Source organism: Paraburkholderia sp. UCT2, assembly GCF_014397665.1.
Taxonomy (GTDB): Bacteria; Pseudomonadota; Gammaproteobacteria; order Burkholderiales; family Burkholderiaceae; genus Paraburkholderia; species Paraburkholderia tuberum.
This window is the reverse complement of record NZ_VZQO01000037.1, coordinates 1-56,944: the sequence shown is the minus strand read 5'-3', so window position 1 is coordinate 56,944 and position 56,944 is coordinate 1. Positions and strand designations below refer to the sequence as shown.

Below are 56,944 nucleotides of genomic sequence, written 5' to 3'. Positions count from 1 at the left end.
GACCGACGCGGATGTCGCCGGCCGGCCAATTTGAGACGATCGCCCGGCAGCCCTGAATGTCCGCTTGCAAGTTTGCTACGGCCCAACGCGATACCAGATTCGAACGTCACGCCGCGCAGGTTTCTCAATGCTGGTCAGCCGGCATATTCGGAGTGCGATCGTCACGGAGGCGGGCCGCCTGGTGCTACCCGCGAAATCGCGTCGAGAAGATCTTTGGCTACAAACGGCTTGATCAGCAGTTCCAGGCCGCCAGCGCACGCGACGGCGCTGCGCGTTTCTGGATTGTCGTGCGAGGTGATGAACACGGCTGGAGGACGACGATAACCGAGCTGCTCGTAGAATCGGGGCCCTGAAATACCGGGCAGTTGAACGTCCAGCACAAGGCAGTATGGTACGCGCATGCAGTTCGCGTGGGAGTATGCCTCAGCGCTGCCGAACAACAGGATGTCGAAGCCCGACACGCGCAACAGGCGCTGCAATGCCCGACCCATGCCGGCGTCGTCTTCGACGATCACGATCAACTGTCTGGTATGGTTCATTGCCCGCCAAGGTCTCGTGCCTCAAGTTTCGTGTGAGCCAAGGTCCGGCGCTATCAGGGCATGGGGCAATCCGGTTGCCCTTTGGGGCAAGCCGGGTTCAGGTCGAGGCGTGTGCGCGAACAATTGGCTCAGCCAGTATCACGAGATCGGCGAACGAATTGGCGTGCAGCTTGCGCATGAGGTCGGCCCGGCACGATTTGATGGTTCGTTCGCTCACAGCCAGTTCCGCGGCGATCTGCTTGTTAAGGCGACCAGCGACAATGCCGCGCAGGACCACAAGCTCGCGCGCGTTCAGATGGTGTGCGTCGGCCAGTTTGCCTGGCTCGGCCGGAGAAGGAACAACGACTGCGGCCGCGAGCGCATTGTCTATCGCGGCGAAGAGAGTCTGCGCCTCGATTGGCTTGACGAGAAAGTCGCATGCACCTGCCTTGATCGCCATCACCGTTCTGGGAATATCACGGTGCGCGCTGATGAAGACGATGGGCATCTGCCTGCCCAGCCGTTGCAGCGCGTGCTGCAAGTCGAGGCCGCCCGGGCCGGGCAGCTCCAGGTCCAGCAGCAGGCAGCCTCGCGACGGGTCAAGGTCTGCGACGAGAAATTCCCCGGCGCTCGGATAGCCCTTTACTGTGTATCCTGCCTGAGTCAGCAGTCGCGTCAAAGCGGTGCGCATGGCGGGATCATCGTCAACGACATGGATGACCGTTGCGGCGTGATCAATCACGGTTGTCCCCCTTGCGGCATCGGCCGAGCCTTCAAGGCGGCCTTTTCAGTGGATGTATCGAACTCCGCCCGAACTGATGAGAGCGTGTGTCCCTCGACCGCGGGAAGCCACACGGTGAATACACTACCGCCGCCATCTCGAGGCGCGCCCCAGACCCGTCCACCGTGCATTGAGACGATAGTGCGCACAATCGAAAGTCCAAGTCCCATGCCCTGCGGTTTGGTCGTGAACAGCGAGTCAAAGAGCCGTTCTGTGGCATCTGCCGGAATGCCGTGCCCACGGTCGGCGACGATCAGCTCGTAGCCTGTTCCCGCCACCCGGGTCGAGATGGAGACAATGCGCTCAGCGACGGGCGTCTCCTGCATCGCGTCCATTGCATTAATGACGAGATTGACCAGTACCTGCTGAAGTTGCACGCGGTCGCCTAGCACGCAGGCGTCTTGCGCCGCTAGATTCGACTCGACGGCGATGCGTCTGCGTCGCGCTTCGAGACCGAGCAAGGCCAGCCCTTCGTCGAACGCCGAATTGAGGTCGAGTGGGACCAGGTCGAGTGTATGCTTTTGCAGGAGCGCCCGAAGTCGCTGCACCACCTGGTTTGCGCGAAGCGCGTCCCGACGTATGTCCGCAAGGATAGAGTGAAGTTCGTCCTCCTCGGGCTCGTCTTCGAGCATCATGCCGGCCGCGTCCGCATTGCTGAGAATCGCGCCAAGCGGCTGGCCGATTTCATGTGCGACAGATGCGCTCAGTTCACCCGCTGAAGCGAGCCGTGCCGCGCGAGCCAGTTCGTCGGATCGCAGCGTTGCTTCATCCTCCGCGATGCGGCGGCGCTTGCGCTGCCAGAGCAAAGCCGCAATGGTCAGCGCCTGCAGCAAAACAACTGCAGCCGCGCCGAGCACGATTACCCGATACTCCCGCCAGAGCGAAGGGCGCACGTTGATCAACTCACAACCATCGGGCAGTCCGGTCGCGTGTAGCCCGAATCTCTCGATCATCCCGAGGTCCGCAATGCAGTGAGACATGCTGGCCGATGAGACGGCACCTTGGCGGGGCGCCTTGCCGAGCAGAATCGATGCGGCGAGCGCACCGGTGTTACGGCCATTGGCATCGAAGCTGACCACCGAACCCGCCGTCATCCCGTGACCGATATAGGTGGGATACCAGCCATATATCGGGGCGCCAGAGACCTTTGCCATCGGCTCGACGACCTCGTAGGGAAAAAAGGTCCGACCGGTGCGATCGCGATACATCGTCGTATAGAGGACGGCCGCGTCACGGTCGAGCGCGGCAAGGCGCTGCTGCAGTTCGGGGACGGCCAGGCCGCTCCACACATCGACGCTCCACTGGCGTGACATGCGCGCACGCGCCGTATCGGCAGCGCGCTGCGCGAACCGGAGGTCCAGTTTCGCCGAGCCGGACACTATGACGAGACGCCGTGCGCCCGGTTGAAGAGTCTCCGCTAGCGCGAGAGTCCCATCGACATCGAAATCCGTCGGCACGTAGGCGAAGGCCGCAGGAATGTCTTTTTTCCGGCTTTCCGCGACACTGGAGATCACGACCGGTACGCCCGGCCAGATCTCGTCGTGATAGCGCTTCGTAAAGTCGAGTGCGAAGTCTGCTAACCCGATCACTACGTCGACCTCTTTATGTTCGTATTTCCTCTTCAGAAGCGCCAGAAAGCTCGGCATCAATTCGGCGTTGTCGAATCGCAAATCGTCAAGTGAGTCTGTGTAAAACTCCACACCGCCCGGAGCGGCAGCGGCAATCGAATGGCGTATCGCGCGAATCTGCTCCTGAGCCGCCGGCTGGGTGGGGTCCGCGCCTGGCAGAATGACCACCCGCCAGGTGTGTTCCGCATTAGCGCACGTGCAGAAACCGAGCATGACCAGAAACACGCAAAGCATAATGCGAGCCTGCGCGAAGGCTCGCCGCGCGCGGGCTGCCGCAACGATCGTCGGGGCGCTTTCCTCTTTCATGGCTCTGACAGGACAGGGCGTCGTGCCAACTATGCCAGAGCCTTTCGCCATCCGAATAGCTTTTGCCAGTTAATTGTCTGCTAAAGACTACTGTTTTCCCTTGATACGCAAAGCAGATCATCTATTCGCAGACCGCATAATCGCAATGCGCTGTTGACATCGCAGTGCAGCATTCGTGCGATAGCCTATATAGTCGCCGATGAAATGGCCAACGGCATCACGGCTTGTGCAAAGACTGCGCGGTGCTAATCAGGTTTTGTGGGGTCACACGGATGATGCCGTTGCGAGGGCTATCAATGTCTGCAATCAGCATGAACGAAAGCGACACGGTCAGCGGCATGATTAGCAGAAAGCGGCTTTTGCCGCTCGAATTCTTCACTCCGTAACCCACCAGGACATTGGCGAACACGCCAATCAGCAACATCATGATCCAGGCGGCTAACGGAATCCGGTTGAGCCATGCCGCCTGTGTGTAACCTTGTGTGTTGATCACGTCGTTCATGCCCGCCACCGCGAGGGCAACCACCGGAGTGGGCTGGGTAACAGCGCCGCTTCTGGCCGAAGTCCACAACCGGCCTTGCAGATCCGCGGTGGCAGCATCGATCTGCGCGACGCGCTGTGCGTCGCGAGTCTGGTAGTACTCGATTCGCAAGTCGAGATACCGGGCGAGGTCCGCGCGGATTGCGGCGGCTGTACTTTCCGGCAAAAGATCCGCTCGGATAAATTCCGTCCCGATGGCGTTGGCTTCTTCCTCTTCGTAATTCTTTCGCTGGTCGTAGCGACCTACCGCCATGGACAGACTGAAACCGATGACCAGCGCTAGCAGCGTCAGCGTGGCGGACTGAACAATCCTGAAGTCGTCGCGCGAGTCTTCTTCGAGCGTAAATCTCCTTCGCAGGACGGAGTTCCCGAACCAGGCGGCCAGCGCCATCAGTGCGAAGGAAGCGACCAGCAGAATGAGGGGATGTCTGAAGAGTTGCTGCATGCATTGCTCCCGGTGAATTCGCTCGCCGGGCACGTCGCAGCCACGATGCGAGATGGCGGCAAGTCATCAGGCCCATTCACTCGCGACCAGCTATTCGTGAGGCGCAGGGAGGGGGCCAAAGAAAATGGTCTTGAGCCTGTGGCGGCCGATCACCCGCGCCAGTTCCGCGATCGCGCAGTACATGAGAATCAGCGTCACAAGCAGGATCTGGATGGCCCAGAAACGCGCCCAGCTTATGTCTGCCATCAGCGCATGATTGGCGACGATCAGATTCGGGGCTTCTTTCCAGTACTCATATAGCCGTTCCAGATAGTGGACGATGAGCGCGACGATCGCATACATCAGAGTCTTTCATGACACATTCCAGATGAGCGGCTTATCGGGGAAACGGTTGATAAAAGGCAGCATATCAGCGACCAGAACCGATTTTCCCAGTATGAGCGAGGCGATCAGCACGGATGTTGTAGTAGGGATCGACAAGCCGGTGCCTTTTACCATCAGGCTACGGATCAGCGACACGACATGAAGAATAAAAAAGAAGAACACAGTGGGCGGCATCGCCTTCATGATTTCGTGCTTGATCTTACCCGGTAGCATGCTCACGATCCAATCCTCTCTTTTCACAGGCGGCTACTCATGCGAAACCCGCTTGCGACGGACGAGCGTCGTCATAACAAGTGAATGTCCGTTACCGTCCCAGCCGGGGAGGTCGATGACGTATTGCCCGGCACCTGCACACATCAATGTAGTGGTCATCTACGTGAAAGAAAAGGTACGAATCTGGTATTGCCCGAAGGGGCAATCGACTTTCCCTAACTACCTATAGCGCCGCACTGCCTTCCAGGCAAAAAATGAATAGTGGCGAACATGCCGTCGCGCAGAAGGAATGTCGAAACCTGTCAATGGAAACTCAGGGATATATGAGATGAAACCTGAAACATACTTCGTGGCGCCTGCCAGGCCGATCAAACGCGCGCCTTTCGCTTTGGTGGCCGCCGCGTTGTTGAGCGTTGCGATAGGCGGCCAGGCACAAACGGATTCGCAGCAGCCCACGCGGCCTAACATCGTGCTGATTGTGGGCGACGACGTGGGCTGGGGCGATCTCGGAGCGTACGGCGGCGGTGAGGGGCGCGGTATCCCGACTCCCAACCTCGACAGACTGGCTGACGAGGGCATGACATTTTTTGACTTCTATGGCCAGCCGAGTTGCACGCCTGGCCGGGCGGCCCTTCAGACCGGCCGCAATCCGAATCGCAGCGGCATGACGACCGTGGCGTTCCAGGGGCAAGGCGGCGGCCTGCCTCATGCGGAATGGACGCTGGCTTCCGTGCTGAAACTCGCGCACTACAGCACGTATTTCACGGGTAAATGGCACCTCGGCGAAGCGGACTACGCCCTTCCGAATGCACAGGGCTACGACGACATGAAGTACGTAGGCCTGTATCACCTGAATGCGTACACGTATTCCGATCCGAAATGGTTTCCTGATATGGATCAGCAGACCCGCGACCTGTTCATCAAGGTGACAACAGGCATGCTCTCCGGCAAGGCGGGTGAAAAGCCTCACGAAGACTTCAAGCTGAACGGCGAGTATCAAAATGAGCCAGACAAACGAATTGTCGGAATTCCGTTTGTCGATCGATACATCGAGAAAGCCGCACTCGACGATATCGACGATGCCGCCCAACGTGGACAGCCTTTCTTCATCAACGTGAACTTCATGAAGGTCCACCAGCCGAACATGCCCGATCCCGACTACATCGGCAAGTCTTTGTCGAAGTCCAAATACGCCGACTCGCTGGTTGAACTGGACGCGCGCGTCGGTCACATCATGGACAAGCTTCGCGAGAAAGGACTAGACAAAAATACGCTCGTATTCTTCACGACGGACAACGGCGCCTGGCAGGACGTTTATCCAGATGCGGGCTACACCCCCTTTCGCGGCACCAAGGGGACCGACCGCGAAGGTGGAGCGCGCGTTCCTGCTATCGCGTGGTGGCCCGGCAAGATCAAGCCGCACACGAGAAACTTCGACATCCTGGGTGGTCTCGACTGCATGGCGACCTTTGCGGCATTGGCGGGCGTCGATTTGCCCAAAAATGATCGTGAAGGCAAACCGATCGTCTTCGACAGCTACGACATGTCGCCAGTGCTGTTTGGCACAGGCAAGAGCAAGCGTAATGCGTGGTTCTACTTTACCGAGAATGAGCTGACGCCGGGCGCCGTGCGGGTCGGACAGTTCAAGGCGGTGTTCAACCTGCGCGGCGACGGAGGCAAGGATACCGGCGGGCTGGCGGTGGACACCAATCTCGGCTGGAAGGGACCGGAGAGTTACGTCGCGACCGTTCCGCAAGTATTCGATCTGTATCAGGACCCTCAGGAGCGTTACGACATCTTCATGAACAACTATACGGAGCACACCTGGACACTTCCTACCTTCAATGCCGCGGTCAAGGGTCTGATGCAGACCTACGTCAAGTATCCACCGCGCAAGCTGCAAAGCGAAGGGTATTCCGGGCCGATCACTCTCACACAGTACGAACGGTTTAAATACATTCGGGACGAACTGAAAGAGAATGGCTTCAACATCCCGCTGCCAACTGGAAACTGATCGGCTTAGCGTGCCGGACAATCGGAGCGCCCCGATCGTCCGGGGGCGGCAATGCGAGCTGATTTTTCAGCGGGCGAGGATAACAATGCGTTTCGTCGAACATCGCACGTGGTCACGGCCCGTGTCGCGTCACCTGACCGGACTGATCATCTGCGCATGCTCGGCGATGAGCGCGTGCGTTATCCATGAAGCGCCGTCGGCGAATTCTGCGACGGCGGACACACAGCAGCAGGCGCTTTCAAGCGAGCTATCGACGAAAGCATTGCCTTCGTGGCAGGACGGCGGTGCTCGGGATGCCATTTTGAAGTTCATCGCCGACGTGACGCGCAAAGGTTCGGCGACCTACGTGGCACCCGAAGCACGAATCGCGGTCTTTGATAACGACGGCACGCTCTGGAGCGAGCAGCCTATGCCTTTCCAGTTGTCGTTCATGATCGAGCAGGTGAAGGCCGCCGCGCCACGACACCCGGAGTGGCAAAACAATCCAGCATTCAAGGCACTTATCGCGCGCAACACGGCTGCGCTCGCGCAGAACCGGAAGGCCATCCTGCAGATTATCGGTGTGGCCAATAGCGGCATGACGACCGAAGAATACGACCAGTCCATCCGTACATGGCTGGCCAGTGCGAAACACCCGACGCTGAACCGTTCCTATACCGAACTCGTCTATGGGCCGCAACTCGAACTGCTCGATTTACTGCGGACGAACGGCTTTAAGATCTGGATCGTTTCGGGCGGTACGGCGGAGTTCATGCGCGCGTGGGTGACCGAAGCGTACGGCGTGCCGCCTGAACAGGTGGTAGGCACCGAAGAGAAGCTGAAGTATGAAGTCCATGACGGCAAACCCGTGCTGATACGTCAACCAGGCTTTGATTTTGTCGACGACGGACCGGGTAAACCTGTCGGCATTTTTCGCGCGATTGGCAAGCGTCCGATCCTCGCAGTCGGCAATTCCGATGGCGATCGGGAAATGCTCGAATACACAGCGAGCGGGCCCGGCGAAACGCTTGCACTGCTGGTGCATCATGACGACCCCGAGCGCGAGTTCGCCTACGACCGCCAATCTTCAATGGCACGGCTCGACAAGGCGTGGGACCAGGCCGTTGCGCGCGGCTGGGTTGTTGTCAGTATGAAGCGGGATTGGAAGACGGTGTATGCCCCGCTTCAAGGACAGCGATCGTCGCAATGACAGACCTTACCGATTCACGCTGTATTTACCACTGACTGCCTGCGGCCACGATACGCACGCACTGCCCGAAGTTGATCTCAGGAGCCAACCCATGCAGAACAGCCATGACGCGAAAGCTGAACAGCCAGTGATCTTCTACCCGGCGCGATTGTCTGAAGCGGAGCCGGCCGTACCCGAGCAGAAAGGACGCTTTCATGCGATGGCCAAGCCCATTGGCTCGACCTGCAATATCGATTGCACGTATTGCTACTACCTGCACAAGGAGCACCTGCTTAACCAGCATCGTGGTCGTCGAATGGAACCGTCCATGCTGGAGCGCTATATCCGGCAGTACATCGAAGCGCAGAACGGCGACGAGATCATATTTTCGTGGCAGGGTGGTGAGCCGACCATGCTCGGCATTTCATTCTTCCACGACATCGTGGAGATTCAGAAGCGGCATACCCCCGCGAACCGCCGGATCTTGAATGACCTTCAGACCAACGCGACCTTGCTCAACGACGAATGGTGCGAGTTCCTCAAGGAGAATAACTTCCTCGTCGGCGTGAGTATCGACGGGCCGCGTGAATTGCACGATGCTTTCCGATTGGACCGGAAGGGGCAGCCGACTTTCGATAATGTGATGCGTGGGATCGGTCTGCTAAAAAAGCATGGGATAAAATTCAATACGCTCACCGTCGTCAACCGTGTTAATGCGAAGCGGCCCGTGGATGTCTACCGGTTTTTGCGTAACGAAATCGATTCGACCTACATCCAGTTTATTCCCTGCGTGGAACCGAAGAATTTCCATAACGTCGCACCACAGCATTGGCCAGCAGAGTCGATGCCGATACTGGGAAGCGCAGCGGCAAAGCCTGGGCAGCCAGGCTCTGTGGTGACCGAGTGGTCAGTCGATCCGGACGATTGGGGCTATTTCCTTTCGCGAGCCTTCGACGAGTGGTACAGAAAGGATGTGGGCCGTGTTCTTGTGAACCTGTTCGAGACGGCCGTCGTACAGACCTTGGGCAAGCCCGCGCAAACCTGCGTGACCGCCCAGTTTTGCGGTAAGGCACTGGCGATCGAGCACGACGGTGAGGTCTACTCGTGCGACCATTATGTCTACCCTGCCTACTCGCTGGGAAACATCCGCGAGAGGCACTTGGGTGAGATGGCTTTTTCAGCGGACCAGCAGAACTTCGGCTATGCAAAACGAAATGCTCTCCCTGCGTTTTGTCGACAGTGCAAGTATCTGAATCTGTGCTGGGGCGAGTGTCCGAAGAATCGCTTTGTGCGGAGCCCGGACGGTGAACCTGGCTTGAACTATCTCTGTTCAGGCATTCGCCGGTTTTTCGACCATGCGGGCCCGGCCCTCAGGCAGTTGGCGAAACAATCCGCGTGATCGTCGCCCGCCTGCACTTGAGCAGCAAGGGCGAGCCTTTGATCACGTAGAGCCCTTATCCCAAAGGGTGTCGACGAGAGATGGCGGTTCGCACAAGTCCGCAGTGACGCGATCGATAAGGTCTCAACATAGGAATATGCGGCGTCGCGCGACCCTGAATCATCGTGATGGGACGTGCGATTTCTGTGTGCGAACCCTGCGGGACTGTTACACGTACTGCGACCGATACGCCGACGGATGCATAGTCGTGCGTGTTCGGGAAGGGGAATCGATTGCGAATTCCGGCTCTCCACCGACCACCAGACCGAGCCCATGTTTTTCCCGAAGGATCTGCAGGCCGAATTGCCGAACACCGGCAAGAAGAATCTCTATTACAAGGATGTACCGCCGCCAGTTATCGAGGAACTGTGGGCGCGCTTCTTTGCGGCCCTGCAGCCACTGCACGTGGGGGGCAAACTCGGCGCGGTGCTATTCCAGTTTCCGCACTGGATAACCGCAGTACCGAAAGCGATGAGGCACGTCGAGCACTGCGCCGAGCGCATGCACCCGTTTGTGACCGCGTTCGAATTTCGGCACGAGAGCTGGTTCAGCGAGAAGCACCGCGAGTCAACGCTTGCGATGGAGCGCGAACGCGGGATCGTTCACGTGATTCTCGATGCGCCGGAAGGCGTGACGAAGCGCGCGCACTCAGTTTGGGAAGCGACGTCGCCCGAACTCGCGATCGTACGGCTGCATGGCCGCAACGCGTCGACATTGAGCGGCGCCGAGTCGGCGGCGTCCTGTTCAACAACTGCTATCGCGATATCGCGCGGCGGAACGCTGTGACAATGATGGGGCTTCTGCGAGTCACGCGGTAATGGCGCCGGAATTGTTCGCGCTGTCCCCGTGCCGAGAATTCCTGATCCTGATAGCCATTACGAAGCCCATGAGAGTACTTGCCACACCGATGCGCGAGCGCGGCAAAGACCGGCACAAACGCGATATCGAAGCTGCCGAGCCGGTGATCGGCGACGTAACCATCAATCACGAACAGTCCGCGCAATACAAGCGCACCAGCAAGGTGGCGAGCTTCCAGCAATCCGGCTCGGCAGATGCGCAACCGCTGCCGCCGCTGCAGGATGTTGAACTGAGCTGGACGGGTCCTAACGGCTTCGTGCTGACCGGCATCGAGTTCATCGGCGATGTCGCCTATGCTCAGTCGTGGTGGTGCCCGGTCGCTGCATGCCTCGGCGCGCGATCTGTGATTCTGTTTCACGCTGGAATGAAAAGGCCCCGCCGAGGCCGGGCCCTATTCGTGTGCTTACGGGTTGATAACCTTGGTGCGTGGGGTCACTCTTGGATCGTTGCACATCCATGCGCAGCTACCTTTACAGATCGGATGCAACTCAACTTCGATCTGGCGGACAGCTAGTTCACCGTCAGCCCGCTTCACCACGAACCCGTCCGTAAGAGTTTTCGGCACGATATAGATATTCTTACTTCTGATACCGAGCTTCCTCAAATACGCTTGCACGTTTTCCCCGCGGCGCTCCTGCAAAACGTCAAGATTGTGCTCGCCAATATATGCACCGGCCATCACAATCGCCTGAATCTGCACGTCAGGCCACTTCTTTGCCTCTTCCACCGCCTCTGCGATTGCGCGCCGATTTTCCTTTGAAAGTTCAACCGTGTTGAATGGCAACTCAATAGCCGCTACCTCTCCGATAGTACAAGCAATAACCGGGCGTCCCAAGCAAAACGACACGGCAAGCAATGCCGCGAGAAGGCCACCGCGCAAAATCGGTTGTCTACTCATGGTGCGATATTTACTCCATCGAATGTCGCTATGTAGCCAGCGATGCTGTCCGCGTTGCTAATCGCCTGATGAGGCTTATTTCTCGCGAAGATCATCGCCCCCGCTTCGCTGTCGAGATACATGTGGTCTTGCGAATTAAAAGTGTCTGTGAAGTGCGTACATTCGTGGATTATCGTCTTGACCTTGCATATTCCCCACAACTGGGCAAATGGACTTTCACAAAACTTCGAGTAAATAGCGATAACCCGTTTTCCCGAATCTGGTTTGCAGACTGCGGCGTGATTGACGCCCGAATCCGGCGTGACCGCACACGACAGGTGCCTGTTTGTTTCACTGTCCCATCGCACAATCCTTTCTGGCTCCAGTTGCTGCATCGCTGCAAGCAATCTCGGAAGCCCTTCGCTAAGTACCCTCTTTGCATGTACTTCCGCACTTGCAAAGAAGGCCGTCACCCGGTCCTGCTCTTTCGTGTCCCAACGTGCAAGGCCCTCAATGCGTTTTTTGATTAACTCGACGCCGATATCGCGTGCCCGCATAGCCTGTCTGCGAAACTCCTTGTTGGTCATGTTCGGGCAGATAGAGGTCGTGTTGATCGTGACGTCCCTGTTTGAACCAGGAGTCGTGTTTGTAAAAGCAGTGTCATCGAGAGTTACCCATTCGGTGTTGTCGTTCACTTTGCTAGCGCTCCACTTCAATCGTAAGAAACTTGAAACCCTGCGTTGTAACGCGAGAAGTCTGCCCTGCTGCGTTTGTCTTGCCGCTACAGATTTCTTTGCCTTCGGCGAGAATCCGGTATCGCACATCTGGTACAGGGTTGCCGTTGTAATCCCTGATGGTGAACCGTTCATCGAACGGGCCTGCAGGTCGATTGCGACAGAGGCACCCCTCGCCTTGCCCTAACGCCTGCCTCATGTCGTAACCGGATGGGAGAGCCCTGATCGCATTAATCGGAATCCGCTCCCCGGATTTCGAATTCGTCGTCATTGCATGAGGCATATCAGGCCACTCTTTGTATATCTTGAATGTAATACGGCAATCAAGACATTCCCGGTTATCTGATCCCTCGAACATATCCGCAAAGCGAGCCTTCATTTCTGCAATGATCGCCTCTGCGGAGCGCATCCTTTCATACATTGGACCCTCCCATAGGTTAATTCGCGCTCTCAGACCATCAGACCATTGAGCACGCGTAAGAGCACCATCAGTTACCCTCCGCGTTATGGTTCAGATCGGATACAACTGAAGCCTATCCCGCGGGAAAAATTCGCCGGATTCGACATTCAGACCCATTGCAGACGGTATTGGCGTGAAGTTTAAGTAGACTAAATAGGTGATACGGCAAAGCAGGCATTCTTCCTTGCCCACGGCACCATCCTGTTTCAGTTTTCCCATTTGACCTCTTCTGTTTTCCAGAAAAACATCTATCGAATAAACCATTTAAACGGGTCACCGTCAATGACTTTTATTCGAGATAATCCCGTTTTGACAGATATTCACAATTGCTCTGGCGATCTCATTTTCAGGTGCAGTTTTCCAATATCACCGTCCAACAAAAAAAGCGGCATTGAGCCGCTTTTACCGTAAGTGACCGACGCCGGTCAGTGCTTTGCCCATGAAGCGTCCATAGCCGCCAGTTTCCCGGTCGCGCCCTGCGCAGGGTCAGCGAGAAGCGCTGCCGCGTCCGCCGGTGTCAGCCGGCGGTTAGGAAGCCGCTTGGCGTCAAGCGCAAGCACGGTGAACAGTTCCTGATCGGTGCGATTGGTCGCGTGGTAGTTCTCGCCGATCTGGATCATGAGCTCCAGCAGGTTGCGGCGTTCGTGTCTTTCCTCGACAGTCACAGCAGGACTTCTAGCGGAGCCTGAATTGCGCGAGAAGGCCAATAATCGTAGCTGGTCGATCAGCGTTCCGGCCCACAGACAGTCAACGCGATTCGGCTTTATTCGCGTTCTGATCGACAATGAGTTGCGGGGCGAATAGTTGGCCGACCTCGGTCCAATACCGGCACCGAACCGCGCCCGCAATCACAACTCCAGCACCGTCACCCCGACTTCCATCCGATGCGCGCCGCCGCCAAGAATCGTCCCGCGAAGCAGTGACACGTCGCTGTAATCGCGCCCGATCGCGAGCGTCACATGATCCAGATCGGCGAGCACGTCATTGGTCGGATCGAGATCGATCCAGCCGCTGGCCGGACAATGCACCGATACCCAAGCGTGCGAAGCATCCGCGCCAATCAGGCGCGGGTGTCCCGGCGGCGGATCGTTGCGCAGATAGCCGCTGACGTAGCGGGCGGGCAAGCCAAGCGAGCGCAGACAGCCGATCATCACCTGCGCGAAATCCTGACACACGCCGCTCTTCAGCTCAAACGCGCGTTCGGCCGGCGTATCGAACAGCGTCGCCGACGGCTTGTACGCGAAGTCCTCGTGAATCCGATGCATCAGATCGATCGCGCCCGCGACGAGCGGCCGGCCGGGCGTGAAGCTCGGCAACGCATACGCGCGCAGCGACGGCCGTAGCGCAATATTCGGCGAAGCGAAGCAGTACTCCGCCTCGGCACGGAACGCGCCGCCCAAGCGAAACCGCAGCGCCTCGGCCACCGTCTCCCAGGGCGGGGTGGCCTCGGCGTCGAGGTCGGTCCAGCGCGGCGTCAGCGCGACCGTGGTTTCGCTGACGAGTTGCAGGCGCTCGTGCGGTGTATCGAGCGCGAAGTACAGCACGTCGTTGCCGAATGCGTCGATGCGGCTATGCTGATACGACGGCTGCGGCTCGATCCGCTCGCTGCGTGAGATCACACGCTGCCACGGACACGCGAGCGGCCGGATCGTCGCCAGATGCTGCGCGGTTTCGACATACGTCGAGTAATGGTAAACAGTGCGATGCGAAACAGACAGCACCGTCGACGCGTTCTTCATGCCCACACCTGCGAGGCGACCGTGGTCGCGTGACTGAAATAGCGCGCGCTGATCTCATGCGCGGCCGCGTTGGCGAAGCCGCCGATCTGATCGCACAGCGCAATCAGCTTGCCATACGAGCCCTGTTCGTCGACCTCGCACAGCGATTCGAGCGTCGGCAGCGATTCGACGGGTGGCAGCAGCTCCGCGAACGGCCGATGCCGCACGCTGCCCGCCGCGATGGCGATCTCGTCGAGTTTGTTGCGCAGGCGCTCGTACACGCCATAAATGCCACGCGGATTATGCGGTTCGATCACGAGCAGATCGAGCAGCGCCGGTACTTCGAAACGTCCCGGATACAGCGAGCGATACGTGAGCGTGCTGTCGAACATTTGCAGCAGCAGATCGAAGCCGGCCGGCGTCGCGAGCTGGCCGTTCACGGCGACGCCGCGCATGAACGCGGCCATCGTCGCGACGCGTTCGATATGACGCCCGACGAACAGTAGCCGCCACGCCTCATCGCGCGTCATGCGGTCGCCCTGCGCGCCGCTGATCGCCGATAGTTGCACCGACAGATGCTCGAGCGCATTCGCCAGCGTCACGCGGTCGTAGCGATCGAACGCATTGCCGCTGCTCGTGGCACCCGCGCCGCCGTTGCCCGCGCCCACGGCTGGCGACAACACCTGCAACGCGTCCTGAAAGTCGTTGCGCGCCGCGAGGATCATGCGCCAATGATCATTCGACAAACGCCCGCGCACCTCGCCGTTCGCGCGCGCCTGGCAATTGAGGTTCTGGCTGATGCTGACGCTGCCCGCGCTCTCGCCGAGATTCGCAACGAGCGCGCGCTCGAACGTCTGCGGCGACGGCAGCCCGTGCGGCGACGCCAGGTCGCCCGGCTGCACGAGGCCGCACCATGTCGCGAGTTCGACCAGCGTCGCGAACATCGAATCGGCGTCGTTGCCTTCGAGCGAGCCGAGAATCAGCCGCAGCAGACGCACGTTGTTTTCCGCCCGCTCGCCGTAACGGCCCGCCCAGAACAGGTTCTCCGCGGCACGGCTCGATACCGTACGATGCTTGCGCGTGAGATCGGCGGGCTGCATCGGCGAAGGCAGCAGCGTGAAGGTCGAGCTTGGCTGGCTCGACAGCACCCAGGTATCGACGCTGCTGCCGCCGTGCTGCATCGATACCGTGGTCTGACGCTCCGCGGCCATGCGCGTGAAACCGCCCGGCATCACGTGCCAGCCGCCGTTGACGTCGGCGATCGCATAGACGCGCAGCACCGACGGCCTTCCGCCGATCGTGCCCTCCTCGAAGCGCGGCGTGCAGGAAAAGCGCTGCTCCTGCTGGATCGTGAACGCGTCGGGCAACGCGTCGATGCGCTCGCGCCATTCCGCGAGCGGCTGCCTGCCCCCTTCGATGCCGGGCGGCGTGTCGCGTCCCGTGAGCGGCCAGGTCGGCACGATGAACGCGTCGTCGAGATGCGCGAACGCATGCTCGCGCGCGGCCCGTTCGCCGCACCACCAGGTCGGCACGCCGGGCAGCAGCAGCTCTTCGCCGAGCAACGCTTCGGCGATACCCGGCATGAAACCGTGCAACGCCGGCGACTCGGCGAACCCCGAGCCCGGCACGTTCGACACGATCACATTGCCCGCGCGCATCACCTGCAACAGCCCCGGCACGCCGATCGTCGAATCGGCGCGCAGTTCGATCGGGTCGCAGAATGCGTCGTCGAGACGGCGCAGCACGACGTGCACGCGTTCGAGGCCGGCCAGGGTCTTCAGATAGAGCCGGTCGCCGCGCACGGTCAGATCCTTGCCTTCGACCAGCGTGACGCCGAGATAGCGCGCCAGAAACACATGCTCGAAATAGGTTTCGCTGTACGGCCCAGGCGTGAGCAGCGCGATATGCGGTGACGCGTCGGCGCTTTCCTCGTTGCGCATCGTCGCTTGCGCGGCCTGCACGAGCGTCGCGATCAGTTGCGAATAGAGCGGCGCGAGCCGGCTCACGCGCAGCGAGCGGAACGGCTCCGCGAGGAGCGTGGACACGATCAGGCGGTTTTCGAGCGCGTAGCCGAGGCCGGACGGCGCCTCGGTGCGATGCGCGATCACGCTCCACTCACCGCCCGGCGTACGCGCGAGATCGAGCGCCACGACCTGCAGATACTGACCGCCGGGCGGCGTAAAGCCCTTCACCGAACGCAGATAGCCCGGATGGCCGAACACCAGCGCGGGCGGCAGTCGGCCATCTTCGAGCAGCGTCCGCGGTCCGTAGATGTCGGCAACGATCGCGTTGAGCAGATGCGCGCGCTGCGCGACGCCGCGCTCGAGGTGCGCCCACTCGGCCTCGCTGATCAGGAACGGCAGGAGGTCGAGCGCCCATGGCCGTGACTTGCCGTTGTCCGCGTAGACGTTGTAGCTGATGTCGTTGTCGCGGATCTGCTGCGCGATCGACGCGTGATGGTCCGCGAGCCGCGCCACGCCGTCTTCGTCGAGCAGTGCGAAGAACTGCCGCCATGGCTCGCGCAGCGCGCCCGACTCGTCGCGCAGCTCGTCCCAATGTCCGTCATGACCCGGCAGCAATCGCAACAGGGACGAAGCGTCCGCCGGCAGCGCGGACGCCTCGAAGGGCAAAGTCGATTGAAAGGCCAAGGTCGTTTGCTGTCAGTGATGCGTGTTTTTCAACTGTGGCGCAGATCGAGTGTGAACGGAAACTCGAGGCTGCGCTGCGGCGTGCCCACGGCGAGCGGCCCCGGCGTATGACCCGACGCGAAGAAACGCGAGCGTCGCCGGCTTTCCGCCTCGTAGGCGTTGACCGGGAAGGTCTGATAGGTGCGCCCGCCCGGATGAGCGACATGATACTGGCATCCGCCGAGCGAGCGGCCGCTCCATGTGTCGACGAGGTCGAACGTGAGCGGCGCGTGTACGCCGATCGTCGGATGCAGCGCCGACGACTGCGACCACGCGCGAAAACGCACGCCGGCCACGTACTCGCTGACGCGGCCGGTCGGCTGCAAAGGCACCGGCACGCCGTTGACGCTCAGCACGTGACGATTGCCGTTCAACCCGAGCGCGCGCACCTCGAGCCGCTCGACCGACGAATCGACATAGCGCACCGTGCCGCCGCTGCCGCCCTCCTCGCCCATCACGTGCCATGGTTCGAGCGCATTGCGGATCGTCAGGTCGATGCCGCTCAGCGTCATCTCGCCGACGAGCGGGAAGCGGAATTCGAAGTGCGGCGCGAACCACGCGCTATCGAAGGCGAAGCCGGCTTCGCCGAGCTCGGCGAGCACGTCGTCGAAATCCATCTTCACGAAGGTGCCGAGCAGGAAGCGATCGTGCAACTCGGTGCCCCAGCGGGTGAGCCGCTGCGTGTACGGCATGCGCCAGAATCGCGCGACCAGCGCGCGCAGCAGCAGTTGCTGCACGAGACTCATGCGCGCGTGCGGCGGCATCTCGAAGCCGCGCAGCTCCAGCAGGCCGAGGCGGCCGGTCGGGCCGTCGGGCGAATACAGCTTGTCGATGCAGAACTCGGCGCGGTGCGTGTTGCCGGTCACGTCGATCAGGATGTTGCGCAGCGCGCGGTCGATCATCCACGGCGGCGGGTTGCCGCTGTCGCGGCCGCCGAGCAGATCGACCTGGCGTTGCAGTTCGGAGAACGCGATCTCGAGTTCGTAGACCTGATCGTTGCGCGCTTCGTCGACGCGCGGTGCCTGGCTCGTCGGTCCGATGAACAGCCCCGAGAACAGATACGACAGCGACGGATGGTTGTGCCAGTACGCGATCAGGCTCGCGAGCAGATCGGGCCGGCGCAGGAACGGGCTGTCGGCCGGCGTCGCGCCGCCGAGCACGAAGTGATTGCCGCCGCCGGTGCCAGTATGGCGCCCGTCGAGCATGAACTTCTCGCTGCTCAGATAGCTGTGCGCGGCCGACTGATAAAGGTACTCGGTGTGATCGACGAGCTCGTCCCAGTTCGCGGCCGGATGAATGTTGACTTCGATCACGCCGGGGTCCGGTGTCACCTGCAGCACTTTCAGACGCGGATCGCGCGGCGGCGGATAGCCTTCGAGCACGATCTGCATCTTCAGCTCCGCGGCCGTCGCTTCGACTGCGGCGAGCAGGTCGAGATAGTCGTCGAGATCGGTCAGCGGCGGCATGAATACGTGCAGCAGCGTACGGCCGCTGCCGAACGAATCGGCTTCGGCTTCCGGGCCGGCCGCGCGTTTCGGGTCGCGCGCCTCGACGCACAGCGCGGTACGCAGCGTGTCCTTCGACGATTCGCCACGCGCGGGCAGCGATTCGTCATGGCGCTGCGGCGCATACGCGAGCACGCCGCCGTGCGGCATGCCGCTCAGCAGATCGGCCGCCGGCAGCGACAGCGCGGCCGCCTGCCGCGCGCTGGTCTGTTCCTCGGCGACCTGCCGGCCCTCGCGCCCGCCTTCGTACTGCACGCGCAACTGCGCGGCCGTGCGCAGCGGCTGCGGCGGTGCGAACGGATCGTGCGCGTGCTGATACGGATAGTCGGTCTTCGACACCCACGGCAGCGATTCGAGCGGCAGCCGGTAGCCCATCGGCGAATCGCCGGGAATCAGATACATGCGGTCATCGCGGAAGAACCAGCGGCCCGTGATCCACGTCGGCGCGATGCCCGGCGCGCCGCGCTCGCGGCCGATCGGCAGCACGTAGCCCGCCGGGCTCACGAGCCCGGCGTCGAACACGCGCCGCAGTCGCGCGCGTTCGAGCTCGTCGTCGAGCCGCGCGTCGAACGGATCGACGTTGACCGGCAGGCGACGCTCGCGCCACAGGTAGTACCAGGTGTCTTCGTAGCCGGGCTGGATGCAGTCCGCGTCGAGCGACAACTTCGCGGCCAGATGCGCGATGAAGCGTTGCGCGTCGGCGGCCGTGTAGCGGCCCGGCTCGCGTTCGTCGGCGAACAGGGCCGGGTTGTGCCAGCACGGCTCGCCGTCGGCGCGCCAGTACAGCGACATCGCCCAGCGCGGCAGTTGCTCGCCCGGATACCACTTGCCCTGGCCGATATGCAGGAAGCCGTTCGCGCCGTAGCGCTCGCGCAGCCGGTCCATCAGCGCGACCGCGTAGCCGCGCTTGGTGGGTCCAAGCGCGTCGGTGTTCCATTCGGCGGCGTCGCGATCGCGCACCGATACGAAGGTCGGCTCGCCGCCCATCGTCAGTCGCACGTCCATGTCGGCGAGTTCGTAGTCGACCCGCGCGCCCATCTTCAGCACGTCGTGCCACGCGGCTTCGCTATACGGCTTCGTGACGCGCGGTGACTCGAGCACGCGTTCGATCGACATCGTGTGTCCGAACTCGACCTCGCTTTCGTCGACCGCACCCGAGATCGGAGCTGCGCTGCCCGGCTCCGGTGTGCATGCGACCGGTATGTGCCCTTCCCCCGCGAGCAGCCCCGAGGTCGGATCGAGCCCGATCCAGCCCGCCCCTGGCAGGTAGACCTCGCACCACGCGTGCAGGTCGGTGAAGTCGACCTCGGTGCCGCTCGGGCCGTCGATCGATCTGACGTCGGGCGCGAGCTGCAGCAGATAGCCCGACACGAAGCGCGCCGCGAAGCCGAGCTGCCGCAGCGTCTCGACGAGCAGCCAGCCCGAATCACGGCACGAGCCCGCCGCATTGGTCAAGGTTTCCTCGGGCGTCTGCACGCCCGGCTCCATCCTGATCAGGTAGCGGATCTCGTGTTGCAGCCGCTGGTTCAGCGCCACCAGGAAGTTCGCGGTGCCGGCCGGCGTGCGGTCGATGCTCGCGACGAACTCGGCGAAGCGCGGCGTCATCGGCCGCTTCACGCGGTAGGGCGCGAGTTCGGCCGCGAGTTCCGGCGCGTAGTCGAACGGAAACTGCTCGGCTGACGGCTCGAGGAAGAAGTCGAACGGGTTGTAGACGGCCATTTCGGCGACCAGATCGACGCTCACCTTGAACTCACGGGTCTGCTCGGGAAACACGAGCCGCGCCTGATAGTTGGCGAACGCGTCCTGCTGCCAGTTGATGAAGTGCCTCGCGGGTTCGACGCGCATCGAGTACGACAGGATCGGCGTACGACAATGCGGCGCGGGCCGCAGCCGCACGACCTGGGGTGACAGCGTGACCAGCCTGTCGTAGCGGTAATGAGTAACGTGATGCAACGCGACGCGTATGGACACTCCGGACTCCTCGACGAAGGGGGCAGCCCGCCAAAAAAGCAAGCTCTATGCCGTTGCTGGACAAACCCGTATGAATCGTTTGGTGTTGTCTGAACTGCGTTTGCGTTGCGTACCTCGCGCCCTGCCGCGGGCTCGCCTCGGACCGTGCACCAAAGCGGCGCAGCGCCGATGCACGATCATGACCGTACTGTGCGTTAAAGCGGTGACGTCTGGCAATCGCGGCATGAAGTTTGCGACCGGCTTTCGTCCGCTATCGCGTTGATGATGGCGCTTACCATGGCTCATCATCGCAATCGACATAGCACCGATCACGAGGCCCGCCCGATGAAAACCTTCCACTGCAATCGCTGCGCGCACCTCGTGTTCTACGAGAACGTCCGCTGCGAGCGCTGCGAGTCGCTGCTCGGCTATCTGCCTGAACTGCGGGAAATCAGCGCGTTCGGGGACGCCGGCGACGGCCGCTGGCGCAGCCTGCATCCCGAGGCGAATGGCGCGCTGTTCCGACAATGCCACAACTACGCGGTCGAAAACGTCTGCAACTGGATGATCCCGGCCGATTCGCCCGACACGCTGTGCCACGCCTGCCAGTTGACCAGCACGATTCCGAACCTGAGCGAACCGGAAAACCGGCTCTACTGGTACCGGCTCGAAGTCGCGAAGCGGCGTCTGCTGTACACGCTGGGCGAGCTTGGCCTCGAGGTGCGATCGCGCGACGCGGACCCCGAGCGCGGTCTCGCCTTCGAATTTCTCGCCGACGGCGGCGACGGCAAGCCCGTGATGACCGGTCACGACAACGGGCTGATCACGCTGAACATCGCCGAGGCCGACGACGCGCATCGCGAGAAAGTGCGCACCGCGATGGGCGAGCCGTACCGCACGCTGCTCGGCCACTTCCGCCACGAGACGGGCCACTACTTTTTCCGCCACCTGATCGAAACCGAGCCGCGCTGGCTCGAACCGTTTCGCAAGCTGTTCGGCGACGAGCAGGCCGACTACGGCGAAGCGCTGGACGCCTACTATCGCGACGGCGCGCCGGCCGACTGGCAGGCGTCGTACATCAGCGCTTACGCGACGATGCATCCGTGGGAAGACTGGGCGGAGACATGGGCGCACTATCTGCTGATCGTCGACGTGCTCGACACGTCGACGTCGTACGGACTCGCGCTGCTGCCCGACGATCCGAGCGAGCCGACGCTGACCGACCGCACGCCAGTCGAGGACGCGAGCTTCGGCAATCTGATGAAGCGCTGGTTTCCGCTCACGTATGCGTTGAACAGTCTGAATCGCAGTCTCGGCATGCCCGACGGCTATCCGTTCACGCTCGCCGCGCCGGTGGTCGACAAGCTGCGCTTTGTGCATCGCGTGATCGCGGCAGCGGGTGACAAGCGCGACAAGCGGGGCGACCGCGAGCCAACCAGCGCATAAAAAAGCCCGCCGCCGGACCAGCCGGCAGCGGGCGCATATGACGCTCATCATCGAGCCGCGAGCAACCGGCTACACGCGCCCGGCTCGCCACTTCAATACGCGACTTCAGTACGCCACATAAGGCCCCGTCCCACCCGGCGTCGACTGCTGCTCGATCGCCGCATAGACATTGCGACCGTAGAAGAACGGCAGCCCCCAGTCGAACACCGTCGACGTGACGAATGCCGGGCCCGCGAGCAGCGGCAATGCCGAGTCGCCGCTATAAGTCTGCGCGATCGACATCGCATTGCCGACGCTGAACGTCACCGCGCTCGTCGTGCCATTCACGCCTTCGATCATCGCGCTCAACTGCTGCGTCGAGCTCGGGCAGTAATAAGCGCTGTTCGGGCTCGCGCAGGCCGGCATCAAGGTGGTCTGAAAGAAGAGTCCCGTCGAGCCGCTGTCCATAATGCTGCGCGTATACGTGGTGCCGTTCTGCACCGTCGTGAACGTGCCGTTCGACGGGCTCACACCGACCACCTGCGCCCCGCCGAGCGCATTGTTGCTCTGCGTGCCGATGCCGAACACGAGTTGCCCCGACACCGATGGCGCGCCGCCCGACACGGTCGGCAGACTGAGCATCGAGCCGTTGTTGTCGGTCGCGAAGTACGGCACCGGATTGGCGACCTGGTACGTCTGCGCGAGCGGTATCGACGTGCAGCTGGTGCCGCCGCAACCATAGTAGGTCGCGGGGATCGCCTGCTGCACGCAGTTCGCGCCGCAGTCGTGCTTGAACACGCCGATGCCGAGAATGCCGTTCGCCTGCAAGGCGGCCGGCGTATTGCGCGCCGCGCCGACGGCCGCGCAATCGCCCGGCAGCGACGCGTAGCCCGGATCGATCACCTGGATCGGCAGCGCAGCGGCTTTTTCGCCGGCGATCTGCACATCGGCGAGCTTCACCGCGCCCCACGTGTAGCCGTCGAAGAACTGCATGCATTCGGCAACCAGGTTGCCCGAGCCGTCCTTCTGCTGCGGCAGGCTCATCGACGCGGGCAATTGCGACGCGAACACGCGCACGCCCCACGAGCCGGTATCGACGAGCACGTGATCGATCGTCTGGCAGTTGCTGGTGCCGGGCGCGCAGATCGTGATGCTGACGAACGGCATGTTCGGCACGTTGCTGACGCCCGAGTCGACCGTCACGCGCACCGCGTTGGCGGCCAGCACCTGCGGCGACGGCGACGTGTTGGTCACGGTCGAACCCGAGGAGCTGGTCGAGCCGCCCGAACCGTTCGAGTTGCTGGAGGTGCTCGAATTGGCCGTGGTGCTCGCGCTGCCGCCCCCGCCGCCGCACGCGCTCAACAGCAGCGCCAGAACCACGAGGGGCGCCGCGCCCAGCAGAGTCATCCACGAAGACCTGGATCGCATGATTCGCTCCGTTATTGAATAACGCTGACGTCGACGCCCGCGGGCACCGCCTGCGGCAGATAGGCGTAGCCGGTGAACGCGCGCAGATGGCCGCTCGAGAACACCACGAGGTCACTGTTCGAGACCGCGAGCGGCGCGCCGCGCCGCGCCGCGCTGGCGGCGACGTAGGCATCGAAGGACGCGCCGAGCATCGCCTTCAGATCGGGCAGCGTCGGGCCATCCCACGCAACGCCGAACACGATGCCGTTGGCCGCCACGTATTCGCGCACCTGGGTGCCGGACGGCAGCGTCAGCGCATGCACCGCATACGCGCCCTGTGCGCTGGCCGCGCGAGCAACCGCATGCAGGCGCGCCTGATCGCCGTCGACGGTGCTGGCGTTCTGGCCGAGCGTCGCGTGCGCGCCGAACGGCAACGCGCAGCTTGCCCCGAGCATTGCGCAGGCAATGCGGGTGAGAAGCATCGGTTTCAAGAGATTTCCTTCGAGGTGAAACGCCGCGACCTGCATGTAGCCGATCACAAACGCGAGACTAGGGGCGCGCACCTGACCGGCAAAGCCGGTTGCCTTCACGCCGGTTGGGCTGCGTGAATGCGTCTACGGAAAGGCGAGGCGAAACTTTAGTCAGGGGAATGGCGCGCGGCAATCGTTTGGGGCGCGATTGAAACTGTTCGGAGTTCCTGAATCGATCGATCAAGTTTGATCAGCGTGGACAAAGCCTTTTGGCGTCAATGCTTTGACGCTTATTCGGTTTCCGTCTGACGTTTAGAACTGACCGACTGCGAAAATTACCGCCGCCACGCGTAAAAGTTGCGAACGTGAGCAGCGTTTGTTCATCGATGTAAGCGTCTGCCGAATAACGAGCGGGCGAAGTCCCGCATTCCTCTTACTACATGAGGCTTGCGACACAAATCCCGACGGGCAAAAAAAGCGGAGGGCCTGGCGGCCCTCCGCGTCATAGATCGTCCGGAACTCGCGGCGTGCGCTACTTCTTCTGTTGCTGAAGAAGCGACTTCAACTCCTGCACGTTCTCCTCGACGCGTTTCGCGATCACCCCATACGACTCCGCCTGGGTCTGATACGCGGCTTGTGCGAGCTGTTGCATGTCGGCGAGCGATTTGTGCAGGCTCTGCTGGATCAGCTCCGCGGTTTTGCTCGACGGCGCGGTGCCGGCCGCCGTGAGCTGCGCAGTCAGCGCCTGTAGCTCGCCCAACGTGGTGCGCAGCATGTCGGCCTGTTTCTGCGCGAGCGACTGCATCCCCTGGAATGCTGTCTGATTCGCCTGAACCAGCGCTTCCATATCCTTTCGGCGCGCTTCCATGATGGCGGGCACGTCGAAGCCGGGGAGCTTGAACTGCTCCAGCATTTTGGTTAGATCGCCAAACGGATTGACTGCATCGGGTCGGTCCATGCGAAATCCTCCTTGCGGTTGAAGACTCATCGCCTCTGCGTCGCCCGCACCAGGCGCGACGCCGATGCCGGCGGCTGCGTGTGCCGCGCGTGCCGCCACAGCAAGGTGCTTTTGGGGTCGCACGGCACATCGGAGCAATCATGCGCTATCCGGCTGGGTTGCGCCAGCGGACTCACCCTGGCGAAAACCGGTTCACGGCAACGTGCGTCGCTTCGGGGTCTGCGCCGCAGAACCGCGCGCCGCTAAGCCGCGCGCCGCGAAAGGCTCGGAAAGTTACTGAATGGCTTTCGTAACCCGACGAATCAGCGGGTCGACTATCGTTGCGAGGAGCCGGTCCATCGTGGCGCCGGCGCTGTTTTCGATGGGAGCGACATCATGAGAAACGCATTCTTCGGCGCGGCCGTGGCCGCGGCTCTTGGCATCATCGCGACGGCCGCGCTCGCCGACGACGGCATGCCGCCGCCCCCGCCCGCCGCTATGCACGACGGCGGCCCGCGCGGCGACGGGCCGCCGGGGCATGGTCCGATGATGGGTCGCCCGAGCCCAGCTTTCGCGGTGATCAATGATCTCGAACAACTGCGCCGTCTATACGCGCTAAACGGTCATGAAGGCGAGATCGTCGCCGTCTACCACGAGGTGCTGAACAAGACCCAGGACCCGATGCTGCGTCACTACGTGTACGACTCGCTCGCGCGCGAGCAGCTGAAGCCCGCCAATCCCGAGCAGGCGATCGCGACGCTACGCACGAGTCTCGCCGAAGATCTCGTGGCGGCGAACAAGGCGCCGCATGGCACGCCGCCGGGTCAGCCAGCGACACAACCGCAATAAATTTTCATTCGCGAATTGCGAATAAAGCGCCGCGCCACGCGGCGCTTTTTCTTTGCGCCGGAGCATGCGAGCGCGTTCGAGCGACCGCTCCATCGCCGCATCTCGTCCGTGCGCTCCCGCAGCCCCGCCCCGCGCGGCTTTCCGGGACTACGTTGCCTGTCCCACATTGGCGCTTCACTGATGCTTTTCATCTTCCGTCAGGTGATTACGATAGGAGCTCCGCAACGTCAGGGCAGGGTGAAGGAATGCGCTATCCAATGGACATGGCCATTGCCGCCGCCCTGCTAGTTTTCGTCCTGTGCTGCATCGTCAAGCTCGCTTTGAGCTGATCGGCGGCTCGACGTCCGCGTGCTCTTCTTCGTCTCGCCGTGACATCGCTCGAAATAATTGTTGAATGGAGTTCGGCGAGCCGCTCACCCATACTTCGTTCGCTGCCGGTGCGTGACGAATCACAGACGCATGAGATCGAAAGGCTTCACGTGCGAATCCCTTCGCCGATGATCGACGATCCCACGGTTGCCCGATCATCGGCGATGGACTCGAACAGACTGGCACCGCGTGCCGACCACAGGATCATCATGTTGACTTCAGTGAACTTCATCAAAAAGAACGCCGCCCGTTTCACCTGCATGGCACTCGTGTGCGGCGGCGCGCTGCTGAGCGGCTGCGCCGGCGCCAGCGTCACGAATCTGAGCGCGACGAGCACGTCCGCGACGGCCGACGCAGGCACGCAATCGACGATGCATCCGGACACGATCTACGTCTACACGTTCGATGCCGATCCGCAGCAGGTCAAGCTCGACAACGGCGGCATGCTGCAAAAACTGAAGATGCAGATGTCGGGCTCGTCGGACGCGCAGAAGCAGGTTGCCGATGCCGCCCAGGTGCGCGAGCAGGTCGCCGACGAGATCGTCCATCAGCTGCAGGCGATGGGCCTGCACGCGGTGCGCACCGACGCGCCGGTGCCCGCCGGCCAGAACGTGCTGCTCGTGCAAGGCAGCTTCGAGACGATCGACGCCGGCAATCGCCGCCGCCGCACGCTGATCGGCTTGGGCGCGGGCAAGAGCGAGGTGAGCAGCGCGGTGCGGATCGTCTACCAGCCCGCGGGCGGCACGCCGCGTGTCGTGCAGAGCTTCACGGCCAACGCGGACAGCGGCAAGATGCCCGGCATGGTCGAAACCGCCGGGGTCGGCGCGGCGGCCGGCACCGTCGCGACCGCGGCAGCGGCCGGCGCGGGCCTGCACGGCGTGACCGAAACGAAGCGCGCGGGCGTGTCGGACGATGCAAAGCGCCTCGCCGATGCAGTCGCGAAACAGATCGCGCAGTTCGGCGTGCAAGCCGGCTGGATGCAGACCGCGCGAAAGAGCTGAGCGGTTGAGCGCGGCGGGTTGCGGGTCCGACTAAAGAGCGCGGTTGAAAAGCGCGGCGGTGTGGAGCGATGTCCACGCCGCCGCGTTTTTTTATCGAGGCGCGCCCCGTCGCTAGCCGCGCCACAACCCTCGCAGCAGTGCGAGCAGCGTGGCCGGCGCCGTGCCCTTCTGGCAATAACCGTCGAAGTTGTGGCGCTCGCGGCCGGTTTGCCTCACGTGGTCCTCGTCTAGCGACGTAAACGCGACGATGCCGAGACTGTGCGTCGGCAGATAGCGGCGCAGCGCGCTCGCCGTTTCGTAGCCGTCGCGCTCCGGCATCATGATGTCGAGCACGACGACGTCGGGCACCCAGTTGCGCACGCAGTGCAGCGCCGCCGTGCAGCCGGTCGCGGCGCGCGCCTCGACGCCCTCGTAGGAAAGCCAGGTGGCAAGCGCTTCGCCGGCGTTCGCGTTGTCGTCGATGACGAGCACGCGCGGCACGTCGTGCAATAGCTGGACCTCTCGGGCGCTCCACCTCTGGCAGGTAGTCGGATTTCGTGGCATGTATGGCGGCCTGCGAGTAAACCTTTGGGCGCGTAGCAAGCGCTGTGCCGCGGCTACGGCGGCGTCAAACCGGCGCGTCGGCGCGGCTCGACGTCATCGAAAATATCCACTTTTGCCATCAATTCTGTAAATCGTTGCGTTTCTACAATAGGAATGATTCCTATTTGCACTATACTTCCGCCGAACCTTTCGTTTCGCGCTCGGACTGCTTACATAAATGGCATCGTCCGCGCGTGCAACCAGGAAAAATGCCGCCCGGATTCCAACTAGCGCCCCGGGACGGAAGATCGACGACCACGCCTACTTTCCAATTCATGTCCGTTTCACGCTGGAATCGCCCGCAGGCCACGCCTGCTCAAGCCACTCTGCATCGCGCCACCATCCTTGCCGCCATCGCCGTCGCTTTCAGTGTCCCGGCCAGCGCGTTCGCTCAATCCACCGACTCCGCCCCCGCCGCCGACGGCACGCTGCCCGCCATCAAGGTTCAGGCGGCCGCCGTCGAAGAGTTGCCCGGCGACCTGTCGCCGACATACGCGGGCGGCCAGGTCGCGCGCGGCGCCGACTACGGCGTGCTCGGCAAGCAGCGCAACATCGACATGCCGTTCAGCATGACGACCTACACGGCCAAGCTGATCAAGGATCAGCAGGCGCGCACGCTCGCCGATGTGGTCGAAAACGACCCGTCGGTGCGAACCGCGTACGGCTACGGCAACTTCTCGGAAGTGTTCGTGATTCGCGGCTTCCAGCTCAATGCCGACGACATCTCGATCAACGGTCTGTACGGCGTTACGCCGCGCCAGTTGGTCTCGACCGCGGCGGTCGAGCGGGTCGACGTGTTCAAGGGCGCCAACGCGTTCCTGAACGGTGCTTCGCCGACGGGCTCGGCGATCGGCGGCGGCGTGAACGTGCAGCTGAAGCGAGCGGAGGACATGCCCACCACCAACGTGACACTCGCAACCAGCGGCTCCGGCGAGTTCGGCGCGCACGTGGACGTCGGCCGACGCTTCGGCAGCGAAGGCCAGTTCGGGATCCGCGTGAACCAGGCGAATCGTGACGGCGAGACGAGCATCGACGGCGAACACCGCCGCGACAACACCACGGCCGTCGCGCTCGACTGGCGCGGCGACAAGCTGCGTCTGTCCGGCGACTTCCTGTATCAACGCGAGCACGTCAGCGACGGCCGCCCGGTCGTCTACTTCACCGACGCGATTCCCGCCGTGCCGCCGGCAACGTACAACTACGCGCAGAACTGGTCGTACACCAACCTCGAAGACACCGTCGGCATCCTGAAGGCCGAATACGACTTCCTGCCGGGCTGGACCGCTTATGCGACCGGTGGTGTGCGCCGCACGGTCGAGCAAGGTGAGTACTACTCGCCGACCTATTCGTCGACCGGCGTCACCGGTGCCCGTCTCGGCGTGCCGTACAACCAGAATTCGAGCTCCGCCGAAGTCGGCGTGCGCGGCCGCTTCGACACTGGCCCGGTGTCGCATAGGGTTGCGGCGGGCGGCGCCATCACGAGCGAGAACACCAACTCCGCGTGGACCTACGCCTTCATGGGCCCGGTCTCGCTCTACAACACGGTGCAGACGCCTTACCCGGCCACGACGATGTCAGGCGGCAACCTGGCCGATCCGGGCATGACGGCCACCACGGTGATCCGCAGCGTGTCCGCGTCCGACACGCTCGGCTTCCTGCATGACCGGGTGCTGTTCACGGTCGGCGCGCGTCGCCAGCAGATCGCGACGGCCAATTACGACAACACGGGCATCGGCAGCGGCAACTACAGCGACGGCATCACGACGCCGCTGTTCGGCCTCGTTCTGCGCCCGACGCAGAACGTGTCGATCTTCGCGAACCGCAGCGAAGCGCTGGCCGCGGGCAGCATCGCGCCGGCGGGCACGCTGAACTACGGTCAACAACTGGCGCCGGTCCGCACGAAGCAGTGGGAAGTGGGTGTCAAGTACGACACCGAAAGGCTCGGTGCGTCGTTTGCCGCTTTCCAGATCGAACAGCCATCGGCGTTCACCGACCCGGCCACGCATATCTATGGCCTGAACGGCAACGAACGCCATCGCGGTCTCGAAGCCGAAGCGCACGGCGAGCCGCTCAAGGGCCTGCGTCTGCTGGCCGGCGCTTCGCTGATGGACGCGACGCTCGAGAACACACAAGGCGGAGCCTACGACGGCAACCGTCCGGTGGGCGTGCCGACTTTCCTGTTCAATCTGGGCGCCGATTACGACATTCCGATGGTGCCGGGGCTCGCGGTCAACGCTCGCTGGATCCATACCGGCGCGCAGGAAGCGAACGCGGCCAACACGCTGTCGATCCCGTCGTGGAACCGCTTCGACCTGGGAGCGCGTTACGAGACGTCCATCTACGGCAAGAGGACGACGTTGCGCGCCACCGTGCAGAACGTGACGAACAAGGCGTACTGGTCAGCCGTGTCGGCCTACGGCGCGACGACGTACCTGACCCAGGGCGCACCGCGTACGTTCCTGTTGTCGGTCAGCACCGACTTTTGATTGTCTGACGTGACGTCGGTCGCCTGTGCCAGCGGTTTGCATGCATGACTAAAACGCTGCCAGCCTTTCGGGCCGGCAGCGTTTTAGTGTTTCCGCGCGAACTGAACGGCGTGGCGCCGCCCCTCGTCACTCGACCGGCGGCTCGCCTGCGGGTTTTTTCTTCGGCCGCTGCGCATCGGCGGCGCGCTGCGGCAGCTTGCTCTTTTCGTTATCGCTGTGCCTGACGGGCTGAGGATGAGGATGATTGACCTGTTCGTCGACGTCTTTCATGGTGTGCCTCCGTGCCAACGCAACACAACTCAACACACAACACAACGCTCATGAATGTTCGGCGGACCGCGCGGTCTCGCCCGTGCCTGCGGCTGCGGCCGGCGCATCGGTTGCCGCGCCCATCGTGACCAGCACGCTGCACGTCACGCGATCGAGCAGCAGCCCGTCGTGCCGGCCACCCCACCATCGCGCGAATCCGTGACTGCGACGATGACCGACGACGACCAGATCGGCCTTCAGATCGTTAGCGAAAAACGGAATCTCATCGAGCGGTTCGCCGATCGCGAGATGACCGGTCGCGCGAATTCCGCGTGCGGCGAGCTTCTGTAAGCCCTCGTCGAGCAGCGTTTTGGCGGATTCGTTGATGAAATCGATCGGCACCGTGGACGTGATGTCCGCGCCCTGCATCCACGCCGTATTGTTGAGCACGGAAAGCAGGTGCACTTCAGCGTTCAGGTCTTGCGCGAGAACGGCACCGTCCTTCAACGCGTGTTGTCCTTCGCGAGTTCCGTCGTAGCAGAGAAGAATGCGCCTGAAGCTCGACATGAGAACCTCCTTGCGCCGTGCGGCACGTGATCAATTAATTATATGTCAGTTCGTGATATATACCGCGCGACACCGATGCATGCAAATACCTACAGAAACGCCGTCAAACAGGCACTATTCGCCAGTTTCGGCGGCCACCGGATCCCTGCCCTGAAATAGCGGTTGCTCGGCGCGGCGATCAGGAACACCGCGCTACGACTCAGGCCACAGAAAGAAAACATGAGCAGCGTTTGCCGCGGGATCGACGGGCAAACCATAGCCATGCGACCGAGCGGTCCATGCCTCGTGCGGCGAACCGTTCGGCCATCTCACGAGCACCACCGCTCCGCTGGACAACTGGTCGACAACGGTGCCGCCATACACGCCGATCACACTGCTTCGCACCCCCGTGCCGCACGATGCGGTGCACGAGCCGCACACCGGCTGCGGGTATCGGCCGGTCTGCTGCGCGGGTGAGAACGCATAGGCAAGCGGAACGGCGCAAACCGAAATAAGGACGATTGCGAAACGTCGACGCGACGCAAGTTGTTTCATCGCGATTCCCTCGACGAACTACAGCCCCCAGATGATGTCCGCGTCCGAGTCGCGCGCCGCACGCATCATGTCCAGAAACGGCCACGCGCGCTGCGACAGCCGGTTGCGCGACTCGCGTTGATTACTGGTTGAGCAGTGCAATGCTTCGAGGGTCGTTTCCGCGGCCGCGTCTTCGGTGATGGCGGTTTCGAGCCGATCGATCGCGCGGGGCAGCTCGTCGTGGCTGATAACGCCCCGCGCGCCGAGCCGCTTGCCGATCAGACCAAGCAGATATTGTGCGAGATCCCTGAGCATGACGACATCCGGCGACGCCGTCGATTGAAACGTGATCATCATGATGGCTCCTTTATCGGTCTATCAGGCAACGGGCCTATGAGTCCTCCCAATCCGCCTGCTCTCATTTTATATCACGACGTGACAAACAAGGAACGCACCGAGGGGTGATTTAGGGCCATGCTGAAGCACGTCGGCTGTGTTCTCGACTGTCTGCGAGATGCGACAGATTCCGCGCGCCGCGCGGGGGGCGGAGAACTTTTATATCATATTGACATATAATCATGACCAGACTGTATTCGCGTTGCCAGAGTTTCCCCGGTAATGTCGGGCCCGGCATCATCGACTACTTTCCGCTCCTATCTTGTCCCGCTCTCCTGCTCTCGGCTGGCTTGCCAGCTTTTTCCCCGCACCGGTCACCGTGAAATGGCACGAGCGTGCTCGTTCGTGCCTCGGCGCGCTGCTCGGCATCGCGTTCACCGGCGGTCTGATGTATCTGCTGCCCGGTCCCGTCGCAAATATTCCGCTGCTCGTCGCGCCGATGGGCGCTTCCGCGGTGTTGCTGTTCGCGGTGCCCGCGAGCCCACTCGCGCAGCCGTGGTCGATCCATCGGCGGCAACCTCGTGTCGAGGAGATCTGCCGCGCGATGCCGTTGCGACGGCCGCAATTCGCTTGAATACATCATCACGTGATATATTTTCAGTTTTCTTCACATTGGCGGATTTGCCATGAAAGTACGGACTCGCAAGCTCGTTAAGAGCGATTTCGAGCAGTTGTCGCAGTTTCGCTACCAGATGCGGCGCTTCGAGCGCTTCTCGGAGCAGGCCGCGCAGAGCGAGGGCATCACGCCGTTGCAATACCTGTTGTTGCTGCACATCAAGGGCTATCCGGAGCGCGACTGGGCGACCGTCGGCGAACTCGCGGAGCGTCTGCAGGCGCAACATCACGGCGTCGTCGCGCTGGTATCGCGCTGCGAGGCACTGAATCTCGTGCGCCGCCAGGTCAGCGAGACCGATCGCCGCCAGGTTGAAGTACACCTCGAAAGAGCGGGAGAACGGGTACTCGAACGGCTTGCGGAACTGCATCGCGCCGAATTGAGATCGCTCGAAGGCTCCTTCCAGGTTCCACGGATCGACCTCGACTAACCATGAGCATGGATTCCCACAAACGCGACTTCGCGGCGAATGCAAGGCTGCCCGGCATCTTTGCGCTCGCCGCGGGCATCGGCTTCGTCAGTACGATTGCCGCCTTTGTTCTGCTGAACCTGATTCGCCTGTTCACCAATCTGTTTTTCTTCGGCACGCTGTCGTTCGTCGACCGTTCGCCCGCCACCAATACGCTTGGCATTTGGGTGATCGGTGTGCCGGTGATCGGTGGTTTGATCGTCGGGCTGATGGCGCGCTTCGGCTCCGAAAAGATTCGCGGCCACGGCATTCCCGAGGCGATCGAGGCGATCCTGTTCGGCAAGAGCAAGATGTCGCCGAAAGTGGCGGTGCTCAAGCCGTTGTCGTCGGGCATCGTGATCGGCAGCGGCGGGCCGTTCGGCGCGGAAGGCCCGATCATCATGACCGGCGGCGCGCTCGGCTCGCTGATCGCGCAGTGCGTGAAGGTCACGTCGGCGGAACGCAAGACGCTGCTCGTGGCGGGCGCGGCGGCCGGCATGACCGCGGTGTTCGGCACGCCGCTCGCGGCCGTGCTGCTCGCGGTCGAACTGCTGCTGTTCGAATGGCGGCCGCGCAGCTTCCTGCCAGTCGCGGTGGCGTGCGCGGTCGCTGGCTTCGCCCGCGTGATTTTCTTCGGTACAGGTCCACTGTTTCCGCTACAGACTGCCGCGCCCGATGGCTGGTCGCTGCTGTCGTGCGCGGTCGCGGGCGGGTTGTCGGGCGCGCTGGCGTCCGGCCTGTCCGCCGCGCTCTACAAGGTGGAAGACCTGTTCGGCAAGCTGCCGATCCACTGGATGTGGTGGCCAGCGCTCGGCGGCATCGTCGTCGGTATCGGCGGCTGGCTCGAACCGCGCGCGCTCGGCGTCGGTTACGACGTGATCGGCGATCTGCTGCATCAGCACATTGCGGTGCAGGTCGCCCTTTTGCTGCTCGCCGTGAAGGCGGTGATGTGGCTCATCGCGCTCGGCTCGGGCACGTCGGGCGGTGTGCTCGCACCGCTCCTGATGCTCGGTGCCGGACTCGGCACGGTGCTCGCGCATTAGCTCCCGGGCAGCGAACCGGCGCTGTGGCCGCTCGTCTGCATGGCCGCGACGCTTGGTGCCACGCTCGGCGCGCCGCTGACGGCCATCGTGTTCGCGTTCGGCCTCACGCACGACGCCAACGCGCTGTTGCCGCTCCTGGCGGCAACGCTGATCGCGCACGGCTTCTCCACGGTCGTGATGCGGCGCTCGATCATGACCGAGAAAATCGCGCGACGCGGCTATCACATCTATCGCGAGTACGGCGTCGATCCGCTCGAGCGCCACTATGTCGACGAAGTGATGACCGCCTCGGTCGAATCAGTCGATGCCGCCACGACGGTCGGCGCAACGCTGCAGACGCTGTTCGGCGCGAACCAGCTGCGCCGCGCGTATCCGGTGGTGCGCGACGGCGCGGTGATCGGCGTGGCCGACCGCATGTTGCTCGAACGCTTCTGCGCCGAGGACACGGAACGCAAGCGCGCGATGACGCTCGCCGACGTGTTCGCGCAACACAACACCGCGTTTGCTTTGTCATCCGAAACCTGCCGGCTGGTGGCGACGCGGCTCGCCGTGCTGGAGCTCGAACGCCTGCCGGTGGTCGCCGATCGCAACAGCATGCGTCTGGTGGGGATCGTGTCGCGCAGCGATCTGGTCAAGCCGTCGCTCGCGCACTTCGAAGAAGAACACAAACGGGAACGGTTCCGTCGTATCGGGCCGTCGCTCGGCAAGCGGCGCTTCGCGCCGGTTCGCGCCGGTTCGTAAAGCCAGCTAAAAAGACCGCCGCAAAAATCAAAGGCCGAGCCCCCGTCAGGGTCTCGGCCTTTTTATTCGCGCATGGAGCTATTTGCCCGCGCCACGCGACTCGACGCAACCCAGCACGAGCGTATCGCCCGATTTCGCGCCGGGACCCAGCGCCGCAGTGTGGAAGTCCGCGTGGTCGCAATGCCATTCGGCGTGGAAGTCGCGTGGGCATGCCATCGTCGTGCCACCTTTGTGCAGGCCGGGCAGCGCGTAATCGCAAGTTTCCCGTCCGTTGCAATGACGCTCGAGCTCACGAGTCAGGTTGCCGCGCGGCGCGCCGCAATTCTCGCCATAAGTGCCCGATACGATCGTAATCGCGCGCATTTGTGCGTCGGCGTTTGCGGACACCATGAATACGCCGCTTGCCAACGCCAGCGCAGCACGAAGAATTCCACCGGGGAAAATCCGTCCGCGCCGCGAAGATTCCATCGGCCTCTTCACTTTGCACCTCCGTTCCCGCTATAGGCGACGTTCAACCGAAACGCGCCGCCTATAGCCAGGTATAGAGGAAAGAGCAAAAGACTGCCACTAGAAACCATTCCTACGCGCAATCGCGGCGAAAGCCGTTATTCGAGCGCCTTGTCGTTCGGCTGCGCGTACAGCTGCTTCAGCGAATCGCTCATCGGAAAGTCGAAGCTGATGTTCTTCGGCGGCACCGGCTTGATGAACCATCGGTCGTACATCGTGTGGATTTCCGGTCCTTTCATCACCTGTTCGAGCGTGTCGTCGACGAGCTTTCTGAACTCCGGATCGTCGCGTCGCAACATGAAGCCATACGCTTCCGACGATTGCGGCGTGCCGGTGATGATCCAGTCCGACGGCTTCGCGGTCAGCGTGCGCGTGCCGGCAAGCAACACGTCATCCATCATGTACGCGACGGCGCGGCCGCTTTCGAGCGTGAGACGCCCTTCGCCGTAATCTTTCGCGCTGATGATCTGCATGTTCATCTTCTTGTCCTCGTTCATCTTGCGCAGGATGCGCTCGGACGTCGTGCCCTGATTCGTCACGACCGTCTTGCCCGCGAGATCCGGAAAGTCCTTGATGCCCGAGTCCTTGCGCGTCAAAAGACGCGTCGTCGCGACGAAGAACGTGTCGGCGAACGCCACCTGGCTTTGGCGCGCGACGAGATTGGTCGTCACGCCGCATTCGAGATCGACCGTGCCGTTCTGCACGAGCGGAATGCGATTCTGCGAGGTGACCGGAATGAAGCGCACCTTGAGGTCCGGACGCTTCGTTTTCGCCTTGACCGCATCGATGACCTTGTTGCACAGGTCCTGCGAAAAGCCGACCACCTCGTTGTTCGCGTCGACGTACGAGAACGGCACCGACGTCTCGCGATGGCCAATCGCGATCACGCCGCTTCGCTGGATCTTCGCGAGCGTGGACGTCGCGTCCTGCGCGAACGCGCCCGGACTCGCCAACGTTGCCGCCACGAGCATGGCAACAGTGGACCAATTCATCACTTTCATGGGTATCTCCAATCGTGCGGCAGGTTCCTGATGGATAGCGGGCTGCTGCGCCAGCCGTCTACATATGTTGCCATTAAAAAAATAAATGCAACATATGTTAACTACCGAGTGTTGAAACGCCGCGTGGCGACGCTTTCCGGCCAATCAAGTCATCATCGATCCGTACCGGACATCATTTTCAAAACCGTACAGGTACTGTACCGGCCCCTGTCGCTAGAATGAGCCTCACCGTTTTCTGTTGGCGACACCGGAGCCCCCATGTCTTTCGTCACTCTCAGCGCGCTGCCCGCCGGCATCCTGTTCGCGCTCGTCACCTCGATCACGCCCGGTCCGAACAACACGATGCTGCTCGCGTCGGGCGTCAATTTCGGTTTTCGCCGCACGCTGCCCCATCTGTCCGGCATCAGCGTCGGCGTGGTGCTGTTGATGTTGTCGGTCGGCATCGGCCTCGGCGAGGCGTTCGTGCATTTCCCCGTGCTGTATACGGTGCTCGAAGTCGTCAGCGTCGCTTATCTGCTGTATCTGGCGTGGAAAATCGGCACGTCGGGCGAACTGAAGCTCAGGAACGGCGAGCGTCGCCCGATGCGCTTTCACGAGGCGATCGCGTTTCAGTGGGTCAATCCGAAGGCGTGGATGATGGTGCTGACCGCCGCGACGACGATTCATCTGAGCAACAGCTTCGGCATGAACGCCGTCGCGATGGCTGCGGTGTTCTACGTGATCGGCTTTCCGTGCATCTGCGTGTGGGCCGGTTTCGGCACCGCGATGCGCGAGGTGCTGTCGAACCCGAAGCGGCTGCGCGTCTTCAACATCGCGATGGCGCTGCTGCTGGTCGCGTCGCTGTATCCGATCGCGCTGAAGCTGATCGGGAACGGAGGCTGAGCTTTCGGCACGCGCCGCCGCGTCTACCACGCCCCCTGCCCGACCCGCTCGATGAAGCGCCACAACGCGTCGTCGCTCGAATACGGCGCGTTGAAGCGGAACCACGCGCTCGGCGCGTCGTCGGGACGGAAGTAGGAGCCCGGTGCGAGCCAGATGCCGTGCGCGAGCGCGGCGGTCGCGACCTCGGCGGCGCGCTCCGCTTCGATCGGCAGACGCGCCAGCATGAAGAGCCCCGCGCGCGGCCGGTGAAACACCTCGAGCCCGAGCGCGTCCAGCCGTTCTTCGAGTGCCACGTGCGCGAGCTTGAGCCGTTCGTTGACCGTCTCGACGTGGCGCGCGTAACGCCCTTCCACCAGCACCTTGTCGACGATCCGCTCGATCGTTTCCGACGACGTCAGCCCCACCGCCATCTTCGTGCGCGCGAGTTCGCGCAGCACCGCCTGCTCGGCCACCACATAGCCGCAGCGCAACGACGGCGTTACCGTCTTCGAAAAGCCGCCGACGTGCAACACGCGCTGCAAGCCTTCCATCGCCGCCAGTAGCGGCGCGCCGGCCGGCGCGAGTTCGCGGCTCACGTCGTCCTCGATCACCCAGATGCGCTCGCGCTCGGCGATCTGCAGCAAGCGGAACGCGGCCGACATGCCGAAGGTCGCGCCGGTCGGATTCTGGAGCGTGGTGTTGACGAAGATCGCCTTCGGCTTGTGCCGCGCGACCAGCGTTGCGAGAACGTCCGTATCGACGCCGGCCGGCGTGCGCGGCACGCCATGCACGACCAGCCCGGCGAGCTTCAGGATCTGCAGCAGATTGCAGTAGCCGGGATCTTCGACGATCACCGCATCGCCCGCGCGCAGCAGCGTGCGCACGATCAGATCGAGCCCCTGCGTCGCGCCCTGCGTGAGCAGCACGTTCGCAACGTCGACGGGCAGCCCACGCCGGTCGAGTTGTTCGGCGATGCGCTCGCGCAGCGGCGCGAAGCCGTACGGATGGCCATAGTCGCCGAGCCGCGCGGCCGGCACCCGGCTCAGCGCGCGCAGCGAGTGCTGCAGGCCGCTCTCGTTGGTCCATTCGCTCGGCAGCCAGCCGCAGCCCGCCTTGATCGGCACCGAGTGATCCGCGAACACGTCGGACAGCAGCCACGTCGCGGTCAGGCTCGGCGGCGTCCAGTCGGCGACGGCCGCCCGCGTGGACGGCGAGCGCGCCGCCACCCGATAGCCGGAGCCGCGCCGCGCGACCACGAGCCCCATCGACACCAGCCGGTTGTACGCCTCGGTCACGGTGAAGGTGCTCAGCGCGTGGCTTTGGGCAAGCTGCCGCACCGACGGCAGCAGTGCGCCGGCGCGCAGCGATTGCGAGTCGATCGCGCGCGCGAAGCTCTGCACGACCTGTTCGACGAGCGTCGGCGCCGCGCGCCGGTCGCGTTGAAGGTCCAGTTCGATCATGTTTCGGGCGAAAAACGGGGGGCGAAAAGACGGACCGCGAACCGCCCGCCTACCTGAACAGTTCGTGCGAATCCACCAGCACAGTTGACACCGCACTTGGTCAACTGTTTATGCCGCCATTAAACCGCGAGGGCTACAGTTTGGCTACGCTTAAAGCCCCAACCGCGCCACTTCGAGGAGATGCCATGACTTCGCGCCCCGTCATCGACGATCTGTCGTCCTTCTGGATGCCCTTCACCGCCAACCGCCAGTTCAAGGCCGCGCCGCGCCTGCTGGAATCGGCGAAGGGCATGTACTACCGAAGCACCGACGGGCGCGAGATTCTCGACGGTTGCGCCGGGCTGTGGTGCGTGAACGCCGGCCATGGCCGCGATGAAATCGTCGCCGCGATCACCCAGCAGCTGTCGACGCTCGACTTCGCGCCGACCTTCCAGATGGGCCACCCGCTTGCGTTCGAAGCGGCGAAGAAGGTTGCCGAGCTGATGCCGGAAGGGCTCGATCGCATCTTCTTCACGAACTCGGGCTCCGAATCGGTCGACACCGCGCTGAAAATCGCGCTCGCCTACCATCGCGCGCGCGGCGAAGGCCAGCGCACGCGGCTGATCGGCCGCGAGCGCGGCTATCACGGCGTCGGTTTCGGCGGGATTTCGGTCGGCGGTATCGCGCCGAATCGCAAGACGTTTTCGGGGGCGCTGTTGCCGGCGGTCGATCATCTGCCGCACACGCACAACCTCGAACACAACGCGTTCTCGAAGGGCCAGCCCGCATGGGGCGCGCATCTGGCCGAGGAGCTGGAGCGCATCGTCGCGCTGCACGACGCTTCGACGATCGCCGCGGTGATCGTCGAACCGGTGGCCGGCTCGACCGGCGTGCTGGTTCCGCCGCAAGGCTATCTGCAGAAGCTGCGCGAGATCTGCACGAAGCACGGCATCCTGCTGATCTTCGACGAAGTAATCACGGGCTTTGGCCGCCTCGGCAAGGCGACCGCGAGCGAACACTTCGGCGTCACGCCGGACCTGATCACGCTGGCGAAGGCGATCAACAACGCGTCGATTCCGATGGGCGCGGTCGCGGCGAGCCGCACGATCCACGACACGGTCGTGGGTAGCGGCGCGCCGGGCGCGATCGAGCTGTTCCACGGCTACACGTACTCGGCGCATCCGGCGGCTGCCGCGGCCGCGATCGCGACGCTCGATCTGTACCGCCGCGACCAGTTGTTCGAGGGCGCGGCCAGCCTCGCGCCGACGTTCGAAGCCGCCGCGCATGGACTGCGCGGCGCGAAGCACGTGAAGGACGTGCGCAATCTCGGCCTCGTCGCGGGCATCGAGCTCGAATCGCGCGACGGAGCGCCGGGCGCGCGCGCCTACGAGGCGTTCGTCAAATGCTTCGAGGCAGGCGTGCTGATCCGTTTCACCGGCGACATCCTCGCATTCTCGCCGCCGCTGATCATCGACGAAGAGCAGATCGCGCGGCTCTTCCGCACCGTTGGCGAGGTGCTGGCGACGGTGCAGTAAGAAGGCGCGCAGCGCGCCACCAGGCGACGACGAAAGAGCGGCGGCACGCGCATGCGTGCGCCGCTCTTTTTTATTGCTGCCGCTTTGCGAGCCGCAAGCTCAGTGATGCGCGCGCGACGCCCGCGTTTGCGCGGCTTTTTTCGCGGCAGCGGAGCGTCCAGCCGCGCCCTTCGTCGCAGCGGCCTTTTTGGCTGCGGCCGAGCGGCTCGCGGCTGGCCGCTTGGCCGCCGCCGACTTCGCCTGCTTCGACATCGCCGCCGACGACGCCCCGGCCTTGCTCTCGCGCTTGAGCACGCTCTCCGACACACGCGAGCGTTTCGCGCTCGACTCCTTGCTCGCACTCTTCTCGGCCCCTTCGTGCTTGCCCGCCGCGCTGTCCTTCTGCGCTTTCTTGCGGGTCGCCTCGCTCGAGGCGCCCTTCTTCGGCGGCTTTAGGTCGACGCCCGCGCGCCGCGCCTCGGACAGCCCGATCGCGATCGCCTGCTTCGGCGAGCGCACGCCGTGCTTGCCGGCGCGGACCTTGTCCACCTGTTCCTTGACGAACTCTCCCGCTTGAGTACTCGCTGATTTGCCGGCGCGTTTATCGGCCTCGGCACGCTTCAAGGTTTTCTGCTCTGGCATGACGGTTCTCCGGTTGTGGGTGAGTCTCTATCATTGAGCAACGAGCGTGCCGGAGCGCCCATCCGCGCCATGGTCCGGCGGCGGTTGCGCGGCGGGACTCGCGTGCGTCGGCGGGACGGCGTATGGTGGTGGACATGGGACGGGAGTAAGCGCCGAAGCGCTAACTCAAATCGACCGCCTTGCATGGAGACAGCCATGAAGATAGTTACGGTTCGCGCTGGCACGCATATCGAGGGCGTGCACTGGATCGCCGAGTACGTCGAGGACGTCCACGAAATTCGCGTGTTCCGCGAGGGGCAGGAAGTGGACGTGCACAACGCGCCGTCCACACTGTTCGGCGATGAGGAAAACGCGGGCTCGAAAAACACCGCCGATCATCGCGCGATGGAAGCGGCCGTGCTCGCTTATCTGAAGCGCTTCGTCACGGAGCACGACGCGGAAGAGTAGGTTTCGCCGACGGCAACCGCCGTTTTCAAAGCCGCCCGCTCGTGGCAAAAGCCGCTGCGGACGCGCATTCACCAACACTCGCGCGGCCATTGCGCGGCAGTCACGACGGACCGCCGCGCGCCACGTCCTCAATCCGCCGGGCGCAGTTTCTTCACCTCGGCGTCCGATGGCTGCACGCTCGCGCCATCCACATAGCGGTACGACGTCATCACACCCTTGCCGTCCTTCACGCCGGTCACGCCGACATACGCGCCCATCGTCGACTGATTGTCCTGCGCGCGGTACATGATCGGGCCGAAGGGCGTCTGCACGTTGAGCCCCTTGAACGCGGCGGCGAGTTTGTCCGGATCGGTCGAACCCGCCTTCTTGATGCCGTCCGCGATCGACATCAGCGCTGAATAGCCGACCACCGAGCCCAGCCGCGGATAGTCGTGATATTTCGCCTGATACGTGTCGACGAACTGCTTGTTCGCGGCCGTATCGATCGAATACCACGGGTAGCCGGTCACGATCCAGCCGGTCGGCGCTTCGGCGCCGAGCGGATCGAGGTAGTCGGGCTCGCCGGTCAGGAGCGACACCACCGCGCGATCCTTGAAGAGCCCGCGCGTATTGCCCTCGCGCACGAACTTGCCGAGGTCGGCGCCGAACAGCACGTTGAAGATCGCGTCGGGCTTCGCGTCGGCGATCGCCTGGGTCACGGCGCCCGCGTCGACGTTGCCGAGCGGCGTCGCCTGTTCGACGACGAACTGCACGTCCGGCTGCGCGGCCGTCAGCAGCTTCTTGAAGGTCGCCACCGCCGATTGCCCGTACTCGTAGTTCGGATACACGATCGCCCAGCGCTTCTTCTTCAACTTCGCGGCCTCGGGCACCAGCATCGCGACCTGCATGTAGGTCGAAGGACGCAGACGGTACGTGTATTTGTTGCCATCGGCCCAGACGATCTTGTCGGTCAGCGGTTCGGCCGCGAGGAAGAAGATCTTCTTCTGCTTCGCGAAGTCGGCGAGCGCGAGGCCCGTGTTCGACAGGAAGCCGCCGAACAGCACCTGCACCTGCTCGCGCGCGATCAGCTCCTGGGCGACGCGGATCGTGTCGCCGGGGTTGCCGTTGTCGTCGCGCGAAATAACTTCGAGCGGCTTGCCGAGCACGCCGCCCGCCGCGTTCACCTGCTCGAGTGCGAGATTCCAGCCTTGCTTGTAAGGCCCGAGAAAGGCGGGCTGCGCCTTGTAGCTATTGATCTCACCGATCTTGATGGTCTGCTGTGCGTTCGCGCCGAGCGCGGCAAACGAGCACACGGTCGACACCATGAGGCGAGAGATCCATCCTGCGCGCGTGGTCATGCGTTTCTCCGTTATCAGAAGGAATGGTGGTTTTAGTCAGACATGCGAACGTGAGGACGTGCAAGCGCGTGGACCTGCGCACCTTCGGACGACGGCTGGCGGCTCATTGCTCGCGCGGTTCCGCGCGGATTCTGGCCACGTTCGCGGCGACGTCCTGCCATGCCGGCTTGCCGCCCGCGAACTGCGCGCGCAGGAACGACACGAGCTCGGCGACCTGGGCGTCGTTGAAACTGTCGCGGTAAGCCGGCATCGTACCGAGTTCGGGCCGCGCAGGCGAGCCGATGCCGTCGAGAATCACGCGAATCAGGTTGTCCGGCGTCGCGCCGTGCAGGTTCGTGTTCAGCGCCAGCGACGGATGTGCGCCGAACAACTGAGGTCCGCTGCCCGCGTGATGGCACGCGGCGCACGCGCCGTCGAAAAGCCGCGCACCCACCGTCACCGGCGCGCCCGTCATCGCGCTGGCCTGTTCGTATTCGCGCGCGGTCGCGGCCGGATCGGCGTTCGGCTCCAGCGGATTGAGCGACGCGAGATAGACGGCCATCGCGCGGATATCGCTGTCGGGCAGCGCCGCCAGATCGCCGATCACCGGCGCCATCGGTCCGGCCGCGACGCCGTGCAACGGCGCGTGACCGTCGCGCAGATAACGGAACAGTTCGTCCTCGCTCCACGGCACCGGCGCATTCGACAACGCCGACAGCGCGGGCGCTTCCCAGCCCTCGGCGCTGCCTCCGCCCATGAACGCCGCGCCGGTTTTCTCGGCGCCGAACGCGTTGCGCGGCGTGTGGCACGCGCTGCAATGACCAAGGCCATTCACCAGATACGCGCCGCGATTCCATTGCGCGCTCTGCGCGGGGTTGGCGGTAAACGCGGTGCGGCCGAGAAACAGGCCGTTCCATGCAGCCATTAGCGGACGCACGCTGAAAGGAAACGCGAGCTTCGTTTCGGGCGGCCGGCTGCGCACCGGCGTTTGCGACATCAGATACGCGTACAGCGCGCGCAGATCGTCATCGGAGATGTTCTGGAACGACGTGTACGGAAACGCCGGATACAGCCGATGACCGTCGCGGCTGATGCCGTGCCGCATCGCGCGCACGAACGCTTCGAGCGACCAGTGGCCGATCCCGGTCTGGCCGTCGGGCGTGAGGTTGGTGCTGTAGACGATGCCGAACGGGGTCGCGAGCGGCTTGCCGCCGGCGTTCGGCACGCCGTTGTGGGCGGTATGGCAAACCGCGCAATTACCGAGCGACGCGAGCAGCTTGCCGCGCGCGACCAGTTCCGGCGCGAACGCGCTTGCAAGCGGCGGCCTGATCGGCGCAAGCGGCGCGCTGGAAACCGAGGCGAACGACAGCGCGCCAAGCCAGCCGGCCACGCCCGCGGCCAACAAGCCGAAAAAGCCGCGCCGCCAGCGCTTTTTCCTGCGCGCCGCCGCGTCTTCCGCCTGCGCGTCGGCGAGCGCGGCGCGGATCTTTTCCGGCGTGAACGGCGGGCGACGGAAACGCACCCCCGTCGCGTCGTACAGCGCATTGGCGATGGCGGCCGCGCCGGGCAGCGACGCCGACTCGCCCGCGCCCATCGGCGGCTCGCCGTGGCGCGGCATCATCACGATGTCGATCACCGGCACTTCGCGGAACGTCAGGATCGGATACGCGCCCCACTCCTGGCTCGTCACCGCGTTGTCGCCGAAACTGACCTGCTCCTTCAGCGCGCGGCTCGTCGTCTGGATCACGTTGCCGTGAATCTGGTGACGCACGCCATCGGGATTGACCATCGTGCCGGTGTCCTGGCCGACCACGACGCGCGTGACCGCCAGTTCGCCGCTGTTGCGATCGACTTCGACGTCGGCGACCCACGCGGACCATGCGGCGCCGAACCCCGGGAATTTGCTGTGCACGTAGCGCGCGTACGCGATGCCGCGGCCGCGCGCGATGTTGCCGTCTTCGTCGTCCTCGCCGCGCGTTCTGAACGCGGGTTCGCGCGGTTCCCACCCGGCTTTCGCCGCGACCGCCTTGACGAGGTCGATCGCGCGCGGATCGGTCAGATGCCTGAGGCGGAATTCGACCGGATCGACGCCGGCCTGCTCGGCCAGTTCGTCGATGAACGACTCGTGCGCGAACGTGTTCGGCAACGCGGACACACCGCGCAGCCACGCGGCGCGCACGATCGGCGGCGTGTCGTCGCAGACGATGCGCATGCTGCGATAGTCGTACGGCGGCACGGCCGTACGGTCGCCCATCTCGAACACCTGCGGCTGCGCGGGAATCGTGCTGGTCAGCAGCAGCGCGAGCGTGGGGGCGTCGTTCGACGGATAGCGCGTCGCAAAGTCGTAGGCGGCCAGTTCGCCTTCGGCGGTGAGCGCGCCGCGTACGTCCATTAGTTGCGCGGCGCCCTTCGGTTCCCACGCGTGTTCGTCCTCGCGCGAGAGCTGCACGCGCACCGGCGCGCCGACCGCGCGCGACAGCAGCGCGGCGTCGGCGGCGACGTCGTCCGCGCAATTGCGTCCGTAGCAGCCCGCCGCATCCATCCGCACGATGTCGATGCGCGCTTCGTCGAGCGTCAGCAATAACGCGAGGTCGGCGCGCAGCGAATGCGGGTTCTGCGTGCCGGACCAGATTTTCAGCTGCGTGTCGTCGCCGTCTCCGTTGCGATAGTCCGCGACCGCGCACGACGGGCCGATCGATGCGTGCATCTGGAACGGCCACACGTAAGTGCGTTCCAACGTGCGCGACGGGTCTTGCGCGAGCGCCGCATCCACGTCGCCTTCGATCACCAGATCGCGCCGCGTCGCTGGATTCGCGCGCAACGCCGCTTCGACCTGCTCGCTCGTGTCGAGCGGCGGCAGGCCATCGACCGTTTTCCAGCGCACGTCGAGCCGCTGCGCCGCCTGTTGCGCAATCTCCTCACGCTCGGCGACGATGCCGACGAAATCGCGAATCACGACCACCTTGACGATGCCAGGCAAATCGCGAATCGCCGCTTCGTTCACTTCCAGCAGGCTATGCCCGATGAACTCACCCTGCGCGACGCCCGCATAAGGCGGCCGCACCACGCGTCCATGCAGCATGCCGGGCACGCGCACGTCGTGCACGAAGCTCAGCTCACCGGTCGCCTTCGCGGGAATGTCGACACGCGGCGCGCTTTTACCGACGACGCGATACGTGTGTGGCGGTTTCAAAGGCGCATCGTTCGACAGCAGCAGTTCGACACGCTGGCCTTTGATCAGCTCGCCATAGTGAATGCCCTGCGCCGGGTCGCCATCGCGTGGAAACACGCGGCTGTCCTGCACGTCGAGATCGTTCGCGTCTACATTCAGGCGCGCGGCCGCTTGCGCGACCAGATACTGACGCGCTTGCGCCGCCGCCTGCCGCAGCGGCACCGCCGAAATCTGGATCGTCGCGCTGGCGATCGTCGGCCCCTGGTTCGGCGCTTCGCCGGTATGGCCGAGCACGATCGACACACGCGTCAGCGGCACATCGAGTTCTTCCGCGACGATCTGCGCGAGCGCGGTGCCGATGCCGGTGCCCAGGTCCACGTGACCGTTGAACGCGACCACGCTGCCATCGTCTCGCACGACCAGAAACAGATCCGCCTCGGTCGGCACGAACGAAGAACGCGAACCCGGCTGGCCGCGCGCGGCCTTGACCGGTGCATGCGGCGGCCGCGCGACGATTAGCACGCTGTGCGCGTCGTACAACCGCTTGCGCGACGGCGTCGCGCCACGACGATCGACGCTGAAGTCCAGCCCGGTCATACGCGCGCTCCGTCGTCCGCGTCCGTTTGCGCGTCGAGCAATTGCGCCGCGCGCTGCACCGCGCGCACGATCTCGACATGCGTGCCGCAGCGACACAGGTTGCGCGACAGCTCGCGCTGGATCGTCGCGACGCTCGGATGCGGATCGCGATCGAGCAGCGCCTTCGCGGTCATGATCATGCCGTTCAGGCAGTAGCCGCACTGCGCGGCCTGTTCGTCGATGAACGCCTGCTGCACCGGATGCAACGCGGTGCGCGTGCCGAGCCCTTCGAGCGTCGTGATCTCGCGGCCCAGCGCGACTTCGGCGGTCGTCACGCAGGCGCGCGTCGGCATGCCGTCGAGCAGCACGGTGCAGGCGCCGCATTCGCCGAGACCGCAACCGAACTTCGGCCCGTTCAGCGCGAGATCATTGCGCAACAAGTAGAGCAGCGGTGTCTGCGCCGCCGCGCTGACCACATGCGTCGCGCCGTTCACCTTCAGCACGAGCTGCGCGGCGCGGTTCATCATGATGCGAGCACCCTGTCGCGCCGCGCGTTCACAGCACCACCGGCACTTCGGTCGCGGGCGGCGTATTGCGGCTGCGCCGGCAACGGATCAGACCATCGATCATCACCATCCCCACACCCGGAATATCGCCGAGCTGCACGCTTTCGAGCAGCGTGTCGGCGGCCGTATGCTGCGCGCGGTCCATGAACACGAGATCGGCGGGACGGCCCACCTCGATCAGCCCCTGGCGCAGGTGGCGCTGCCGCGCGGTATTGCCGGTCGCAAAGCAGAACGCGATTTCGGCGGGGACGTCGGCGAGGCTCGAGATCAGCGCGATCATGCGCAGAATGCCGAGCGGTTGCACGCCGGAGCCGGCCGGGCTATCGGTGCCGAGAATGATCCGATGCGGGCATTTCAGCTCGATCGCATGGCGCGCGGTCAGCAACGCGATCCGCTCGTTGCCGTTGTGGACGATTTCGAGCGCGCGGCTCGACTGCTCGCACAGATCGCACACGTGCCGGTACGACAGCGACGTATGGCCGCCGTTGACGTGGCCGATCACATCGGCATCGGCGGCGAGCACCACGTCCCGATCGATCAGGCCGGAGCCCGGAATCGACGGACCGCCCGTGTGAATCGTGCTCTGGATACCGTACTTGCGCGCCCACGCGACCATCTGTTGCGCTTCCTCGCCGCCCTTCACGCTGCCGAGGCCGACTTCGCCGAGCAGCTTCACACCGGCTTCGGACAGCTCCTTGAAGTCCTGCTCGACCATGCCCTTCTCGATCACCGGCGCGCCTGCCAGCACCTTGACGCCGCCACCGACGCCGGCCGCGCGCATGCCGTCGAACGAGCGCTGCGCGGTGATCGCGAGCGCCTTCACGCCGAGCACGTCTTTCGGACGGCCAGGCAAATGCACTTCGCCGGCCGAGATCATCGTCGTCACACCGCCGTTCAGATTCGACTCGATCCAGCCGAGCTGATTCTGGCGCGGCGTCCAGTCGCCGAACACCGGATGCACGTGCGAGTCGATCAGGCCCGGCGCGACCGTCGTGCCCTTGCAGTCGACCGTCGTGCGCGCACCTTCGAGATCGCAGTCTTTCTCGCGGCCGAGCGCGACGATCACGCCGTCGTCGATCACCAGCGTGTCCGCGTCGAGAATCGGCTGATCGATATCGCCCGACAGCAGCAGCCCGATGTTCGTTACCGCGACCTTGCCCGACAAGCCTGTCAACGTCTCTGCCGCCATCTGCCTCTCCTTTCGCCGACACTACCCGATGAATTCACACGCTCAGATAAGCGCGCCTCACTGTTTCGTTCCGTGCGAGTTCGCCGATCGTCCCGCTGAAACGGATCTGCCCTTTCTCGAGCACATACGCGCGGTCGCTGACCAGCTCGGCGAAGTGCAGATTCTGTTCGGATAACAGAATGGATAGCCCTTCGCGTTTCAGTTCGAGAATCATGTTCGCCATCTGCTCGACGATCACCGGCGCGACGCCTTCGGATGGTTCGTCGAGCAGCACCAGATACGGATTGCCCATTAGCGTGCGCGACACGGTCAGCATCTGCTGCTCGCCGCCGCTCATCTGGCCGCCGGGGCGCTTCGGCATTTCGCCGAGATTCGGAAACAGGTGGAACAGCTTGTCGGGCGTCCATTGCGGCGCGCCTTCGCGCGGCGGCTGGCGGCCCGTGTCGAGGTTTTCCATCACCGTCAGGTCCGCGAACACGCGGCGGTCCTCGGGCACGAAACCGACGCCCATGCGCGCGATCTTGTACGGCGCGAGCGCGCTGATGTTCTGGCCGCGAAACGTCACTTCACCATGGCGGCGCGGCAGCAGTCCCATCACCGCTTTCATCGTCGTCGATTTGCCGGCGCCGTTGCGGCCCATCAGCGCGACCACTTCGCCACGGCCGACTTCGAGGCCGACGTCGAACAGGATGTGGGCGCGACCGTAGAACGCATTGAGGCCGGAGACTTTCAGCATCGGTTCGCTCATTGCAATGCTCCACGATCCCGCGCGCTGCCTGACGCGTCTTGCAGTGGCGCGTGCGGCCGGAACGTCCTGCCGGTGCCGAAATAGACCTCCTGCACGCGCGCGTCGTTGCGGATCGTGTCGGCGTCGCCTTCGGCGATCAGCTTGCCGCGCGCGAGCACGATCATCCGGTCGGCGTACGCGAATACGACGTCCATGCTGTGTTCGGTGAACAGCACGCCGATCTCGTGTTCGGTCACCAGACGTTTGGTCAACGCCATCAATTCGTTGCGCTCCTTCGGCGCCATGCCGGCGGTCGGTTCGTCCATCAACAGCAGCTTTGGCCGGTTCGCGAGCGCGATCGCAAGCTCGACGCGCTTCACGTCGCCATACGCGAGCACGCCGCACGCGCGCTTCGCGTGCGCGCCCATGCCGACCTGTTCGAGCAGCGCGAACGCTTCGTCGGCATGGTGCGAGCCCGCTGGCTTCCAGAGGCCGAAGGTCTTTTTCTCGCGCGATACCAGCGCCATTTGCACGTTTTCGAGCACCGTCATCGAGTTGAACGTCGCGGCGATCTGGAACGTGCGGCCGACGCCGCGCCGCCAGATATCGCGCGGCCGCATGCCGACGAGTTCATGACCGTCGAGCAGAATCGAACCCGACGACGGCTGCAACTGGCCGTTGACCATGTTGAAACAAGTCGATTTGCCCGCGCCGTTGGGGCCGAGCAGCGCCAGCAGTTGACCCGCTTCGAGATCGAATGAAACGTTATCGACCGCCTTCAGTCCTCCGAACGATCTCGACAGACCGCTTACGCGCAGCAGGCTCATAGCCCCTCCTTGACCGCGGCGGCCCGTTGCGACGGCGACGCGGCCCCGCCGTTGGTCGTGTCGGCCTGATCGCCGTTCGCGTCGCCGAAACGCTCGCGAATGAAGCCGACGATACCCTGTGGAAACGCGATCACCAGCAGCAGGATCGCGAGGCCGAGCAGCGCCTGCCAGTAGTCGGTCTGGCGCGCGACCGTGTCCTGCAGCCACGTAAACACTGCCGCGCCGACGATCGGCCCGCTCAACGTCTGCAAGCCGCCGAGCAGCACCATCACGAGGCCATCGACCGAGCGGCTCACGCTGATCACTTCGGGCGAGATGTTGCCCTTCGAAAATGCGTACAGCGATCCGGCGAGTCCGCAGAACAACGCCGCGATCACGAACGACGCCCACTGAACCCGCTTCACGTCGATGCCGATCGCCTCGGCGCGTAGTGCGGAATCGCGCGACGCGCGCATCGCATAGCCGAGCGGCGAGAACAGCATGCGGCGCAGCAGCCATACGCCGAGCACCGCGCACGCTAACGTCAGGTAGTAGAACGCGACCGGCGAAGACAGCCAGTTCGACGGCCATAGACCGAGAATGCCGTTGCTGCCGCCCGTCACGTCGTCCCACTGGAACACGACCGACCAGACGATCTGCGCGAATGCGAGCGTCAGCATCGCCAGATAGACACCGGACAGGCGCACGCAGAACCAGCCGAACACGAGCGCGCCCACCACCGCGAGCAGCGGCCCGAGCAGCAACGCGGCTTCCATCGGCAGATTCAGCACCTTCAGAAACAGCGCCGCGCCGTAAGCGCCAAGTCCAAAGTACGCGGCATGGCCGAACGAATGCAGGCCGCCCGGACCCATGATGAAATGCAGGCTCGCCGCGAACAGCACCGCGATCAGGATTTCAACCAGCAGCACCGGCATATACGGAAACGCGTTGGCCGCGAGCGGTGCCAGAACCAGCACCAGCAACACGAAGGCGGCCAGCCCCTTCAGACGCCTGCCCGCCGGACGCAATGGCGTGTCCGGCGTACCCATCGCGCGCACCGCGGCGCTCGCGCGGCCGAGCAGACCCCAAGGCCGCACCACCAGCACGACCGCCATCACGACGAATTCGGCCACCAGCGTGAAGCGGCTCAGCGAAAAACCGATGCCGAAGATCGTCACGTGCCCGATACCGATGCACAGCGCCTTGATCTCGGCGATCAGCAACGCCGCGACGAATGCGCCCGGAATCGAACCCATGCCACCGACCACGACGACCACGAACGCATTGCCGATCGTCTCGAGGTCGAGCGACAGGTTCGCCGACATGCGCGGCCCTTGCAGCGCGCCGCCGAGTCCCGCGAGAAACGCGCCGACGAAGAACACGCCGGTAAACAGCCACGCCTGATTGATGCCGAGCGCGCCGAGCATCTCGCGATCCTGCGTCGCGGCGCGCACGAGCGTGCCCCAACGCGTGCGCGTCAACGCGTACCACAGCAGCAGCAAGACGACCGGACCGATCACGATCAGCGCGATGTCATACGTGGGCAGCGGATGGCCGAGAAAGTCGACCGCGCCCGCGAGATGCGGCGCGCGGGGGCCGAACAGGTCCTCCGGGCCCCAAAGCCATAGCGCGGCGTCGCGAAAGATCAGCACGAGCGCAAACGTGGCGAGCAGATGGAATAACTCCGGCGCCTGATAGATCCGCCGCAACACGACGATTTCGACGAGCGCGCCCAGCACCGCGACCGCGAGCGCGGCGGCGAGCACCGACAGCCAGAAGCCGCCCGCCGTGTGGCCAAAGCGGCTCGCGATGCTATACGCGACGTAAATGCCGAACATATAGAACGAGCCGTGCGCAAAGTTGACGATGCGCGTCACGCCGAAGATCAACGACAAACCGGCGGCGACCAGAAACAGCGTCGACGCGTCGGCGAGTCCATTGACCAGTTGTACCAGCAGATTCGAAAGCATCGCGACCCTCGGCAGCTCGCCGAACGGCGCGCGCGCAACATGCGCAGCGGCCCGATCGGCGGACGTTGCAGCGCGGGCGGCACCATGCGCGCCCGCGTCAACGGCAGGACACTACCAGCGAAACAACCCGCAAAACAAGCGACGGCAAACAGGCGGCTGAAAAAAACGATCGCTCAGCGCAGGCCGTCCTCGCCTTTGATCTCGTTCGCCTGCAAGCCGCCGATGCGCGGCAGCGGCCGGCCCGACGCGGTCACCGCGACCGCCACGACGATTTCGTTCGCGCGCGGCGCATCGGCCACGCGCGCCTCGATCGCGTCGAAATGGCTGCGCACGTAGGCGGCGTCCTTGTGACCGAGCGGCACGTCGATCGCGGTGCCCAGGGTGCCGATCTTCTTCGCCGACGGCACCAGCGCCGCGCCCTTTTCGACCGCCGCGCGCAGCGGCGCGCCGAGCTTCGGATGCAGGATCGCGGCCGCATGTTCGAGCTCGCCCGCCTCGCCGACGATCGCCGCCTTGCCGTAGCTTTGCGCCGCCCCGGGCGCGATGCCCAACGCCTCGACGCAGCGCTTGCCGAGCAGCGCGCCGAGTTCCTCGCCAGCTTCGATCAGCGCGTCGAGCTCCGCCTCATAGCGGCCCGCATACGGATTATCGATCACCGCGATCGCGACCGCGCGGCGCGCGGGCGGCTCGACGGTCTGGCCCATTTCGATGCGTGTTTCGTCGACCTGCACGACCAGCTTGCGAAGCCTGATTGCCATTTGCGCTCTCCGAGTTTCGTTGCCTTGCAGTATGGTTGCCGCGCGCCGCTTCAGCGCAAGCCATCCTTGCCGACGATCGCCTCTTTCGCGAGGCCGCCCACCCGCGCATGCACGCGCTGCCCCGTGCTCATCACGAGGATGTAGACGATCTCGTCGGCGGCGGGCGCGCCGGGCACGCGTACTTCGATCGCATCGAAGTGGCTGCGCACGTAGCTCGCGTTGACATGCGTGAGCGGCACGTCGAGCGCGGTGGACGGCGCGCCGACCTTCTTCGTCGACGGCACGATCGCGTGGGTCGGCACGCCGTGCTGTTCGAGCAGCTCGCGCATCGCGTAGCCGCCGGGCACATGCCATAGCGCGCCGTGCTCGAGTTCCCCGCGCGCGCCGACGATCGCGCCCTTCCCATAGCTTTCGATCGACGCATGCGGCACCGCCATCGCCGTCAGCAGCCGTTGCGCCATCTCGAAGCCGAGCGGCTTCAGCGCTTCCATCGCATGTTCTATTTTCGGCTCGTAGCGGCCCGCGAACGGATTCGTCATCACCGCGGCGATCGCGCCTCGTTTGAGCGGCTGCGCGGGCGCGGGGCCGAACTCGTGGAAGATGTCTTCGACGTGCGTCAGCACGCGGCGTATTTCGAACACGGAGCCTCCGTTGTCAGTGAAGCGCGCGTGGCGGACAACGCGCGTGAATCGTCGATGCCGGTCACCCGCGCCCGTCCTTGCAGGAACAGCGCGGCGCCTTCGATCAAACCCTGGCCGCGCAACCGCTTCGCGACATCGACGCCGCGCGCGAGCGCGAAATCGATCAGCGGCTGCGGCAGACGCGGCACGTCGACGGTCACCAGCAGATCGCCGAGATCGCTATCGTCTTTCAGCGACGATGCCGGACGCCGCACGATTCCCGCATGGTCGAGATCGACCGCATTCGCGATCATCGTCGCGGCGGCGTCGGCGCTCGCGGCATCGCGCGCGAGCACGGTCACGCTGTCGGCGATGCCGAGACTGAAGCTGCGGCCGCGCCAGCCGCTCGTCGCGACGCCGCGAATCGGCTGCCGAGCGTCGAGCGTCAGATGCGCGTCGAGCGCGGGGTCGTGCGCGAAACGCGTGCCCGAAATTTGCGCGAGGTCCGCCAACACGCCCACCCGATACTGCTGCCCCGCCGCGAGGTGCAGCGCGATGTCGCCGCCGTTGTTGATGAACGCACGCGCGATGCCGTCGCGCGCGAACGCGGCGATCAGTTCGTCGGCGACGCTGCCCGCGACTGCGGCCATCGGCGTGATGAAGCTCGAACGATGCGGATGACACGCATGCCACATACGCGTCGCGACCGGCCCTCGAAGCGGGCAATCATGTCGTGCCGCCACAGCCTGCACTGGTTGCCGAAGCACGTTCAATTCGCGGACCAGCTCTTCCAGCACAGGACTGAAGCGCTCCCAGCATGCGTCATATGCGGCACGCACCGCGTCGGGCTCGCCGTCGGCGCCGAGGATCAGGTCGATCGGCCCGTGCTGCCAATGCCAGCGGTGTTCGTCGAGGCGGGTTCGGGTGGGGGTCATCGTGTGATTTTTTGGTCAGGGTGCTTAACCGGGCATTGCAGGCGGCCACGGATTGTCCGGATCGCGAGCCAGCGTCCGCCGCGCGAGCGGCGCGCCTTCCGTATGCGTCGGCCCGCTCGCGAGCACGCTCTGCAACGAGCGCACCGCCTCGACGTGGCCGCCGAGATCGCGGTACGTGTCGTACGTCATCGTGAATTCGATCGGCGCGACGAGCGCCGGTGTCGGCACCGTGCCGAACGAGCGGTCCGGCATGCGCGTCACGTCGACCATCACGGTGATGCCGCCGCCCGGCCACACATAAGCCGGCGCGCCGCCGCACGTGACGTTGACGAGCTTGCGCTTGATCGCGCGCGTGAGCAGCACCGGATTCTCGGTCGCGCCGGCGCGCAGACTGCCGCCCGCGCCGCCGAGAAACAGCACCGTCGCGAGCGACGGCTCGCAGTTTTCGCCGATCCGCTCGACCGTGCGGCGCACCGCGTCGGGCATCGGCGCGATGCGCGGCACGAGCTGTGCGTCGAGTTCGTACCATTGCGCGTGTTCGCCGGTCGTCGAGACCATCAGCACGCGCATGCCCGGCTTCGCAACCGACGGATCGAATCCTTCGACGATCGCGAGCGGGTCCTGAATGTCGGTGCCCCCCCAACCGGTGCCAGGATTGGCAACCTGGAAATAGCGGCCCGGCGTCGATTTGCGGCCGCGTATCTTGAGTCCCGAGCGCGTCATGCCGAGGCAGCGGCCCGCCTGGTGCTCGGTCAGCACGCCCGTAATGTGATCGTCGACGACCACCACCTCATCGACGTGGCCGAACCATTGCTTCGCGAAGATACCGATCGTCGCGGAGCCGCAGCCGACGCGCATGCGCTGCTCCTCGACACCGTCGACGATCGGCGCGACGCCGGCGCGAATCACGAGACTCGCGCCGCCGTCGATACCAAGCTCGACCGCCTCCTTGTTGCCGAGCGCGAGCATCATGTCGCAGCTCACGCGGCCTTCTTTCTTGCTGCCGCCGGTCAGATGATGGACGCCCCCGAGGCTCAGCATCTGCGAGCCGTATTCGGCCGTGCTCACGTGACCGACGATCTCGCCGTCACAGCGCACGTTGGCCTGTTCGGGGCCGAGAAAGCGGTCGGTGTCGATCTTCACCTTGAAGCTGCAATAGCTGAAGATGCCTTCGGTGACGACGGTGACCATGTCGACGTCGTCGAGCTTCGACGCGACGATGAACGGCGCGGGCTTGTAGTCGGGATAGGTCGAGGAGGCACCGACGCCGGTGACGAAGAGGGCGGGTTCGGTGGCGCCTGGGTCCGCGGCGGGGGCTGTGCCGAATTCGATCGCCGCATTTGCCGGATCGGCGTCGGCATCGTTCGCACGCGACAGAAACACCACTGGATCGACGCGAATCAACCGCCCATCCGCATTCGCATAACGGTCGCACGCGCCAGTGCGCCCTTCCGAGATCTGGCACAGCACCGGACACGCATTGCATTCGATCTTGTTCGCGGCCATGCGCTCGCTGCGCGGCGCCGACTTTGCGAGCACGGTCGGCCCCGGCGTCGACGCGGTATCGCGATCGACACTCTCTGCACCGAAATCGACCTTCGTATGTTCTGTCATCGTGGGGTTCCCTACGACATCACAGGCGCGACATGGCTGGCGGTGCTGCGCGGTGCGCGAATCGTCCCGGTTTCAGGGCACTTCTGCGTGGGCCGCCCATTTTCATGTTGCGGTCACTCACCGTTCATGTAGTATCTTCTACACCAAACTCGATTGAAATCTACTCGATCAAAATCGACTGTGCAACGTGTTTTCCGTCACGCGGGATCATGGTGCAATGCGGCATCGGCGTGCCGAGTCTGTGCGCCCGCCGTTCAAACCTACGCTGACAAAGAGATCCGAGACCGTCATGAGCCCCACCGCCGCCCGCAAGCCGGGCGCCATCGGTATCCGCGCGAAACAGGCGCAGGACACGCGCGCCAAGATCCTGAAGGCGGCCATCAGGGTGTTCGCGAAGCAGGGTTATGCGAGCGGCCGCATCGAAAGTATTTCGAAGGCCGCGCGTTCGCACGACCGGATGATCTATTACTACTTCGGCAGCAAGGAGCAGCTGTTCATCGAAGTGCTGGAGACGATCTACACGCAGTTCAACGAAGCGGAAAGCAAACTCAATCTCGATCTGCGCGATCCGGTGCATGGCCTCGAACAGATGGTCGAGTTCGTCTGGCAGTACTACCTCGATCACCCGGAGTTCGTGACACTGCTGTCGAGCGAAAATCTGCACCAGGGCAAGCATGCGAAAAAATCGCAGAAGCTCAAGGAGATTTCGGGCTACGCGATTTCGGTCGTGCAGAGGCTATTGGAGGCGGGCCGCGCGCAGCACGTGTTTCGCGCCGATATCGCGGCGCGCGACGTGTATCTGATGATCGCGTCGCTCGGCTATTTCTATAACGCCAATCAGTACACGCTCGGCGCGTTTCTCGGCGAGCCGCTGATGGACGAGGCGGCGCTCGCGCATTGGCGCGAGGTGATCAAGGAGACGGTGTTGCGCGCGGTGTGCGTGCAGGCGCCGGCGACTCACGGATCTGGTGCCCGACGCCTGGACGTTCTCGCGTCGAGGCGCGACGGCTGACCGATTGGGGCAAGGCCATCTGCAGACGCCGCAACGAGACAGTCGAGCGCAGCTTTGCGGATGCCAGACCGTTACATGGCCATCGCCACGCGCGGATGCGGGGACTGCGAAAGGTGCGCCGAGCAGTGTCTGCTGGGCGCGGCCACGCAGAACATCAAGAAGATCGCCCTGCTGGTGGCATGTATGAAGGCGCGTTTAAACGCGATCCCCCGTGTCCATAGCCGCTTGCGGCGCCCGCAACGCCAGGTCCGCAGCTTCGTCTCACGAAGCCACTGTTTCGCCGCAGCTCTGGCATCGCCTGAAAAAACAAAACCCCACGCTCCGAAAAAACGTGGGGTTGGTCAGAAGTCTGACGCGCCGCATGTGCAGGGCGTGTTGTGTGCGCGTGAATGTCATGCAGCTAGGCGTAACGATGGTCAACAACTGACGCATATCTCGAAAATTGTGTGCTCTCAGATGGTCTGGTGTAATTGGTGATTCGTACAACCAATGAGGACAAGACAATGGTATGGATGTACAGACATAGCATCGGCCACCTGTATCACAACACTATGCTCGTGGACACAGACGGATATGCCGGTAGCGGTCCAGGGAAACACAACCACGACATGCAATATGTGCGCGATATCGGACCCATTCCTGTCGGCGAATACGAGATCGGTTCGCCATTCAGGCATGCTCATACAGGTCCTTATTCAATGCGACTCACCCCCATTAACGGGACGAATACACACGGGCGTGCTGGCTTCATGATCCATGGTGATAGCCTCAGCGCTCCTGGCACGGCGTCAAACGGCTGTATCGTTTTGAACCCCAGAGTACGGGAGCGGAAATTTTCAAGGTAGTTGTCGCCTCAACGTTTAGATTTCAGGCGGCCTTTCGCTCCTAGTTATCGCGCTGCGGAGTGCCTGCCAGGTTGTCGGTTCGATCCGGGTTCAGATGCACAGCACTT

The 56,944-nt window shown here is 63.7% G+C and carries 48 protein-coding genes and 5 pseudogenes; 17 read left to right on the top strand and 36 right to left on the bottom strand.

What is annotated here, in order from left to right:
* Window positions 1-161: 161 nt before the first annotated feature.
* The 5 genes and pseudogenes from F6X39_RS26085 to F6X39_RS26065 form a co-directional block, all read right to left on the bottom strand.
* The gene (locus F6X39_RS26085) at window positions 162-515 is read right to left on the bottom strand and encodes a response regulator transcription factor (protein WP_316251725.1); all 354 of its coding nucleotides are present in this window, start codon (window positions 513-515) and stop codon (window positions 162-164) included.
* A 121-nt stretch (window positions 516-636) separates the two neighbouring features.
* Complete coding sequence (locus F6X39_RS37420; RefSeq protein ID WP_184046584.1) at window positions 637-1,260, bottom strand: response regulator transcription factor; 624 nt, start codon at window positions 1,258-1,260, stop codon at window positions 637-639.
* Window positions 1,257-3,233, bottom strand: a complete 1,977-nt coding sequence (locus F6X39_RS26075; protein ID WP_187618711.1) for an ATP-binding protein — start codon at window positions 3,231-3,233, stop codon at window positions 1,257-1,259. Before F6X39_RS26075 ends, F6X39_RS37420 begins: the two co-directional genes overlap by 4 nt.
* A 217-nt stretch (window positions 3,234-3,450) precedes the next feature.
* Entirely contained in the window at window positions 3,451-4,218 is a 768-nt protein-coding gene (locus F6X39_RS26070; protein WP_187618710.1) for a hypothetical protein, read from the bottom strand.
* 90 nt (window positions 4,219-4,308) lie between these two features.
* Window positions 4,309-4,821, bottom strand: a pseudogene (locus F6X39_RS26065) (hypothetical protein).
* Between the two features lie 322 nt (window positions 4,822-5,143).
* On the opposite strand from F6X39_RS26065, the gene F6X39_RS26060 reads away from it, so the two are divergent.
* From F6X39_RS26060 to F6X39_RS26045, 4 genes and pseudogenes are all read left to right on the top strand, one after another.
* Complete coding sequence (locus F6X39_RS26060; protein WP_187618709.1) at window positions 5,144-6,829, top strand: arylsulfatase; 1,686 nt, start codon at window positions 5,144-5,146, stop codon at window positions 6,827-6,829.
* A gap of 85 nt (window positions 6,830-6,914) precedes the next feature.
* The gene (locus F6X39_RS26055) at window positions 6,915-8,018 is read left to right on the top strand and encodes an HAD family hydrolase (protein WP_187618708.1); all 1,104 of its coding nucleotides are present in this window, start codon (window positions 6,915-6,917) and stop codon (window positions 8,016-8,018) included.
* The gene (locus tag F6X39_RS26050; protein WP_262414820.1) at window positions 7,984-9,396 is read left to right on the top strand and encodes an anaerobic sulfatase maturase; all 1,413 of its coding nucleotides are present in this window, start codon (window positions 7,984-7,986) and stop codon (window positions 9,394-9,396) included. The genes F6X39_RS26055 and F6X39_RS26050 overlap by 35 nt, the downstream gene beginning before the upstream one ends.
* Before the next feature lie 279 nt (window positions 9,397-9,675).
* Window positions 9,676-10,253, top strand: a pseudogene (locus F6X39_RS26045) (DUF72 domain-containing protein); the annotation flags it as partial.
* Here the strand turns inward: F6X39_RS26045 and F6X39_RS26040 are convergent.
* The 9 genes from F6X39_RS26040 to F6X39_RS26000 all read right to left on the bottom strand — a co-directional run bounded on the left by F6X39_RS26040 (window position 10,190) and on the right by F6X39_RS26000 (window position 20,245).
* Window positions 10,190-10,651 carry a hypothetical protein gene (locus F6X39_RS26040; RefSeq protein WP_187618707.1) on the bottom strand — a complete coding sequence of 154 codons (462 nt, stop codon included), beginning with the start codon at window positions 10,649-10,651 and terminating at the stop codon, window positions 10,190-10,192. The pseudogene F6X39_RS26045 and the gene F6X39_RS26040 overlap by 64 nt on opposite strands.
* Window positions 10,652-10,696: 45 nt before the next feature.
* A complete protein-coding gene (locus F6X39_RS26035; protein ID WP_262414819.1) occupies window positions 10,697-11,191 on the bottom strand; it encodes a hypothetical protein in 495 nt (164 codons plus the stop codon).
* Window positions 11,188-11,865 carry a M35 family metallo-endopeptidase gene (locus F6X39_RS26030; protein ID WP_187618706.1) on the bottom strand — a complete coding sequence of 226 codons (678 nt, stop codon included), beginning with the start codon at window positions 11,863-11,865 and terminating at the stop codon, window positions 11,188-11,190. Before F6X39_RS26030 ends, F6X39_RS26035 begins: the two co-directional genes overlap by 4 nt.
* Before the next feature lie 4 nt (window positions 11,866-11,869).
* Window positions 11,870-12,325, bottom strand: coding sequence for a hypothetical protein (locus F6X39_RS26025; protein ID WP_187618705.1), 456 nt, complete (start codon window positions 12,323-12,325; stop codon window positions 11,870-11,872).
* Between the two features lie 90 nt (window positions 12,326-12,415).
* Window positions 12,416-12,583 (bottom strand): hypothetical protein, encoded by a 168-nt coding sequence (locus F6X39_RS26020; protein WP_187618704.1) that lies wholly within the window; start codon window positions 12,581-12,583, stop codon window positions 12,416-12,418.
* A gap of 206 nt (window positions 12,584-12,789) precedes the next feature.
* Entirely contained in the window at window positions 12,790-13,029 is a 240-nt protein-coding gene (locus F6X39_RS26015; protein WP_187618703.1) for a hypothetical protein, read from the bottom strand.
* A gap of 183 nt (window positions 13,030-13,212) precedes the next feature.
* Window positions 13,213-14,103: a transglutaminase domain-containing protein gene (locus tag F6X39_RS26010; protein WP_187618702.1), complete on the bottom strand. Its 891-nt coding sequence runs from the start codon at window positions 14,101-14,103 to the stop codon at window positions 13,213-13,215.
* A complete protein-coding gene (locus tag F6X39_RS26005) occupies window positions 14,100-16,730 on the bottom strand; it encodes a circularly permuted type 2 ATP-grasp protein (protein ID WP_187618701.1) in 2,631 nt (876 codons plus the stop codon). Before F6X39_RS26005 ends, F6X39_RS26010 begins: the two co-directional genes overlap by 4 nt.
* Window positions 16,731-16,759: 29 nt before the next feature.
* Window positions 16,760-20,245, bottom strand: a complete 3,486-nt coding sequence (locus F6X39_RS26000; RefSeq protein ID WP_187618700.1) for a DUF2126 domain-containing protein — start codon at window positions 20,243-20,245, stop codon at window positions 16,760-16,762.
* A gap of 324 nt (window positions 20,246-20,569) precedes the next feature.
* Here F6X39_RS26000 and F6X39_RS25995 point away from each other — a divergent pair, with 324 nt between their 5' ends.
* Window positions 20,570-21,670 carry a putative zinc-binding metallopeptidase gene (locus F6X39_RS25995; RefSeq protein ID WP_187618699.1) on the top strand — a complete coding sequence of 367 codons (1,101 nt, stop codon included), beginning with the start codon at window positions 20,570-20,572 and terminating at the stop codon, window positions 21,668-21,670.
* A gap of 105 nt (window positions 21,671-21,775) precedes the next feature.
* Here F6X39_RS25995 and F6X39_RS25990 read toward each other — a convergent pair whose 3' ends face one another.
* From F6X39_RS25990 to F6X39_RS25980, 3 genes are all read right to left on the bottom strand, one after another.
* Window positions 21,776-23,077: a DUF3443 domain-containing protein gene (locus F6X39_RS25990; RefSeq protein ID WP_187618698.1), complete on the bottom strand. Its 1,302-nt coding sequence runs from the start codon at window positions 23,075-23,077 to the stop codon at window positions 21,776-21,778.
* Between the two features lie 11 nt (window positions 23,078-23,088).
* On the bottom strand, window positions 23,089-23,538 hold the full coding sequence (locus F6X39_RS25985; protein ID WP_187618725.1) for a DUF2844 domain-containing protein: 450 nt from the start codon (window positions 23,536-23,538) through the stop codon (window positions 23,089-23,091).
* Window positions 23,539-24,058: 520 nt separating this feature from the next.
* Window positions 24,059-24,484: a phasin family protein gene (locus F6X39_RS25980; RefSeq protein ID WP_187618697.1), complete on the bottom strand. Its 426-nt coding sequence runs from the start codon at window positions 24,482-24,484 to the stop codon at window positions 24,059-24,061.
* 375 nt (window positions 24,485-24,859) lie between these two features.
* Here F6X39_RS25980 and F6X39_RS25975 point away from each other — a divergent pair, with 375 nt between their 5' ends.
* The gene (locus F6X39_RS25975; RefSeq protein WP_187618696.1) at window positions 24,860-25,312 is read left to right on the top strand and encodes a hypothetical protein; all 453 of its coding nucleotides are present in this window, start codon (window positions 24,860-24,862) and stop codon (window positions 25,310-25,312) included.
* 578 nt (window positions 25,313-25,890) lie between these two features.
* Window positions 25,891-26,682: a DUF4410 domain-containing protein gene (locus tag F6X39_RS25970; RefSeq protein WP_187618695.1), complete on the top strand. Its 792-nt coding sequence runs from the start codon at window positions 25,891-25,893 to the stop codon at window positions 26,680-26,682.
* Window positions 26,683-26,793: 111 nt separating this feature from the next.
* On the opposite strand, the gene F6X39_RS25965 is transcribed toward F6X39_RS25970, so the two are convergent.
* Window positions 26,794-27,225 carry a response regulator gene (locus F6X39_RS25965; protein ID WP_187618694.1) on the bottom strand — a complete coding sequence of 144 codons (432 nt, stop codon included), beginning with the start codon at window positions 27,223-27,225 and terminating at the stop codon, window positions 26,794-26,796.
* 314 nt (window positions 27,226-27,539) lie between these two features.
* Between F6X39_RS25965 and F6X39_RS25960 the strand changes: the two genes are divergently transcribed.
* Window positions 27,540-29,750 (top strand): TonB-dependent receptor, encoded by a 2,211-nt coding sequence (locus F6X39_RS25960; RefSeq protein WP_187618693.1) that lies wholly within the window; start codon window positions 27,540-27,542, stop codon window positions 29,748-29,750.
* A gap of 126 nt (window positions 29,751-29,876) precedes the next feature.
* Here F6X39_RS25960 and F6X39_RS25955 read toward each other — a convergent pair whose 3' ends face one another.
* The 3 genes from F6X39_RS25955 to F6X39_RS25945 form a co-directional block, all read right to left on the bottom strand.
* Entirely contained in the window at window positions 29,877-30,020 is a 144-nt protein-coding gene (locus tag F6X39_RS25955; RefSeq protein ID WP_187618692.1) for a hypothetical protein, read from the bottom strand.
* A gap of 48 nt (window positions 30,021-30,068) precedes the next feature.
* On the bottom strand, window positions 30,069-30,566 hold the full coding sequence (locus F6X39_RS25950) for a universal stress protein (RefSeq protein WP_187618691.1): 498 nt from the start codon (window positions 30,564-30,566) through the stop codon (window positions 30,069-30,071).
* Window positions 30,567-31,118: 552 nt separating this feature from the next.
* The gene (locus F6X39_RS25945) at window positions 31,119-31,436 is read right to left on the bottom strand and encodes a DUF1840 domain-containing protein (RefSeq protein WP_018423542.1); all 318 of its coding nucleotides are present in this window, start codon (window positions 31,434-31,436) and stop codon (window positions 31,119-31,121) included.
* A gap of 301 nt (window positions 31,437-31,737) precedes the next feature.
* On the opposite strand from F6X39_RS25945, the pseudogene F6X39_RS25940 reads away from it, so the two are divergent.
* From F6X39_RS25940 to F6X39_RS25930, 3 genes and pseudogenes are all read left to right on the top strand, one after another.
* A pseudogene (locus F6X39_RS25940) lies at window positions 31,738-32,023 on the top strand (HPP family protein); the annotation flags it as partial.
* Between the two features lie 78 nt (window positions 32,024-32,101).
* Window positions 32,102-32,518, top strand: a complete 417-nt coding sequence (locus F6X39_RS25935; protein WP_090807212.1) for a MarR family winged helix-turn-helix transcriptional regulator — start codon at window positions 32,102-32,104, stop codon at window positions 32,516-32,518.
* Window positions 32,519-32,520: 2 nt separating this feature from the next.
* Window positions 32,521-34,320 (top strand): annotated as a pseudogene (locus tag F6X39_RS25930) (chloride channel protein).
* A 78-nt stretch (window positions 34,321-34,398) separates the two neighbouring features.
* On the opposite strand, the gene F6X39_RS25925 reads toward F6X39_RS25930, so the two are convergent.
* Together F6X39_RS25925 and F6X39_RS25920 are read right to left on the bottom strand one after the other, a co-directional pair.
* The gene (locus F6X39_RS25925; protein ID WP_260330386.1) at window positions 34,399-34,710 is read right to left on the bottom strand and encodes a hypothetical protein; all 312 of its coding nucleotides are present in this window, start codon (window positions 34,708-34,710) and stop codon (window positions 34,399-34,401) included.
* Between the two features lie 215 nt (window positions 34,711-34,925).
* A complete protein-coding gene (locus F6X39_RS25920; RefSeq protein ID WP_184063185.1) occupies window positions 34,926-35,828 on the bottom strand; it encodes a glutamate/aspartate ABC transporter substrate-binding protein in 903 nt (300 codons plus the stop codon).
* 258 nt (window positions 35,829-36,086) lie between these two features.
* Between F6X39_RS25920 and F6X39_RS25915 the strand changes: the two genes are divergently transcribed.
* Window positions 36,087-36,710 carry a LysE family translocator gene (locus F6X39_RS25915; RefSeq protein ID WP_187618689.1) on the top strand — a complete coding sequence of 208 codons (624 nt, stop codon included), beginning with the start codon at window positions 36,087-36,089 and terminating at the stop codon, window positions 36,708-36,710.
* A gap of 23 nt (window positions 36,711-36,733) precedes the next feature.
* Here the strand turns inward: F6X39_RS25915 and F6X39_RS25910 are convergent, their stop codons facing one another.
* The gene (locus F6X39_RS25910; RefSeq protein ID WP_187618688.1) at window positions 36,734-38,149 is read right to left on the bottom strand and encodes a PLP-dependent aminotransferase family protein; all 1,416 of its coding nucleotides are present in this window, start codon (window positions 38,147-38,149) and stop codon (window positions 36,734-36,736) included.
* Between the two features lie 185 nt (window positions 38,150-38,334).
* On the opposite strand from F6X39_RS25910, the gene F6X39_RS25905 reads away from it, so the two are divergent.
* A complete protein-coding gene (locus F6X39_RS25905; protein ID WP_187618687.1) occupies window positions 38,335-39,663 on the top strand; it encodes an aspartate aminotransferase family protein in 1,329 nt (442 codons plus the stop codon).
* A 99-nt stretch (window positions 39,664-39,762) separates the two neighbouring features.
* Here F6X39_RS25905 and F6X39_RS25900 read toward each other — a convergent pair whose 3' ends face one another.
* The gene (locus tag F6X39_RS25900) at window positions 39,763-40,284 is read right to left on the bottom strand and encodes a DUF6496 domain-containing protein (protein ID WP_187618686.1); all 522 of its coding nucleotides are present in this window, start codon (window positions 40,282-40,284) and stop codon (window positions 39,763-39,765) included.
* Between the two features lie 195 nt (window positions 40,285-40,479).
* On the opposite strand from F6X39_RS25900, the gene F6X39_RS25895 reads away from it, so the two are divergent.
* Window positions 40,480-40,731: a hypothetical protein gene (locus F6X39_RS25895; RefSeq protein WP_018423554.1), complete on the top strand. Its 252-nt coding sequence runs from the start codon at window positions 40,480-40,482 to the stop codon at window positions 40,729-40,731.
* Window positions 40,732-40,859: 128 nt separating this feature from the next.
* Here the strand turns inward: F6X39_RS25895 and F6X39_RS25890 are convergent, their stop codons facing one another.
* The 11 genes from F6X39_RS25890 to F6X39_RS25840 all read right to left on the bottom strand — a co-directional run bounded on the left by F6X39_RS25890 (window position 40,860) and on the right by F6X39_RS25840 (window position 54,980).
* The gene (locus F6X39_RS25890; RefSeq protein WP_187618685.1) at window positions 40,860-42,068 is read right to left on the bottom strand and encodes an ABC transporter substrate-binding protein; all 1,209 of its coding nucleotides are present in this window, start codon (window positions 42,066-42,068) and stop codon (window positions 40,860-40,862) included.
* Window positions 42,069-42,171: 103 nt separating this feature from the next.
* Complete coding sequence (locus tag F6X39_RS25885) at window positions 42,172-45,816, bottom strand: molybdopterin cofactor-binding domain-containing protein (RefSeq protein WP_187618684.1); 3,645 nt, start codon at window positions 45,814-45,816, stop codon at window positions 42,172-42,174.
* Window positions 45,813-46,319: a (2Fe-2S)-binding protein gene (locus F6X39_RS25880; protein ID WP_187618724.1), complete on the bottom strand. Its 507-nt coding sequence runs from the start codon at window positions 46,317-46,319 to the stop codon at window positions 45,813-45,815. Before F6X39_RS25880 ends, F6X39_RS25885 begins: the two co-directional genes overlap by 4 nt.
* A 31-nt stretch (window positions 46,320-46,350) precedes the next feature.
* Window positions 46,351-47,550 (bottom strand): amidohydrolase family protein, encoded by a 1,200-nt coding sequence (locus tag F6X39_RS25875; RefSeq protein ID WP_090807235.1) that lies wholly within the window; start codon window positions 47,548-47,550, stop codon window positions 46,351-46,353.
* Window positions 47,551-47,584: 34 nt separating this feature from the next.
* Window positions 47,585-48,298 carry an ABC transporter ATP-binding protein gene (locus tag F6X39_RS25870; RefSeq protein WP_187618683.1) on the bottom strand — a complete coding sequence of 238 codons (714 nt, stop codon included), beginning with the start codon at window positions 48,296-48,298 and terminating at the stop codon, window positions 47,585-47,587.
* Window positions 48,295-49,104, bottom strand: a complete 810-nt coding sequence (locus F6X39_RS25865; protein WP_187618682.1) for an ABC transporter ATP-binding protein — start codon at window positions 49,102-49,104, stop codon at window positions 48,295-48,297. The genes F6X39_RS25870 and F6X39_RS25865 overlap by 4 nt, the downstream gene beginning before the upstream one ends.
* Window positions 49,101-51,053, bottom strand: a complete 1,953-nt coding sequence (locus F6X39_RS25860; RefSeq protein WP_187618681.1) for an ABC transporter permease — start codon at window positions 51,051-51,053, stop codon at window positions 49,101-49,103. The genes F6X39_RS25865 and F6X39_RS25860 overlap by 4 nt, the downstream gene beginning before the upstream one ends.
* A 173-nt stretch (window positions 51,054-51,226) precedes the next feature.
* On the bottom strand, window positions 51,227-51,811 hold the full coding sequence (locus F6X39_RS25855; RefSeq protein WP_187618680.1) for an amino acid synthesis family protein: 585 nt from the start codon (window positions 51,809-51,811) through the stop codon (window positions 51,227-51,229).
* 50 nt (window positions 51,812-51,861) lie between these two features.
* Complete coding sequence (locus F6X39_RS25850; RefSeq protein ID WP_187618679.1) at window positions 51,862-52,452, bottom strand: amino acid synthesis family protein; 591 nt, start codon at window positions 52,450-52,452, stop codon at window positions 51,862-51,864.
* Window positions 52,428-53,366: a UPF0280 family protein gene (locus F6X39_RS25845; RefSeq protein WP_187618678.1), complete on the bottom strand. Its 939-nt coding sequence runs from the start codon at window positions 53,364-53,366 to the stop codon at window positions 52,428-52,430. Before F6X39_RS25845 ends, F6X39_RS25850 begins: the two co-directional genes overlap by 25 nt.
* A gap of 24 nt (window positions 53,367-53,390) precedes the next feature.
* Window positions 53,391-54,980: a 6-hydroxynicotinate reductase gene (locus tag F6X39_RS25840; protein WP_187618677.1), complete on the bottom strand. Its 1,590-nt coding sequence runs from the start codon at window positions 54,978-54,980 to the stop codon at window positions 53,391-53,393.
* A 289-nt stretch (window positions 54,981-55,269) separates the two neighbouring features.
* Here F6X39_RS25840 and F6X39_RS25835 point away from each other — a divergent pair, with 289 nt between their 5' ends.
* The 3 genes and pseudogenes from F6X39_RS25835 (at window position 55,270) to F6X39_RS25825 (ending at window position 56,837) form a co-directional block, all read left to right on the top strand.
* The gene (locus F6X39_RS25835; protein WP_187618676.1) at window positions 55,270-55,992 is read left to right on the top strand and encodes a TetR/AcrR family transcriptional regulator; all 723 of its coding nucleotides are present in this window, start codon (window positions 55,270-55,272) and stop codon (window positions 55,990-55,992) included.
* Window positions 55,965-56,178 (top strand): annotated as a pseudogene (locus F6X39_RS25830) (transposase); the annotation flags it as partial. The gene F6X39_RS25835 and the pseudogene F6X39_RS25830, both read left to right, overlap by 28 nt.
* A gap of 317 nt (window positions 56,179-56,495) precedes the next feature.
* Complete coding sequence (locus F6X39_RS25825; RefSeq protein ID WP_187618723.1) at window positions 56,496-56,837, top strand: tlde1 domain-containing protein; 342 nt, start codon at window positions 56,496-56,498, stop codon at window positions 56,835-56,837.
* Window positions 56,838-56,944: the final 107 nt, after the last annotated feature.

Excerpts from the sequence above, each read along its gene's own strand:
- F6X39_RS26075 (WP_187618711.1), bottom strand. The coding sequence starts at position 3,233 with ATGAAAGAGGAAAGCGCCCCGACGATCGTTGCGGCAGCCCGCGCGCGG.
- F6X39_RS26070 (WP_187618710.1), bottom strand. The coding sequence starts at position 4,218 with ATGCAGCAACTCTTCAGACATCCCCTCATTCTGCTGGTCGCTTCCTTC.
- F6X39_RS26060 (WP_187618709.1), top strand. The coding sequence starts at position 5,144 with ATGAAACCTGAAACATACTTCGTGGCGCCTGCCAGGCCGATCAAACGC.
- F6X39_RS26055 (WP_187618708.1), top strand. The coding sequence starts at position 6,915 with ATGCGTTTCGTCGAACATCGCACGTGGTCACGGCCCGTGTCGCGTCAC.
- F6X39_RS26050 (WP_262414820.1), top strand. The coding sequence starts at position 7,984 with ATGCCCCGCTTCAAGGACAGCGATCGTCGCAATGACAGACCTTACCGA.
- F6X39_RS26035 (WP_262414819.1), bottom strand. The coding sequence starts at position 11,191 with ATGAGTAGACAACCGATTTTGCGCGGTGGCCTTCTCGCGGCATTGCTT.
- F6X39_RS26025 (WP_187618705.1), bottom strand. The coding sequence starts at position 12,325 with ATGTATGAAAGGATGCGCTCCGCAGAGGCGATCATTGCAGAAATGAAG.
- F6X39_RS26020 (WP_187618704.1), bottom strand. The coding sequence starts at position 12,583 with ATGGGAAAACTGAAACAGGATGGTGCCGTGGGCAAGGAAGAATGCCTG.
- F6X39_RS26010 (WP_187618702.1), bottom strand. The coding sequence starts at position 14,103 with ATGAAGAACGCGTCGACGGTGCTGTCTGTTTCGCATCGCACTGTTTAC.
- F6X39_RS25995 (WP_187618699.1), top strand. The coding sequence starts at position 20,570 with ATGAAAACCTTCCACTGCAATCGCTGCGCGCACCTCGTGTTCTACGAG.
- F6X39_RS25990 (WP_187618698.1), bottom strand. The coding sequence starts at position 23,077 with ATGCGATCCAGGTCTTCGTGGATGACTCTGCTGGGCGCGGCGCCCCTC.
- F6X39_RS25985 (WP_187618725.1), bottom strand. The coding sequence starts at position 23,538 with ATGCTTCTCACCCGCATTGCCTGCGCAATGCTCGGGGCAAGCTGCGCG.
- F6X39_RS25980 (WP_187618697.1), bottom strand. The coding sequence starts at position 24,484 with ATGGACCGACCCGATGCAGTCAATCCGTTTGGCGATCTAACCAAAATG.
- F6X39_RS25975 (WP_187618696.1), top strand. The coding sequence starts at position 24,860 with ATGAGAAACGCATTCTTCGGCGCGGCCGTGGCCGCGGCTCTTGGCATC.
- F6X39_RS25970 (WP_187618695.1), top strand. The coding sequence starts at position 25,891 with ATGTTGACTTCAGTGAACTTCATCAAAAAGAACGCCGCCCGTTTCACC.
- F6X39_RS25965 (WP_187618694.1), bottom strand. The coding sequence starts at position 27,225 with ATGCCACGAAATCCGACTACCTGCCAGAGGTGGAGCGCCCGAGAGGTC.
- F6X39_RS25960 (WP_187618693.1), top strand. The coding sequence starts at position 27,540 with ATGTCCGTTTCACGCTGGAATCGCCCGCAGGCCACGCCTGCTCAAGCC.
- F6X39_RS25955 (WP_187618692.1), bottom strand. The coding sequence starts at position 30,020 with ATGAAAGACGTCGACGAACAGGTCAATCATCCTCATCCTCAGCCCGTC.
- F6X39_RS25950 (WP_187618691.1), bottom strand. The coding sequence starts at position 30,566 with ATGTCGAGCTTCAGGCGCATTCTTCTCTGCTACGACGGAACTCGCGAA.
- F6X39_RS25945 (WP_018423542.1), bottom strand. The coding sequence starts at position 31,436 with ATGATGATCACGTTTCAATCGACGGCGTCGCCGGATGTCGTCATGCTC.
- F6X39_RS25935 (WP_090807212.1), top strand. The coding sequence starts at position 32,102 with ATGAAAGTACGGACTCGCAAGCTCGTTAAGAGCGATTTCGAGCAGTTG.
- F6X39_RS25925 (WP_260330386.1), bottom strand. The coding sequence starts at position 34,710 with ATGGTGTCCGCAAACGCCGACGCACAAATGCGCGCGATTACGATCGTA.
- F6X39_RS25920 (WP_184063185.1), bottom strand. The coding sequence starts at position 35,828 with ATGAAAGTGATGAATTGGTCCACTGTTGCCATGCTCGTGGCGGCAACG.
- F6X39_RS25915 (WP_187618689.1), top strand. The coding sequence starts at position 36,087 with ATGTCTTTCGTCACTCTCAGCGCGCTGCCCGCCGGCATCCTGTTCGCG.
- F6X39_RS25910 (WP_187618688.1), bottom strand. The coding sequence starts at position 38,149 with ATGATCGAACTGGACCTTCAACGCGACCGGCGCGCGGCGCCGACGCTC.
- F6X39_RS25905 (WP_187618687.1), top strand. The coding sequence starts at position 38,335 with ATGACTTCGCGCCCCGTCATCGACGATCTGTCGTCCTTCTGGATGCCC.
- F6X39_RS25900 (WP_187618686.1), bottom strand. The coding sequence starts at position 40,284 with ATGCCAGAGCAGAAAACCTTGAAGCGTGCCGAGGCCGATAAACGCGCC.
- F6X39_RS25895 (WP_018423554.1), top strand. The coding sequence starts at position 40,480 with ATGAAGATAGTTACGGTTCGCGCTGGCACGCATATCGAGGGCGTGCAC.
- F6X39_RS25890 (WP_187618685.1), bottom strand. The coding sequence starts at position 42,068 with ATGACCACGCGCGCAGGATGGATCTCTCGCCTCATGGTGTCGACCGTG.
- F6X39_RS25885 (WP_187618684.1), bottom strand. The coding sequence starts at position 45,816 with ATGACCGGGCTGGACTTCAGCGTCGATCGTCGTGGCGCGACGCCGTCG.
- F6X39_RS25880 (WP_187618724.1), bottom strand. The coding sequence starts at position 46,319 with ATGAACCGCGCCGCGCAGCTCGTGCTGAAGGTGAACGGCGCGACGCAT.
- F6X39_RS25875 (WP_090807235.1), bottom strand. The coding sequence starts at position 47,550 with ATGGCGGCAGAGACGTTGACAGGCTTGTCGGGCAAGGTCGCGGTAACG.
- F6X39_RS25870 (WP_187618683.1), bottom strand. The coding sequence starts at position 48,298 with ATGAGCGAACCGATGCTGAAAGTCTCCGGCCTCAATGCGTTCTACGGT.
- F6X39_RS25865 (WP_187618682.1), bottom strand. The coding sequence starts at position 49,104 with ATGAGCCTGCTGCGCGTAAGCGGTCTGTCGAGATCGTTCGGAGGACTG.
- F6X39_RS25860 (WP_187618681.1), bottom strand. The coding sequence starts at position 51,053 with ATGCTTTCGAATCTGCTGGTACAACTGGTCAATGGACTCGCCGACGCG.
- F6X39_RS25855 (WP_187618680.1), bottom strand. The coding sequence starts at position 51,811 with ATGGCAATCAGGCTTCGCAAGCTGGTCGTGCAGGTCGACGAAACACGC.
- F6X39_RS25845 (WP_187618678.1), bottom strand. The coding sequence starts at position 53,366 with ATGACCCCCACCCGAACCCGCCTCGACGAACACCGCTGGCATTGGCAG.
- F6X39_RS25840 (WP_187618677.1), bottom strand. The coding sequence starts at position 54,980 with ATGACAGAACATACGAAGGTCGATTTCGGTGCAGAGAGTGTCGATCGC.
- F6X39_RS25835 (WP_187618676.1), top strand. The coding sequence starts at position 55,270 with ATGAGCCCCACCGCCGCCCGCAAGCCGGGCGCCATCGGTATCCGCGCG.
- F6X39_RS25825 (WP_187618723.1), top strand. The coding sequence starts at position 56,496 with ATGGTATGGATGTACAGACATAGCATCGGCCACCTGTATCACAACACT.